50 protein-coding genes are annotated in these 51543 nt (G+C 64.9%); 26 read left to right on the plus strand and 24 right to left on the minus strand.

What is annotated here, in order from left to right; all coding sequences use genetic code 11:
• Window positions 1–321 precede the first annotated feature (321 nt).
• A complete protein-coding gene (locus GGQ98_RS12390) occupies window positions 322–1020 on the minus strand; it encodes a hypothetical protein (protein ID WP_184069960.1) in 699 nt (232 codons plus the stop codon).
• Window positions 1021–1273: 253 nt separating this feature from the next.
• On the opposite strand from GGQ98_RS12390, the gene GGQ98_RS12395 reads away from it, so the two are divergent.
• Window positions 1274–2701: a cytochrome P450 gene (locus GGQ98_RS12395; protein ID WP_184069962.1), complete on the plus strand. Its 1428-nt coding sequence runs from the start codon at window positions 1274–1276 to the stop codon at window positions 2699–2701.
• Here the strand turns inward: GGQ98_RS12395 and GGQ98_RS12400 are convergent.
• Window positions 2682–3155 carry an Lrp/AsnC family transcriptional regulator gene (locus GGQ98_RS12400; RefSeq protein WP_184069964.1) on the minus strand — a complete coding sequence of 158 codons (474 nt, stop codon included), beginning with the start codon at window positions 3153–3155 and terminating at the stop codon, window positions 2682–2684. The two genes, GGQ98_RS12395 and GGQ98_RS12400, sit on opposite strands and share 20 nt — an antisense overlap.
• A gap of 127 nt (window positions 3156–3282) precedes the next feature.
• Between GGQ98_RS12400 and GGQ98_RS12405 the strand changes: the two genes are divergently transcribed.
• Window positions 3283–3588, plus strand: coding sequence for a hypothetical protein (locus GGQ98_RS12405; RefSeq protein ID WP_184069966.1), 306 nt, complete (start codon window positions 3283–3285; stop codon window positions 3586–3588).
• Here the strand turns inward: GGQ98_RS12405 and GGQ98_RS12410 are convergent.
• On the minus strand, window positions 3585–3848 hold the full coding sequence (locus GGQ98_RS12410) for an Lrp/AsnC ligand binding domain-containing protein (protein ID WP_184069968.1): 264 nt from the start codon (window positions 3846–3848) through the stop codon (window positions 3585–3587). The two genes, GGQ98_RS12405 and GGQ98_RS12410, sit on opposite strands and share 4 nt — an antisense overlap.
• Window positions 3848–5278 carry an amino acid permease gene (locus GGQ98_RS12415; RefSeq protein WP_341534207.1) on the minus strand — a complete coding sequence of 477 codons (1431 nt, stop codon included), beginning with the start codon at window positions 5276–5278 and terminating at the stop codon, window positions 3848–3850. Before GGQ98_RS12415 ends, GGQ98_RS12410 begins: the two co-directional genes overlap by 1 nt.
• A gap of 249 nt (window positions 5279–5527) precedes the next feature.
• On the opposite strand from GGQ98_RS12415, the gene GGQ98_RS12420 reads away from it, so the two are divergent.
• Complete coding sequence (locus GGQ98_RS12420; RefSeq protein WP_184069971.1) at window positions 5528–5866, plus strand: UrcA family protein; 339 nt, start codon at window positions 5528–5530, stop codon at window positions 5864–5866.
• A gap of 54 nt (window positions 5867–5920) precedes the next feature.
• Here the strand turns inward: GGQ98_RS12420 and GGQ98_RS12425 are convergent, their stop codons facing one another.
• Both GGQ98_RS12425 and ctrA read right to left on the minus strand, forming a co-directional pair.
• On the minus strand, window positions 5921–8410 hold the full coding sequence (locus GGQ98_RS12425) for a TonB-dependent receptor domain-containing protein (protein WP_184069973.1): 2490 nt from the start codon (window positions 8408–8410) through the stop codon (window positions 5921–5923).
• 136 nt (window positions 8411–8546) lie between these two features.
• The gene (gene ctrA / locus GGQ98_RS12430) at window positions 8547–9260 is read right to left on the minus strand and encodes a response regulator transcription factor CtrA (RefSeq protein WP_184069975.1); all 714 of its coding nucleotides are present in this window, start codon (window positions 9258–9260) and stop codon (window positions 8547–8549) included.
• Window positions 9261–9559: 299 nt separating this feature from the next.
• Between ctrA and GGQ98_RS12435 the strand changes: the two genes are divergently transcribed.
• Window positions 9560–9901 carry a hypothetical protein gene (locus GGQ98_RS12435; protein WP_184069977.1) on the plus strand — a complete coding sequence of 114 codons (342 nt, stop codon included), beginning with the start codon at window positions 9560–9562 and terminating at the stop codon, window positions 9899–9901.
• A 15-nt stretch (window positions 9902–9916) separates the two neighbouring features.
• Here the strand turns inward: GGQ98_RS12435 and GGQ98_RS12440 are convergent, their stop codons facing one another.
• A complete protein-coding gene (locus GGQ98_RS12440; protein WP_184069980.1) occupies window positions 9917–12148 on the minus strand; it encodes a TonB-dependent receptor in 2232 nt (743 codons plus the stop codon).
• Between the two features lie 313 nt (window positions 12149–12461).
• Here GGQ98_RS12440 and GGQ98_RS12445 point away from each other — a divergent pair, with 313 nt between their 5' ends.
• From GGQ98_RS12445 to GGQ98_RS12455, 3 genes are all read left to right on the plus strand, one after another.
• On the plus strand, window positions 12462–12881 hold the full coding sequence (locus GGQ98_RS12445; RefSeq protein ID WP_184069981.1) for a rubrerythrin family protein: 420 nt from the start codon (window positions 12462–12464) through the stop codon (window positions 12879–12881).
• A gap of 100 nt (window positions 12882–12981) precedes the next feature.
• Window positions 12982–14319, plus strand: a complete 1338-nt coding sequence (locus tag GGQ98_RS12450; RefSeq protein ID WP_184069983.1) for a (Fe-S)-binding protein — start codon at window positions 12982–12984, stop codon at window positions 14317–14319.
• Between the two features lie 14 nt (window positions 14320–14333).
• Window positions 14334–14927, plus strand: a complete 594-nt coding sequence (locus tag GGQ98_RS12455; RefSeq protein WP_184069985.1) for a DUF3501 family protein — start codon at window positions 14334–14336, stop codon at window positions 14925–14927.
• 122 nt (window positions 14928–15049) lie between these two features.
• On the opposite strand, the gene GGQ98_RS12460 is transcribed toward GGQ98_RS12455, so the two are convergent.
• The 3 genes from GGQ98_RS12460 to GGQ98_RS12470 form a co-directional block, all read right to left on the minus strand.
• Window positions 15050–15238: a PLD nuclease N-terminal domain-containing protein gene (locus tag GGQ98_RS12460; RefSeq protein WP_184069987.1), complete on the minus strand. Its 189-nt coding sequence runs from the start codon at window positions 15236–15238 to the stop codon at window positions 15050–15052.
• Between the two features lie 12 nt (window positions 15239–15250).
• On the minus strand, window positions 15251–15454 hold the full coding sequence (locus GGQ98_RS12465; RefSeq protein WP_184069989.1) for a hypothetical protein: 204 nt from the start codon (window positions 15452–15454) through the stop codon (window positions 15251–15253).
• Between the two features lie 63 nt (window positions 15455–15517).
• Entirely contained in the window at window positions 15518–16813 is a 1296-nt protein-coding gene (locus GGQ98_RS12470) for a Xaa-Pro dipeptidase (protein ID WP_184069992.1), read from the minus strand.
• Window positions 16814–16877: 64 nt separating this feature from the next.
• On the opposite strand from GGQ98_RS12470, the gene GGQ98_RS12475 reads away from it, so the two are divergent.
• From GGQ98_RS12475 to GGQ98_RS12485, 3 genes are read left to right on the plus strand one after another with little or no spacing between them, the layout of a single operon-like run.
• Window positions 16878–18014: an MFS transporter gene (locus tag GGQ98_RS12475; RefSeq protein WP_184069994.1), complete on the plus strand. Its 1137-nt coding sequence runs from the start codon at window positions 16878–16880 to the stop codon at window positions 18012–18014.
• 60 nt (window positions 18015–18074) lie between these two features.
• Complete coding sequence (locus GGQ98_RS12480) at window positions 18075–19262, plus strand: aromatic ring-hydroxylating oxygenase subunit alpha (protein WP_184069996.1); 1188 nt, start codon at window positions 18075–18077, stop codon at window positions 19260–19262.
• Between the two features lie 28 nt (window positions 19263–19290).
• Window positions 19291–20901: a phytoene desaturase family protein gene (locus GGQ98_RS12485; RefSeq protein ID WP_184069998.1), complete on the plus strand. Its 1611-nt coding sequence runs from the start codon at window positions 19291–19293 to the stop codon at window positions 20899–20901.
• 151 nt (window positions 20902–21052) lie between these two features.
• Here the strand turns inward: GGQ98_RS12485 and mtgA are convergent, their stop codons facing one another.
• The 3 genes from mtgA to GGQ98_RS12500 all read right to left on the minus strand — a co-directional run bounded on the left by mtgA (window position 21053) and on the right by GGQ98_RS12500 (window position 23725).
• Complete coding sequence (mtgA, locus tag GGQ98_RS12490) at window positions 21053–21757, minus strand: monofunctional biosynthetic peptidoglycan transglycosylase (RefSeq protein ID WP_184070000.1); 705 nt, start codon at window positions 21755–21757, stop codon at window positions 21053–21055.
• 61 nt (window positions 21758–21818) lie between these two features.
• On the minus strand, window positions 21819–22727 hold the full coding sequence (gene rpoH / locus GGQ98_RS12495; RefSeq protein WP_184070001.1) for an RNA polymerase sigma factor RpoH: 909 nt from the start codon (window positions 22725–22727) through the stop codon (window positions 21819–21821).
• 47 nt (window positions 22728–22774) lie between these two features.
• Window positions 22775–23725, minus strand: coding sequence for an RluA family pseudouridine synthase (locus GGQ98_RS12500; protein ID WP_184070004.1), 951 nt, complete (start codon window positions 23723–23725; stop codon window positions 22775–22777).
• Window positions 23726–23742: 17 nt separating this feature from the next.
• Between GGQ98_RS12500 and GGQ98_RS12505 the strand changes: the two genes are divergently transcribed.
• The 11 genes from GGQ98_RS12505 to GGQ98_RS12555 all read left to right on the plus strand — a co-directional run bounded on the left by GGQ98_RS12505 (window position 23743) and on the right by GGQ98_RS12555 (window position 32771).
• On the plus strand, window positions 23743–24171 hold the full coding sequence (locus tag GGQ98_RS12505; protein WP_184070006.1) for a M67 family metallopeptidase: 429 nt from the start codon (window positions 23743–23745) through the stop codon (window positions 24169–24171).
• Window positions 24158–24394 carry a cold-shock protein gene (locus GGQ98_RS12510; protein WP_424141359.1) on the plus strand — a complete coding sequence of 79 codons (237 nt, stop codon included), beginning with the start codon at window positions 24158–24160 and terminating at the stop codon, window positions 24392–24394. Before GGQ98_RS12505 ends, GGQ98_RS12510 begins: the two co-directional genes overlap by 14 nt.
• Before the next feature lie 66 nt (window positions 24395–24460).
• The gene (locus tag GGQ98_RS12515) at window positions 24461–25096 is read left to right on the plus strand and encodes a histidine phosphotransferase family protein (RefSeq protein WP_184070010.1); all 636 of its coding nucleotides are present in this window, start codon (window positions 24461–24463) and stop codon (window positions 25094–25096) included.
• A 57-nt stretch (window positions 25097–25153) separates the two neighbouring features.
• Window positions 25154–27592 (plus strand): hybrid sensor histidine kinase/response regulator, encoded by a 2439-nt coding sequence (locus GGQ98_RS12520; protein WP_184070012.1) that lies wholly within the window; start codon window positions 25154–25156, stop codon window positions 27590–27592.
• Window positions 27593–27605: 13 nt separating this feature from the next.
• Window positions 27606–28043, plus strand: a complete 438-nt coding sequence (locus tag GGQ98_RS12525) for a chemotaxis protein CheW (RefSeq protein WP_184070014.1) — start codon at window positions 27606–27608, stop codon at window positions 28041–28043.
• Window positions 28044–28105: 62 nt separating this feature from the next.
• A complete protein-coding gene (locus tag GGQ98_RS12530) occupies window positions 28106–28471 on the plus strand; it encodes a response regulator (protein WP_184070016.1) in 366 nt (121 codons plus the stop codon).
• Between the two features lie 9 nt (window positions 28472–28480).
• Window positions 28481–29572 (plus strand): protein-glutamate methylesterase/protein-glutamine glutaminase, encoded by a 1092-nt coding sequence (locus tag GGQ98_RS12535; protein ID WP_184070018.1) that lies wholly within the window; start codon window positions 28481–28483, stop codon window positions 29570–29572.
• A complete protein-coding gene (locus GGQ98_RS12540) occupies window positions 29569–30423 on the plus strand; it encodes a CheR family methyltransferase (protein WP_184070020.1) in 855 nt (284 codons plus the stop codon). The genes GGQ98_RS12535 and GGQ98_RS12540 overlap by 4 nt, the downstream gene beginning before the upstream one ends.
• 55 nt (window positions 30424–30478) lie before the next feature.
• Complete coding sequence (locus GGQ98_RS12545) at window positions 30479–31186, plus strand: J domain-containing protein (protein ID WP_184070022.1); 708 nt, start codon at window positions 30479–30481, stop codon at window positions 31184–31186.
• Window positions 31183–32085 (plus strand): DMT family transporter, encoded by a 903-nt coding sequence (locus GGQ98_RS12550; protein ID WP_184070024.1) that lies wholly within the window; start codon window positions 31183–31185, stop codon window positions 32083–32085. Before GGQ98_RS12545 ends, GGQ98_RS12550 begins: the two co-directional genes overlap by 4 nt.
• A complete protein-coding gene (locus GGQ98_RS12555; RefSeq protein WP_243451860.1) occupies window positions 32082–32771 on the plus strand; it encodes an N-acetylmuramoyl-L-alanine amidase in 690 nt (229 codons plus the stop codon). The genes GGQ98_RS12550 and GGQ98_RS12555 overlap by 4 nt, the downstream gene beginning before the upstream one ends.
• Here the strand turns inward: GGQ98_RS12555 and GGQ98_RS12560 are convergent.
• Window positions 32747–33304: a hypothetical protein gene (locus GGQ98_RS12560; RefSeq protein WP_184070028.1), complete on the minus strand. Its 558-nt coding sequence runs from the start codon at window positions 33302–33304 to the stop codon at window positions 32747–32749. The two genes, GGQ98_RS12555 and GGQ98_RS12560, sit on opposite strands and share 25 nt — an antisense overlap.
• 136 nt (window positions 33305–33440) lie before the next feature.
• Here GGQ98_RS12560 and GGQ98_RS12565 point away from each other — a divergent pair, with 136 nt between their 5' ends.
• Complete coding sequence (locus GGQ98_RS12565; protein WP_243451861.1) at window positions 33441–34268, plus strand: NTP transferase domain-containing protein; 828 nt, start codon at window positions 33441–33443, stop codon at window positions 34266–34268.
• A gap of 9 nt (window positions 34269–34277) precedes the next feature.
• On the plus strand, window positions 34278–35015 hold the full coding sequence (locus tag GGQ98_RS12570; protein WP_184070030.1) for a phosphocholine cytidylyltransferase family protein: 738 nt from the start codon (window positions 34278–34280) through the stop codon (window positions 35013–35015).
• A 41-nt stretch (window positions 35016–35056) separates the two neighbouring features.
• Here GGQ98_RS12570 and ligD read toward each other — a convergent pair whose 3' ends face one another.
• Window positions 35057–37543 (minus strand): DNA ligase D, encoded by a 2487-nt coding sequence (gene ligD / locus GGQ98_RS12575; RefSeq protein WP_184070032.1) that lies wholly within the window; start codon window positions 37541–37543, stop codon window positions 35057–35059.
• 2 nt (window positions 37544–37545) lie between these two features.
• On the minus strand, window positions 37546–38400 hold the full coding sequence (gene ku / locus GGQ98_RS12580; protein ID WP_184070034.1) for a non-homologous end joining protein Ku: 855 nt from the start codon (window positions 38398–38400) through the stop codon (window positions 37546–37548).
• 142 nt (window positions 38401–38542) lie between these two features.
• Between ku and GGQ98_RS12585 the strand changes: the two genes are divergently transcribed.
• Together GGQ98_RS12585 and GGQ98_RS12590 are read left to right on the plus strand one after the other, a co-directional pair.
• On the plus strand, window positions 38543–38848 hold the full coding sequence (locus GGQ98_RS12585) for a hypothetical protein (protein WP_184070036.1): 306 nt from the start codon (window positions 38543–38545) through the stop codon (window positions 38846–38848).
• Between the two features lie 45 nt (window positions 38849–38893).
• Window positions 38894–39895, plus strand: coding sequence for a threonine ammonia-lyase (locus GGQ98_RS12590; protein WP_184070038.1), 1002 nt, complete (start codon window positions 38894–38896; stop codon window positions 39893–39895).
• Between the two features lie 43 nt (window positions 39896–39938).
• On the opposite strand, the gene dmpG is transcribed toward GGQ98_RS12590, so the two are convergent.
• From dmpG to GGQ98_RS12605, 3 genes are read right to left on the minus strand one after another with little or no spacing between them, the layout of a single operon-like run.
• A complete protein-coding gene (gene dmpG / locus GGQ98_RS12595) occupies window positions 39939–40970 on the minus strand; it encodes a 4-hydroxy-2-oxovalerate aldolase (protein ID WP_184070040.1) in 1032 nt (343 codons plus the stop codon).
• Window positions 40967–41899: an acetaldehyde dehydrogenase (acetylating) gene (locus GGQ98_RS12600; protein WP_184070042.1), complete on the minus strand. Its 933-nt coding sequence runs from the start codon at window positions 41897–41899 to the stop codon at window positions 40967–40969. The genes dmpG and GGQ98_RS12600 overlap by 4 nt, the downstream gene beginning before the upstream one ends.
• The gene (locus tag GGQ98_RS12605; protein ID WP_184070044.1) at window positions 41896–42684 is read right to left on the minus strand and encodes a 2-keto-4-pentenoate hydratase; all 789 of its coding nucleotides are present in this window, start codon (window positions 42682–42684) and stop codon (window positions 41896–41898) included. Before GGQ98_RS12605 ends, GGQ98_RS12600 begins: the two co-directional genes overlap by 4 nt.
• 84 nt (window positions 42685–42768) lie before the next feature.
• On the opposite strand from GGQ98_RS12605, the gene GGQ98_RS12610 reads away from it, so the two are divergent.
• Window positions 42769–43530, plus strand: coding sequence for an IclR family transcriptional regulator (locus GGQ98_RS12610; protein WP_184070046.1), 762 nt, complete (start codon window positions 42769–42771; stop codon window positions 43528–43530).
• A gap of 15 nt (window positions 43531–43545) precedes the next feature.
• On the opposite strand, the gene GGQ98_RS12615 is transcribed toward GGQ98_RS12610, so the two are convergent.
• The 5 genes from GGQ98_RS12615 to GGQ98_RS12635 all read right to left on the minus strand — a co-directional run bounded on the left by GGQ98_RS12615 (window position 43546) and on the right by GGQ98_RS12635 (window position 51190).
• Window positions 43546–44811: a glycoside hydrolase family 130 protein gene (locus tag GGQ98_RS12615; RefSeq protein ID WP_243451862.1), complete on the minus strand. Its 1266-nt coding sequence runs from the start codon at window positions 44809–44811 to the stop codon at window positions 43546–43548.
• Between the two features lie 40 nt (window positions 44812–44851).
• Window positions 44852–47110, minus strand: a complete 2259-nt coding sequence (locus tag GGQ98_RS12620) for a glycosyltransferase (protein ID WP_184070050.1) — start codon at window positions 47108–47110, stop codon at window positions 44852–44854.
• Window positions 47111–47145: 35 nt separating this feature from the next.
• A complete protein-coding gene (locus tag GGQ98_RS12625) occupies window positions 47146–47652 on the minus strand; it encodes a hemerythrin domain-containing protein (RefSeq protein WP_184070052.1) in 507 nt (168 codons plus the stop codon).
• Between the two features lie 206 nt (window positions 47653–47858).
• A complete protein-coding gene (locus GGQ98_RS12630; protein WP_184070054.1) occupies window positions 47859–50000 on the minus strand; it encodes a glycosyltransferase in 2142 nt (713 codons plus the stop codon).
• Between the two features lie 5 nt (window positions 50001–50005).
• Window positions 50006–51190, minus strand: a complete 1185-nt coding sequence (locus GGQ98_RS12635) for an HlyD family secretion protein (RefSeq protein WP_184070056.1) — start codon at window positions 51188–51190, stop codon at window positions 50006–50008.
• Window positions 51191–51543: the final 353 nt, after the last annotated feature.

A 51543-nucleotide genomic window follows, 5' to 3' on the forward strand; every position in this document is an offset into this window, starting at 1 on the left:
CTGCTCTTCCGTAAACCTCAGTCGCTTCATCGTCCGTCCTTCCATCAGGGCCGGACTCTAATCACGCGTGGAGGAAAATCAGGGGGTCACGTCACGGGATGAACGGCGAAGCAGAGGATTTCTTCTTGGTCATTTAAAAAAGGCTCTTTGCTAACAGTGCCAGATTTCGTCACTCAGCTCGGGTCGGATTGCTAGTTGGGGTTTTCTTTTAGAGATTTTTCAATTTGACTATACAATCTATAGGGTTCCGAAAGCGGAATGCTGACTTCGCTTGCTTACTACAACTTGCTACAAGCTTCCCATGTGAGGCGTCCACACCCATTACCACCCCCGCCTCCCATTCCGCCCCCCACTCAATTTCCGCTCCTCCCGCTCGCGCTCCAGCTGCTCCACATAAACCGCCCGCCCATATTCGGTCGCCGACGTGTGCCCGTATTTGTCCGGACGCGTGGCGCGCAGCAGGAACATCAGCAGGCGGTCGTTGTAACGGCGCCGGGTGCCGACCTTGTTGCCTTCGCGGTCGAACACGTCCTCCTCGGTGCCGCAGAGCGCGCGCTCCATCGCCACGCGTTCCAGGTCGAGCGCCGAATATTTCAGCGCCGCGTCCCATGCGGCGCGGAAACTTTCGGATCGTTCGCGCAGCTTGTATGCGCCCGAGGAGGCCTTGCCTGCGGCGCGCGCCGCCGTTTCCACGCACGCGGTTTCGCGCAGCGCGTCGATGAAGGCGATCTGACGCGCCGTTGTCCAGCCGTCGTGGCGCAGCGGGCGGCCCGCCGCGTCGCGTTCGAAAATGCCCTGCGTGGAGGCTGTGCCCGGCAGCATGGCGAGCGCGGGTGGGGGAGGGGCCTGGTTCGTCGGCAGCCCCGCCGCTTCCATCATCGCCAGAAGCTGTTCCTCGCCGCCCGCACTGTCGGCGAGGACATGCCAAAGCGATGCCGTCGCCTTTTCAAGGTCGAAAGGCTCGTTCGGGGCGAACGTTTCGCCATAGATCAGGTTGAAGTCGGTGTCTTCGTCGCTCATTTCAAATGAATAACCAAAAAGGTTATCAATAGGAAAGTGATTTGTTCATTTGGGTTCGCCAAGTGGCGTGCGCCTCCCACTTACCTCAGTGTAAATTAGGTTGCGCGGCGGTCCATTTTGCGTATCATCACTCCGCAGTTTGAACGCGGGAGGGAGAGTCGCGCGTTCGGGTGCCGTTGTGCGGGCAGGGCGTGAAGAGAGCGTCCGGCGCACGATGCATACGCCCTCGAATGGCCTTGGGAGCAGGAACATCATGAACGCGCCGGTTCATCCGCAGGAATTTCGCACCGACGACGGCTCCACCCCGGCGCAGCGTTTCGCGCGGCTGCGCGATACGGGCTATGCCGATCTTGCGCATCTGCCGGGGGAGCTGCCGGGCTCGCGGCTGCGCGGGGTTCTGCGCACGCTGCGGTTCCTCAGGGATCCGCTCACCATGGTGCGCGATCAGGTGGATCGCTACGGGCGCGTTTATCGCACGCCCAACATCGGCGGCGGCTGGCAGGCGACGCTGATCGGGCCGGAGGCGAACGAGCTGGTTTTCATGGATCGCGACAAGACCTTCTCGTCGGAGCAGGGCTGGAACCCGATCCTCGACCGCGTGTTTCCGCGCGGCCTGATGCTCATGGATTTCGAGGAGCACCGCCTTCACCGCAAGACGCTGTCGGTCGCCTTCAAGCCCGCGCCGATGCAGAATTATCTCGGCGCGCTGCAGGAAGGCATCGCCGCGCGCGTCGCCAAGTGGCCGCAGGACGTGAAGTTCTATCCGGCGATCAAGCAGCTCACGCTCGATCTTGCCGCCACCTCGTTCCTCGGCATCCCCTGGGGGCCGGAGGCGGACCGGATCAACCGCAGCTTCGTCGATATGGTCGCCGCGTCGATCGGCATCGTGCGAAAGCCCCTGCCGTTCACCGCGATGGCGCGCGGGGTTAAGGGGCGGGCGTTCATGTGCGCGTTTTTCGGGCGCGAGATCCCCAAGCGGCGCGGCGCGGCGGGGGACGACATCTTCACGCAGATCTGCAATGCGGAGCACGAGGACGAGGCGAGCGGGCAGACGCGCCTGCTCACCGATCAGGAAATCATCGATCACATGAATTTCCTGATGATGGCGGCGCACGACACGCTCACCTCCTCGCTCACCTCCACCGTCTATTATCTGGGCACCTCGCCGGAGTGGCAGGGCGCGCTGCGCGCCGAAGTGCAGGGCGCGCGCGCCGAGTTCGGGGACCGGATTCCTTATGGAGAGCTGGACCGTTTCGAAAAATGCGAGTGGGCCTTCAAGGAGGCGATGCGGCTGAACGCGCCCGTGCCCGGCCTGCCGCGCCGCGCGCTCAAGGATTTCGTGTTTGGAAACTATACGATCCCTGCGGGTACGCATGTCGGGATCAACCCGATGATGACCCACCGTCTCCCCGAACTCTGGCCGGATCCGGATCGGTTCGATCCGTCTCGGTTTTCTCCTGCAAATTCAAAGGGTAGGCACAAATACGCCTGGGTGCCCTTCGGCGGCGGCGGCCACATGTGTCTTGGCCTCCACTTCGCTTACATGCAGGCGAAGGCCTTCCTGTTCGAACTGCTCGATCAGCGCCGCATCGTGCTGCGCGAAGACTACGAGGCCGATTTCGCCATGTTCCCCATGCCCAAACCCCGCGACGGTCTTCCCCTCAGGCTGGAGCGGCTCTGACAGGCAGCGCCGTGGTGCTCTTGATCTCCGAGAGCGCCATCGAGGATGTGATCTCCTGCACGCCGGGAAGCCGCGAGAGCTTCTCAAAGAACAGCTTCTCGTAAGCCTCGATGTCCGTCGTCACGATCCGCAGCAGGAAGTCCGTCGTGCCCATCAGCACGTAGCATTCCTGGATTTCCTCGATGTCCCGCACCGTCGCTTCGAACTCCGCCATGTGCGCCCGTCCGTGCGCCGACAGCTTCACGTTGGCGAAGACCTGCGCGCCGAGCCCCACTTTGCGCCTGTCGAGCAGCGCGACGCGCTTGCGGATGATGCCGGCCTCCTCCATCGCCGCGATGCGCCGCCAGCACGGCGACTGTGACAGCCCCACGCGCTCCGCGACGTCCGCGGTGGAGAGGCTGCAATCTTCCTGCAGCACGCGAAGGATTTTTCGGTCGAAATCGTCAAGGCGCATAAATTTCGCTTTGCAAAATTGGATTTGATGATTTTTATGCACACAATCGGGTTTCGCTCAATCGCTTTGCATCCCTTTTTCTTTATGCCCGTGCGAAAAGTGCGGCGTAAATTTGAAAAGGAATGTCATGTCCACCGCTCTCGCTGCCGCCGCGCCCGCCGTTTCGGGTCCGCACCTCGCCTTTGTCAGCCGGAGCGCGCATTTCGAGATTATTGCGAACGTGGACCCGCATATCAGTTTGAGAATGCTCAACTATTTCGCACAGCGCGACATCGTGCCCTCGGTCTTCCGCGCGCGCCGCATCCGCGAGAAGCTGGAGATCCGCGTCGTCGTTCCAGGCCTGGCCGAGCATGACGCCTCGGTCATCGCCGAAAAGATGCGCGGCCAGTTCGCCGTCGCGGCCGTGACACTGGAAATGGTCGTCGGGGGCTAGCTTACGAAGTCGCCGATGTCCTCGCCGTAGACGCGGTACGACATCATCGTCACGGTCTCCTTCAGGCCGGGCACGGCGTGCAGCTTCTCCTGCACGAAGTCCTCGATCTCCGGCAGGTCGCTGAAACCCACCTTGATAAGCAGGTCGTACTCGCCCGTCACCGAATAGACCTCGGAAACCTCCTCCATCTCCGCGATGCGGTTGCCCACGCTCGCGGCGTGGCCGAGGTCGCATTTGGCGAGGACGAACAGGCGGTACATCAGGCTTCCTTCCGGCTGGCGGCGGCGATCAGGCTCTTGCGCATGCCATAAGCGAGATAGACCGCGACGCCAATCAGGTTCCAGACCAGAAACCTCAGCTGCGTCTTTTCGGGCAGGCTGATGAACAGGTACAGACACCCGCCGATGGCGATGAGCGCGATCGGCAAGTGGAAGGGCACACGGAACTGCCGCTCCGCGTCCGGCGCGCGGCGACGCAGCACGATCAGGCTGACGCCGATGGCGATGAACGCCGCGAGCGTGCCCGTGTTGGCAAGCTCTGCGATCTCGCCGAGCGGCAGCAGGCCGGAAATGATGCTGACGACAACAGCCGTCACCATCGTCATCAGCACCGGCGTGCCCGTGCGCGCGTTCACGTGCGACAGGCGTTCCGGCAAAAGCCCGTCGCGGGCGATCGCGAAGAAGATGCGGCTCTGGCCGTACATGAAGGCGAGGAGCACGGTCGGCATCGCGACGATGGCGCCTGCGCCGATCAGCTGCGCCGCGCCCGGCCAGTTCAGCGAACGAAGAACATGCGCAAGCGGCTCGCCGCTTGCCGCGAACTCGGCGACCGGCATGGCTCCGATCGCCGCAGCGGCGACAGCCATGTACACCGCCGTGCAGATCACCATGGAGCCGATGATGCCGATGGTGAGGTCACGTCCCGGATTCTTCGCCTCTTCGGCGGCCGTTGAAACCGCGTCGAAGCCGTAGAAAGCGAAAAAGATCAGCGCCGCTCCCGCCGCCACGCCGACCGTATTGCCGCCGACCTCAACAGAGCCCCAGCCATAGGGCGCGAAGGGCTCGAGGTTGGCTGTGTCGAACGCGGGCAGCGCAAGCACGATGAAGAGCGCCAGCGCGGACATCTTCAGCACGACGAGCAGCGTGTTGACGAACGCGCTTTCGCGCGTCCCGAGCGCAAGCAGGCCTGCCAAGGCCATGGTGATCACCACAGCCGGCACGTTGATGATGCCGCCTGCGTGTGGTCCCGCTGCGAACGCGTGGGGGATCGTCACGCCCCAGCTGTTGAGGAACCCGACGGCATAACCCGACCAGCCCACCGCGACCGCGGCGCAGACCACGGTATATTCGAGCACGAGGCTCCACCCGACGATCCATGCGACCGGCTCGTTCAGGGCGACGTAGGAATAACTGTAGGCGCTTCCCGCAGCGGGCATCATCGTTGCGAGTTCTGCATAGGCGAGCGCGGCGCAGGCGCAGACGATCCCCGCGATCGCGAACGAAACGATGACGGCCGGGCCTGCCTTGCCGGCACCGATGCCGATCAGCGTGTAGATGCCGGTGCCGACGATGGCGCCGACGCCAAGCGCCACCAGGTGCGGCCAGGTGAGCGTTCGCCGGAGCGCGCGATTCCCGGAATAGTTGCGCCAGTCTCCAAGACCCTTGCGACGTCCGAAAATGCTTCCTGCCACGCGCTTTGACCTCCTTATCGTGCCGATTCGAACACATTGGCACGAGCCGGCCACGGGGGAAAGCACGCGGCCCTTCGCGTGCTTCAGAAAGCATGAACGGGATGCAGCGCGCTTTTGACGCTGCTTTGACCCGCCTCTCACGCGGCGGTCACGCTTGCGGGCGATAAGAGCCCATCGCGAGGCGGGCATCTTCCCCCAGCCCTTCCCCCCGGTGTCCCCTCGCGACCCCGCAGCACAGGAGTGTCTTCAATGGAGTACGTCAGAGGCGCAGCCTTCGCGGCGGCGGTGGCGGCAACGATCGGTCTCGTCAGTGCATCGTCGCATGCCGAGCCGGTATCGGTGGTCGTCAATTTTGCCGATCTCGATCTCGCCACCCTCGCGGGCGAGACCGCGCTGCGCAAGCGCGTGTCGGGTGCGGTTTTCACGGCTTGCGGCAAGCGGCCGAGCGCCGAGGCCGCGATGGAGCTGGTTCGCCGCGCGTGCATCCGCAACACGGCGGTCACGGCGGAGGCGCACGTCGATGCGGTGATTTCCGGCTCGCGCAGCCTTGCCCATGCCGATCCCATGCTTCCCGGCACCGCCCATTAGTGTGCCGGGCAAGGGAGGGGACGGCCCGAAGACCCCTCGGGCCGTCCCTTTTTTCTAGAAGCCGACGCGGGCCGTCACGCCGTAGAAGCGTGGCTGGGCCGGATAGGCTGCGATCGTGCCCGGCTGCTCGGGCACGGCGAACGTGGCGATATGGTAGTATTTGTCGAACAGGTTCTCCACGAACAGTTCAAGCCGCCATTTGGCGTCCGCCGATGCCACGCCGATGCGCGCATTGACGACGGCAAAACCTTCGTTGTCGGCGATGCCGCGGCTCTGCGAACTCGTCACCTGCTCGCTCTGGAACCGGAAGTCCGCGTGAACGAGCGCGTTCAGCGTATCGCTGAGCGGAGGCGTCCAGGTCGCGGCGCCCGTGATCGTGTGGCGCGGGATCTGCGACATCTGCTTGCCGGCCTCGAACTCGAGCGGCGTACCTGCAAGGTTGCTACTGTCCTTGATCTTCGCGTCGACGAGACTGTAGCCGAGCTGGAAGATCAGATCGCGTGCCGGGCGGATGGTGCTTTCCGCTTCCACGCCCTTGGAAACCGTCTCGTCCACGTTCATCGTCACGAAGCTGTTTCCCGAAAACACCAGCTGCTGGTAGTTCGAGAAATCCTGATAGAACGCAGCGATGTTCAATGTGAACGCGCGGCCCCACTGCGATTTGAAGCCGATTTCCCATGAATCGACTTTTTCGCTTTCGAATTCCAGATCCTCGATCTGTCCGCCGTCGCCGCCGAGGATGACGGAGTCGAAGCCGCCGCGATCGAGGTTGTAGCCGCCCGATTTGTAACCGCGATCGTAGCCGCCGTAGAGCATGAAGTCCGGTGTGACCGAATAGGCAAGTTTGGCGGTTCCGGTGAACTCATTTTCACTGCGATTGCCGCTGTAAAGGCCATTGAATTCAGGGTTCGTTGTCGGGTTGCAGGTCAGCAGAATGGCGTCGGGCGCTATTGCGGCGAGTGCGTTTGTCAGGATCGATGTCGATGGATCGAGATAGAAGTCGCATGTCGGCGAGACCGCGTTGAGGTTCGCGCCGATCGTCTTCTTCTCGTGGTTCCAGCGCAGGCCGAGCGTCGCTTTCAGATTGTCGGTGATCTCGAAGACGTTGTGCGTGAACAGGGCGAGGGCTTCCGTTTTTACGCGGTAGCGATCGTTGATCTGCCCGTCGCCCTCGCTGCCGCCCGGCAGCGGAGAGTTCAGCAACGCGAACAGTGCCGGATCGTCTGCGGCAGCAGCCGCAAGCGCCGGGTTCAGGGCCATCAGCACCTGCCCAAATTCCGGTACGGCGGGTCCGAACGTGTCAAAAAGCTCGAAGCCGCTCGGCGCGAACAACGCATCGCTGTAGAAATTGGCCTGCGTGCCGAAACGCACGCGGTCTGTCAGGGTCAGTTTTTCGTTGAGATAGAAACCGCCCACCAGCCAGTCGAGGCGATCATCAAGGGCGGAGCCCTGCAGCCGCACTTCCTGCGTGAAGTCACGCAGGCCCGGCTTGTAGCCTTCGCGGTAGGCACGGTCGAAACCGGAAAAATCGATATCCTGGTTTCTCAGCACATCCCAGTCACGCCATGCCGTTATCGACGTGAACGTCACGGTTTCGAAGGCGTACGTGATCTCGGCCGATACGCCCCATTCCTTGACGGATTCGTCGTAACTGCGCCCCGGTGTCACCGCCATGCGGCGATCCGAGGGTTTGCCCGTGTAAATGCCGGTGACGCCCGCCAAAGCGGCGCCCATCTGGATCGCGGGGGCTGTCGGGCCTTGAACCACGTTCACCGCGCCGCAGCACTGCTCGTTCGTCTTCGAATAGTCGGCAATGAAGCGGATGGTCAGGTCGTCTTTCTCGACCAGGGCCTGCGCGCGCAGGGTGTGGCGGTCCAGATCGTTGAACCTCTGGTCGGAATTCACATCGCGGATATATCCGTCGCGCGTCCTGTAGATGCCGTCGAGGCGCAGCGCCACGGTGTCGGTCACGGCGCCGGTGATGCCGCCCTTCAGCGATATGGCATTGTAGTTGCCGTAGCTCGCTTCGGCATAGCCGCCCAGATCGAACGAAGGGCCCTCCGTGATGATGCTGAGCGCGCCGGCCGATGTGTTGCGTCCGAAGAGCGTTCCCTGCGGGCCGCGCAGAACTTCCACGCGGTCGATCGGCGCAAGCTCGGCGAGCGCCAGACCGGCGCGGGCACGATAAACGCCGTCGATGAAGACGCCGACCGCCGGCTCGAAGCCGGGGTTGTCGCCTGCAGTGCCGATGCCGCGAATGGAAAGCGAGGTGCCGGTCGAAGCGGACTGCCCCGTGAAGACCTCGAGGCTGGAGCTCAATTGCTCGAAGCCGCGGATGTCGGTGACGCCCGCATTGGTGATGAGATCGCCGCTGATCGCGGTCACGGCGATCGGCACGTCCTGCACGGTCTGCGCACGGCGCGTTGCGGTAATCACGATTTCATTGGCGCTGAGGTCGTCCTCAAAGCCGGTCTGTCCGTCCTGAGCGAAAGCAGGAGCGGCTAGGGCGATGCATGCGGCACCCAGAAAGAGCGAACTCTTCACTCGTAATCTCCCGGCGAAGTCCAAACATTGTCTCGTTTGGTTAATCACACCGAAAGGTTAAGGCTTCCTCACTCGCCGTAACGAAAAAGAGCGGCCCGAACGAGGCCGCTCTTTCAAACCGACAAGGGTTGCGCGCTCAGGCGGCGGCAACCTCGGTGATCGATGCTGATTGGGTTTCGGGATCGCGCAATACATAGCCGCGGCCCCAGACCGTCTCGATGTAGTTCTCGCCGCCGCACGCTGCCGAGAGTTTTTTGCGCAGCTTGCAGATGAACACGTCGATGATCTTGAGTTCGGGTTCGTCCATGCCACCGTACAGGTGGTTCAGGAACATTTCCTTGGTGAGCGTGGTGCCCTTGCGAAGGCTGAGCAGTTCCAGCATCGCGTATTCCTTGCCCGTCAGATGGACGCGGGCACCATCGACCTCGACGGTCTTGGTGTCGAGATTGACGCCGAGTTTCCCGGTCTTGATCACGGACTGCGAATGGCCCTTCGAACGGCGGACGACGGCATGGATGCGCGCCACCAGTTCTTCCTTGTGGAAGGGCTTCGTCACATAGTCGTCGGCGCCGAAGCCGAGGCCGCGCACCTTCGATTCCATTTCATTCTGTCCGGACAGGATCAGGATCGGCGTGCCCACCTTGGCGAGCCGCAGTTTCTTCAGCACGTCATAGCCGTGCATGTCGGGCAGGTTGAGATCGAGAAGGATGATATCGTAATCATACAGCTTGCCCAGATCGAGGCCTTCTTCGCCAAGATCGGTCGTGTAGACGTTGAAGCCTTCGCTCGAAAGCATCAGGTCGATGCTCTTCGCCGTGCTCGCGTCGTCTTCGATCAGCAGAACCCGCATTGAATAGCCCTCTTCATGTCCCCGCCGACGTCCGGCCAACCCCGGCCCCGCCGCGTACAAACCGTTAACCATGCCCGTTATGAGTTACAAAGGTTAACGCCGCGTAAAAGTTAACGTGGCCGTTCTTTGAATTGTTGCTGTGGCACTTGAGTCACGGTTTGTTTCATTTTGAATCAGTTGCAGAATTTCGTCGGCAAGCTGAAGTTAACCATCGGCTGGCAAGCTGGGGTCATGTTGTACAACCCCCTCTTCGTTTCCGGTGGCCTGCGGGCCCTCATTCATGTCCGGCGGCACATGCCATGAAGACTCCCTATGATCGAGACAGTCTGCTGAGACGCAACGAACTGGAGGATATCCGCCAGGCGCTTGTCGCGGCCGAGACGCAACTCACGTCCTTCGCCAATGCGATCATGGATGCGGATGCGGCGCTCCGCCGGTCGCGGGAGGCGCGCGACGCCGGACCTGTGTTCGATGTAGGTCCGGACGCCGCGACCCGGCGCTTCGAAATCATTCGGCTGACGCGCGAGCTTGCCCGGTTGGAAGATGAGATCGAGCGGTTGCGGGCGGCGCTGCTTGTGAAGTTCGAAGCCCTGCGTCCTATCGAGTTGGCAAGCGAAGATTATCGCACGCACCGTTCGTAATCGTCACTCACTGCGTCAGAACGCGGCTTTCAGCGTTGCGAACACCTGGCGCGGCGCACCGATCATCAGCGTCTGCGAGTCTCCGCTGTTGCTGAAGCCGTTGGTGCCGACCGTCGATACGTACGTCTTGTCGAGAAGGTTGACTGCGCTGACCTGCAGTTCGTAGCCTTCCGCGATGCGCCAGCCGATGCTGGCGTCGACGATCGCGCGGCCGCCGACCGAAGCGTCGTTCTCGTAGCTGTAGTAACGCTTCGACATGTAGTTCACGCCGATGCGTCCGAAGAACAACTCGCCGTCGTAGCTGAGTTCGCCCTTCGCGAGGTGCTTGGGAGAGTCGATCGTGGTCTTGCCGTCGGTCTCGGCGATCAGCGTGCCTTCCGCGTTCACGACATCGTCCTGATAGGTCGAGTCGTTGTAGCTGTACGAGGCGAAGAGCTTGAAGCCTGCGCCGAGTTTCACCTCGCCTGCCGCCTCAAGTCCGTAGGAGCGGACCGAGCCGACGTTCTGGAGGACGGCCGGGTTGCCGATGATGCCGGCGCCGGTCGAGAAGCCGAGCAGGCGGTTGCGGAAGTTTACGTAGTAGCCGCCGAGGACGCCGTTGAAGCTGCCGCCGCGGAAGCGGATGCCGGCTTCGTAAGTGTCTGATTCTTCAGGCTTAAGATTGCCCTTGATGGCGTCGAAACCGGCCTGCGTGGTGCCGAAGGGGCCGCCCGTGGACGAGGCCGTGAACGCGCGCGCGACCTGTGTGAAGCCGCCGAACATCTCGAGGTTGTCATTGATTTCATAGGCGAAACCGGCGTGCGGCTGGAACCAGTCCTCGGCCTTGATCTTGCCCTGCGCAAAAGTACTCACGACGATCGGCGTGGCTTCGTTCGTGACCTTGAAGCCCTTCCAGCCGAGCGTGATCGTCGCCGCGCCGAGCATGATGCGGTCTTCGACATGATATTGCAGCGTCTCGGTGTCGAAGTCGGATTCCCACTGCGTGAAGAACGGATCGGTCTGGAACTTCAGCGAATTCCGCGACGGGCTGAGGCGATCGGTGAGGCCGTAGAAGCGGCGCGCCTGCTGGAAATCGTTCTTCTCGTACCAGCCGCCGACGGTGATCTCGTTGAACCCGATCGCGCCGGTGATCCTGCCGAACAGCCCCTTGCGGTCGATGTCGTATTCGGTGGTGCGGATTGAAAGCGGCGCGCCGCCGGGCGTCTGTACATAGGGCGTGTACCAGATGCCCTGGCCTTCGTTGTTGTGCCAATAGCCCTTGAGCGCCACGGTCACCGCCTCGCCGACGGGCGCCTCGACGCCGATCGCGGCCACGTAATCCTTCCGCAGACCGGCGGCGTTGAAATAGGCGTCGTCGATCGTCGCGAAGGGGGCGGGAAGATCCGTACCCGCCCAATAGGCGTCGGCGGCCTGCACGGCGAGGCGGTAGTCGCCCGAGATATTGTCCCAATCGGAGCCGAGCCGGTCGATCATCTCCTTCGACATGTCCTGATAGTCGTTCTCGCGGCGGTCGGAGACGCTGAGCGTCGCGGTGACGCGCGCATCGCCGAGCGCCGCGACGCCCTTGGCGTTCAGCATGTGATGGCGCTGCTTGCCCACGCCCTTCCACTTGTCCATGCCGAGATAACCGTAGGAGATGTAGGCGCCCGTGCCCTCCGCGCCGCCGATCTCGCCGCTTTCGAGGCGGACGAAGGCGCGGATCGTGTTCTCGGTGCCGTAGCTTCCCGAAGCGTCGAGCCCGAATTCCTGCGCGGGCGCGCGCGTGAAGAACTCGACCGTGCCGCCGAGGTTGTTGGTCGCCTGCGTGCCGAGCCCACCCGAGCCCTGCGAGACGCGGGTGAGGCCGATGTTCTCGGGGCTGACCGCGCGGTTGACGTGCAGGCCGTTGACGTTGCCGTAGCTGTGATCGCCGAGCGGAATGCCGTCGAGCGTGAAGCCGAGCTGGTTCTGGTTGAAGCCGCGGATCGAAAGACGCTGCGACCATTCGTAGGCGCCGAAGGCGTCCGCCGACTGGAAGTTCACCGAGGGCAGCTTCTCGATCGACTTCAGCGGGCTGGTGCCGGGCGCCAGCAGCGCGATGTCGGCCGAATCGAGTTCCTGCACCTGCCGCGTCTGGCCGGTGCCGAACACGACGATCTCGTCGTCGAGGGCCACGGAACCGGCGTCCTCGCCGGTTTGGGCGAAGGCGGCGGCGGAAAGCGCGAAAAGGCTGCCGGCGGCCAGGAATACAGTGCAGGTTGAGCGCATAAAACCCCCATAAGGTGCGGTTGATCGCAGTTGGCGGCGGGAGGCCTAGGCGCGGCGTGTGACGGTGCCGTGCAACTGATATGAAGCTTTTCCGCCGTAAAAATTGCGGATCGGAGGTGTTGCCGAACTGCTGCAAATGATTTTCATTACCTTGATAAGTGACGACGCTTTTATCGAGTGTGTCGATCAGCCTGACGCAGAAAATGTGTTGGCCCTCGCCGCGCGTGCCGGTTAGCGTCGATGATGAGGCCAGACCCCGCGTTGAGATCGGTCGGCTTCAGTGTTCCGCACACGCTTGGGAAGGAGAGACATCATGGGGCTCATGGGCACGAAGACCGAAGACAATCTGAAGGCCGCTTTCGCGGGTGAAAGCCAGGCGAACCGCCGCTATCTTTATTTCGCGCAGAAGGCCGACGTCGAAGGCTACAACGATGTCGCCGCTGTTTTCCGTTCGACGGCGGAGGGTGAAACGGGCCACGCGCACGGACACCTGGAGTATCTCGAAGAGGTCGGCGACCCGGCGACGGGTCTTGCGATCGGCACGACTTCCGACAATCTGAAGTCGGCGATCGCGGGCGAGACGCACGAATACACCGATATGTACCCCGGCATGGCGCGCACCGCGCGCGACGAGGGTTTCGACGAGATTTCCGACTGGTTCGAAACGCTGGCGAAGGCCGAGAAAAGCCACGCCGGAAAATTCCAGAAGACGCTCGACACGCTGGACGCCTGACTGAAACCTGCCGTGGGAGGCGAGGGGCGGGCCCAAGGAAACGGGGCCGCTCCTTCCGCCGCCTCCGCGCGGCAGCGGCAACAGCCACGGGAGGCCGCAGATGCGTGAGGGCAGTCTGGAGGCGCCGACGCGCCATCCGATCGACTGGGAAAATCCCGACTTTTACGACGAGGCGAAGCTCGAAGCCGAGCTGACGCGCGTGTTCGATATTTGTCACGGTTGCCGCCGCTGCTTCAACCTGTGCGACAGCTTTCCGATCCTGTTCGACCTGATCGATGAATCGCCGACCGGCGAGATCGACGGGCTCGATCCCCACAAGGATTACAAGCCGGTCGTGGACGCCTGCACGCTCTGCGACATGTGCTTCATGACGAAATGCCCCTATGTGCCGCCGCACGAATGGGCGCTCGACGTGCCGCACCTGATGCTGCGCGCCCGCGCCGTGGAGCATCGTAAGGGCGAAACGCGCCTTGCCGATGCGGAACTGGCCAAAACCGATCGCAATGGCAAGCTCGCAACCTTCGTGTCACCGCTCGCCAACTGGGCGACGGACGCTGACAACGCCCTGACGCGTACGCTGATGGAAAAGACCGTCGGCATCGACCGCGAAGCCTGGCTGCCGCCCTTTGCCGACACGCCGCTCGACCGCCGCGATGATCTCGACCGGATCGCCGCCGATGCGGCTGCGCCCGCCGCGGGGCGCAAGGCGGCGCTCTATGCGACCTGCTTTGCGAACTGGAACATGCCGGGGCCGGGTGAGGCGGCGGTGAAGGTGCTGAAAGCGAACGGCGTCGAGACGCGCATCGTCTATCCGGGCTGCTGCGGGATGCCCAAGCTGGAGAACGGCGACCTTGCCGCCGTTGCGGAGCAGGCGCGCAGCGTTGCGGCCGCGTTCGCGCCGCTGATCGACGAGGGCTTCGACATCGTCGCCGTGACGCCGTCGTGCGCTTTGATGCTGAAGTTCGAATGGCCGCTGATCTTGCCGGATGATCCGCTGGTGAAGGCGCTGGCCGGGGCGACGTTCGACATCACCGAATACGTGGTCGACATCGCGAAGAAAGAGGGCCTCGCGCCCGGGATGCAGCCGCTCGGCGGCGACATCGCGATCCATCTGCCGTGCCACAGCCGCGCGCAGAACATGGGGCAGAAGGGCGCCGAGATGCTGCGGCTGATCCCCGAAGCCAAAGTGGGCGTCGTCGAGCGCTGCTCGGGCCACGGCGGCAAGTGGGGGATGTTCAAGGCGAACTTCGCCACCGCGCTCAAGATCGGCAAGCCTGCGGGCCGCGCCATGCTGAAAACGAACGCGGCCTTCATGGTTTCGGAATGCCCGCTCGCCGGGCCGCACCTCAAGCAGGTGATGGAGCGCGAGGGCGGGGAGGGCGTTCCGCAGCAGGTGCCGCATCCGATCGAACTCATCGCCAAAGCCTACGGCCTCTAGGATCGAGAAACCCAATGTCCCGCGAATCCCGTGCCATCGAACCCGCCGACATCATGGACATGCGCGCCTACGGCGAGCAGCGCAAAGCGCTGCGGCTGGGGCAGGTTGCAGCGAAGAAAAAACGCCGTCTCTCGGTCGGGCCGCACGTGACCGTATCGTTCGAGTCGTATGACAGCATGTGGCTGCAAGTGCATGAAATGCTGTATATCGAGCGCGGCGGCGACGCGCAGGTTGCGGACGAGCTGGCCGCCTATAATCCGATGATCCCGAATGGCCACGCGCTGACCGCGACGCTGATGTTCGAAATCGACGACCCCAAGCTGCGTGCCTCGATTCTGGGGCGGCTCGGCGGGGTGGAGGATCGCATCTACCTGCACCTCGGCGAGACGCGCATCGCCGCCGTGCCCGAAGGCGACGTGGAACGCAGCCGCGAGGACGGCAAGGCCTCGTCAGTGCATTTCCTGCACTTCCCGTTCACGCAGGAACAGATCGCCGAATGGCGGAGCGGGCGGGGCACGGTGATCTTCGGGATCGATCATCCGAACTACGGCCACATGGCGATCATCGGCCCGGAGATGCGCGATGAGCTGGGCCGGGATTTCGGTTGAGGTCACCCTTTTCACCCCGCCCCTTCAGGGGAGGGGTCGGGGGTGGGGCCTATCCCCACGCTCGGCGCAGGGCGGAAGCGCCCCACCCCAAACCCCTGAAGGGGCGGGGCTTTCGGCGTTCTCTAAAGCGCCGTCGCCCGGTTCCCGCGTGGCCCCGCGAGGAACCACACGATGAGGCCGATCAGCGGGAACACGATGATGCCGATCGTCCAGGCGATCTTCACGCCGGTCGTCGCGCCGCTGTTCCAGACGCTGAGCAGCGCCCAGATATCGAGCGCGAGAATGACGAGGCCGATGAGTCCATATTCCATGAGTCTCTCCCGTTACGCGCTTTTGCCTTTGGCCGCCGCACGCCGCGCGGCTTCAAGCTCTTCGGCTTCGGCGCCGTCCACGGCCTCCGCAGCCTCGCGGGCCTTGGCGCCGACCTTGCCCGACTTCGCGAATTCGTGCTGCGCGTCCTGAAATTTGCGCGCGCCTTCGTAGCTGCCTTCGCCTTCCAGCTTCAGGTTCGATTTCCGGTCTTCCATGAACGCCTCCTCATGATCCCCGCGTGACTGATGAACGCGGCGGAACCCGGAAGGTTGCGCGGATCAGCGGATCAGCTTGCCGCCCTTCATGACGTGGTCGATGCGTTCCAGCGCGCTGATGTCCGCGAGCGGATCGGCGGCGACGGCGACGAGATCGGCGTAGCGGCCGGGTGCGATCACGCCGACGTCCGCCGATTTGCCCATCAGCGCCGCCGCGCTCGTCGTTGCGGACTGGATCGCCTGCATCGGGGTCATGCCGTGGCGGACCATGTATTTGAACTGCCGGGCGTTGAGGCCGTGCGGAAACACGCCCGCGTCGGTGCCGTAGGCGATCTTCACGCCCGCCGCGACCGCCTTGCGGAAGCCGATGCGCTGCGCGTCCGTCGTCTCGTCGTTCTTGCGCATGATCTCGGCGGGCCAGTTTTCCGCCGTGCCCATCTCCGTGATGAAGTCGCCGTTGTAGACATCCATCACCAGCCACGCGCCCATCTTCTTGGCGAGCTGGATGGCGTCGTCGTCGATCAGCGAGGCGTGCTCGATGGAACGGACGCCGCCGCTGAGCGCGATCTTGATGCCTTCCGCGCCGTGCGCGTGGGCGGTGGCGTAGCTGCCGTAGCGTGCGGCCTCGTCGACGGCGGCGCGCACCTCGGCCTCGGTCATTTCCGGCGCGCCGGGTTCCGTACCGGCCGCGAGGACCGCGCCCGTGGCGATCAGTTTCAGGAAGTCTGCGCCGCGCTGGAACAGCATGCGCGACTTCGCCTTCATCTCGTCGGGGCCCGACGCGACGCCGACGCGCATGATGGCGGGAATCTCGACATCGGGCGCCATGCCCGTCACCTCGCCGCCGCCGCCCGGAACGGTGAGATAAGCGCCCGCCACCGTCATGCGCGGACCTTCGACATAGCCCGCTTCGATCGCATCGCGCAGCGAGACGTCGCCGAACGCGCGGAAGGTGCCGACGTCGCGCACGCTGGTGAAGCCCGCGTTCAGCGTGTCGCGCGCGTTCTTCGCGCCGACCAGCGCAATGTCGGCGGCAGAGTGCAGCAGCGGCTCGGCGGCGTTGTTCGTCTGGCCCCAATCGGAGAGGTGCGTGTGCATGTCGATGAGGCCGGGCAGCACGGTGAAGCCGGACCAATCCAGCACCTTCGCGCCTTCGGGCGGCGGCGCGTAGGGCGTGACCGCCGCGACGCGGCCGTTTTCGATGCGGATCAGGCGGTCGGCCAGCACCTTGCCGCTTTCGGTGTCGATCAGGCGCCCGGCGCGGACGTAAGAGGTTTCGGCAGACACTTCCGCCAGGAGCGGCGGCGCGAGCAGCCCTGCGGCAAACAGCGCGAAAAATAGCCGTTGCAGAATCGTCATCCATACCTCCCTGTCCGCGCGTATCCTGCTGGACTATTGTACACGTGTCAAATAGGAATTGCGTATGATTATCGCGGGCATCATCGGCAGCTTCTCGCTCGCGCTCATCGCGATCGGGGTGATGACGACGCTCGTGCCCATGCACGGCGTCGGGATCGGCTTTTCGCCACTCGACATCGGCTGGATCGCGGGCCTCTATTACCTCGGGTTCCTCGTGGGGCCGTGGATTGCGCCGCCGCTGGTGCAGCGGCTGGGCAGCGGGCGCGCGTTCGCGGTCGCGGCGCTGCTGGCGCTCGGCGGTATCATCGTGCTGCCGCTGTTTCCCGATGCCGCAGCGTGGGCGGGCATCCGCTTCGTGTCGGGCACGGGCTTTGCCGTGCTCTATATCCTCGCCGAAGCCGGGCTGAACGCCGAGGTGAGCAATGCCGGGCGCGGGCGGATGCTTTCGATCTACATGATCGTGAGCAAGGCGGCGTTGATGCTCGGCCAGCTCGTCGTCGGCACGCTCGGCGTGGAGGGCTGGGCGCCGTTCGTGGCGGCATCGGGCGTCGTCGCGCTCGCGGCGGTCCTGCGGATGCAAATCCCGACCGGCAAGGTGCTGATGTCCGCCGGACGGCTCCGCCCGCTGCGCGTGCTGCGCGCCGCGCCGGTCGCGATGACGGGCTGCGCGATCTACGGGCTCGGCGAAGCCTCGCTCTATGCGCTCGGGCCCCTGTACGCACAGTCGAACGGCATGGGCGTGGCCGAGGTTTCGATGTTCATGACCGCCACCCTGCTCGGCGCGGCGGTGGCACAGTGGCCGCTCGGCTGGCTTTCGGACCGGATGGACCGGCGGCGGGCGATTCTGCTCGGTGTTGTCTGCACGATGATCGCGGTCTGCGCGCTCGGCCTTACCGCGCGCCCCGGATTCGCCGTGGCGCTTGCGGGCGGCTTCGTGCTCGGGGGCAGCCTGCTGCCGCTCTACGGCCTGCTCGTGGCGCTTGGCAACGACAGCGCCACCAACGAAGAGCGCGTGGAAATGGGGAGCGGGCTCGTCTTCGCCTATGCGGTCGGCGCCATCGTGGGCCCGCCCGCCGCCGCCGTGCTGATGGAGCTGACGCCGCGCGGCCTGCCGCTCTGGCTCGCGGCGCTTTCGGCGGTGCAGATCGTGATCCTGCTTGTGGCGATGCGCCGCCCGGCGCCGCTCACGCAGCCGCTCTGAAAGGGGCTTGCCAAGACCGATCCGCTGTTTTACACTTGTCTAATAGAATGTGGAGGCGGGATGGCGACGAAGGCTGCACCAACGATCGAGGCGGACCCCGATGCGGGCTGGAGCCTGCCGGCGTGGACCTATTCCGATGCGGAGTTCTTCGAGGTCGAGATGCGGCGCGTCATGCGCCCGTCGTGGCAGGTCGTGTGTCATCTGAGCGACGTGCCTGCCGTGGGCGACTACCATACGCTCGAATATCTCGGCGAAAGCGTCATCGTCGTGCGCGGCCAGGACAGCGCCGTGCGCGCTTTCACCAACGTCTGCCGCCATCGCGGCTCGCGCCTCGTCGACGGGCCTTCGGGCTGCGCGGTCGCGAAGAAGCTGACCTGCCCGTATCACGCCTGGTCGTTCGATCTGGAGGGGCGGCTGGTCGGCGTGCCGATGAAGCACACCTATCCGGGGCTCGACCAGTCGAAGCACGGCCTCGTGCCCGTCGATCTGGAACTGTGGCGCGGGTTCATTTTCGTGCGGCTGGAAAACGACGGCGGCCCTTCGGTCGCGGAGATGATCGCGCCCTACGACCCGGAAATCGAACCTTACCGCTTCGAGGATCTGGAGGCGTTCGGCCGCGTCACGCTGCGCCCGCGCGCCGTCAACTGGAAGAACGTGGGCGACAATTATTCCGACGGGCTGCACATCCCGGTCGCGCACCCCGGCCTCACCCGGCTGATGGGGAACGGCTACGGCGTCGAGGCGCAGGAGAACGTGGACAAGATGTGGGGCCCGATCCGGGAGCGCCTGTCCAACAATCCGTCCGAGCAGGCCTATCAGAAATATCTGCCGCACGTGCCGTACCTGCCCGAAGACCGGCAGAAGCTGTGGACCTATTTCAAGCTGTGGCCGAACGTGGCCTTCGACATCTACCCCGATCAGGTCGATTTCATGCAGTGGCTGCCGGTTTCGCCCACCGAAACGCTGATCCGCGAGATCAGCTATGCGGTGCCCGATGATCGCCGCGAGATGAAGGCGGCGCGCTATCTGAACTGGCGCATCAACCGGCAGGTGAACGCCGAGGACACGGTGCTGATCGGCCGCGTGCAGGACGGCATGGCGTCGGAGAGTTTCACGGTCGGGCCGCTTGCGGACACCGAAGTCGCACTCCGCAATTTCTGCCGCAAGATCCGCGGCCTGATCCCGGAAGCGCGGCAGCACCGTCCGCCGCAGCCGGGCTGGAGCCGGCGGCCGCACACCGCGCACTGACAAAACGAAGATCAAAGGGGTTGCTTCAATGACCAAACGCTATGACGCCGTCATCATCGGCGGCGGCCACAACGGCCTCGTGTGCGCCTTCTATCTCGCGCAGGCGGGCCTGAAGGTGCGCATTCTCGAACGCCGCGACGTGATCGGCGGCGCTGCCGTGACGGAAGACTTCCACCCCGGCTTCCGCAATTCGGTGGCGAGCTACACGGTCAGCCTGCTCAATCCCAAGGTGATCGCCGACATGCGGCTCGCCGACCACGGCTACCGGGTGATCGAGCGGCCCTATTCGAACTTCCTGCCGCAGGACGACGGCCGCTACCTGTTGCTGGGCGGCGGGCTGGAGAAGACGCAGGCCGAGTTCCGCAAGTTTTCGAACCACGATGCCGATGTGCTGCCGCAATATTACGATGCGCTCGAAACCGTGGCGGACGTGCTGCGCGACCTGTCGCTGAAGGCGCCGCCCAACATCGGCGACGGTGTGAAGACGCTGGTCGATGCCGCGCGGCAGGGGCGGCGGCTTGCGGGTCTGCCGCTCGAAAAGCAGCGCGACGTGCTCGACCTGTTCGTGAAGTCCGCGCGGACGTTCCTTGACGGCTGGTTCGAAAGCGAGGCGGTGAAGGCCGCGTTCGGCTTCGATGCGGTCGTCGGCAACTATGCCTCGCCCGACACGCCGGGATCGGCCTACGTGCTGCTCCACCACGTGTTCGGCGAAGTGAACGGCAAGAAGGGCGCGTGGGGTCACTGTGTCGGCGGCATGGGCAAGATCACCGAGATCATGGCGAAGGTGTGCGGCGATCTCGGCGTCGAGATCAGCCTCGAAAGCCCGGTCGAAAAGGTGCTGGTGGACGGCGGCAGGGCGGTGGGCGTGCGCCTCGTCGGCGGCGAGGAGATCGCGGCGGACCGCGTGATCGCCAACGTCGGCCCGAAACTGCTCTACGACCGCATGATCGACGCGTCCGACCTTCCGGCCGATTTCCTGCGCCGCATCCGCGCCTTCAAGGCCGGGTCGGGCACGTTCCGCATGAACGTGGCGCTATCGGAACTGCCGCGCTTTTCGAGCCTGCCCGAGCCGGGCGAGCACCTGCAGAGCGGCATCATCATCGCGCCGACGCTCGATTACATGGACCGCGCCTTCCTCGACGCCAAGCAGTTCGGCATGTCGAAGCGCCCCATCGTGGAAATGCTGATCCCCTCGATCGTCGACGACAGTCTCGCACCCCCGAGTCAGCATGTTGCGAGCCTGTTCTGCCAGCAGTTTGCGCCTGAGCTTCCGGACGGAAGACGTTGGGACGACGAGCGGGAAACTGCGGCGGACGTCATCTTCGACACGGTCGAGCACTACGCGCCGGGCTTCAAGGCATCGGTGATCGCACGGCAAATCCACTCGCCGCTCGATCTCGAACGCAAGTTCGGCCTTGTCGGCGGCGACATCATGCACGGCCACATGTCGCTCGATCAGCTGTGGTCGGCGCGGCCGATGCTGGGGCACGGCGCCTACAGGGGGCCGCTCAAGGGCCTCTACATGTGCGGCGCGGGCACGCATCCGGGCGGCGGCGTCACCGGGGCGCCGGGCCACAATGCGGCGCGCGAAATCCTTGCGGACAACAGCTTCCTCGGCAGGCTGATGCGGCGGGCGTAAAGCCGACTCTCGAAAGCCCCTCCACTTCAGGGGAGGGGTTTGGGGTGGGGCGTTTCCGCCCGCGCTGCGTCTGATGGAGAGGCCCCACCCCCGGCCCCTCCCCTGAAGTGGAGGGGGGAATTCGGGCGATCGATTCGACGTCAGGGCAGGTTCAAAGCCCCAGACAGGCATCGAGTCCTTCGTTGTCCACCACGCGCGTCCACCGCGCGATGCGCGTGGCATAGCGGGCGGTGTAGCCGCGCGGGTTGCGGGCGTCGCGCTTGATGGGGGAGGGCAGCACGGCGACGAGGCGCGCCGCCTCGGTGCGTGTCAGCGATTTCGCGCTCTTGTCGAAATAATGCTGCGCCGCCGCTTCGGCGCCGTAAACGCCGATGCCGAATTCGGCCACGTTCAGATAGACTTCCATGATCCGCTTCTTGTCCCACATGAACTCGATGAGGACGGTGAAGTAAGCCTCCAGCCCCTTCCTCAGCCACGAGCGGCCGGGCCAGAGGAAGGCGTTCTTGGCGACCTGCTGGCTGACGGTGGAGCCGCCGCGCAGTTTGCGCCCGTCGGCGTTCGCTTCCATCGCCTTGCTGATCGCTTCGGTATCGAACCCGAAGTGCGTGCAGAATTTCGCATCCTCGCCCGCGATCACCGCGCGCGGCAGATCGGGATCGATGCCGGCAAGCGATGTCCAGTCGCGCTTCACGGCCTTGCCGGCGATGAAATCCTTGGCCATCGGCACTGTGAAGGGCACAGGCACGAAGCGGTAGAGCAGCACCCAGAGGATGGTGAAGACGAACACGAAAAGCAGCGGCCGGATGATGAACCGGACCACCCACGATGCCTTGCCCCGTTTCCCCCGTGTAGCCACGGATCACGTCTAGCGCGGCGAGCGTTTGTGCTGCAACGGTTCAATATGCGAACCGCCCGGATCAGGCGTCTTCGAGCAGGTGGCGTTCGCTTGCGAGCTGGCGGATCGCCTTCTGCAGCTTTTCGAACGCCCGCACCTCGATCTGGCGCACACGCTCCCGGCTGATGTCGTATTCCTGGCTCAGCTCTTCGAGCGTTTTGGGCTCCTCGGCGAGGCGGCGCTCGGTCAGGATATGCCGCTCCCGCTCGTTCAGCACGGCCATCGCCTCGGCGAGCAGCGCAGCGCGAAGGCTGGTTTCCTCGCGCTCGGCGACGATCTCGTCCTGGATGGGGCCGTCGTCTGTCAGCCAATCCTGCCACTGGCCCTCGCCGTCGGCGTCGGCGCGCAGCGGCGCATTCAGGCTGGCGTCACCGCCCATCGACATGCGGCGGTTCATCGAGATGACCTCGTCCGCCGTGACGTTCAGATCATGCGCGATCTTCTCGACGACTTCGGGCCGCAGGTCGCCTTCCTCCAGCGCGCCGATCTGGCTCTTCATGCGGCGCAGGTTGAAGAACAGCTTCTTCTGCGCCGCCGTGGTGCCGATCTTCACCAGGCTCCACGAGCGCAGGATGAATTCCTGGATGGAGGCGCGAATCCACCACATGGCGTAGGTCGCGAGGCGGAAGCCCTTGTCGGGCTCGAACTTCTTCACGCCCTGCATCAGGCCGATGTTGCCCTCCGCGATCAGCTCGCTGACCGGCAGGCCATAGCCCCGGTAGCCCATCGCGATCTTGGAAACGAGGCGAAGGTGGCTCGTCACCAGCCGGTGCGCCGCATCGGTATCCTGATGTTCGCGCCAGCGCTTCGCCAGCATGAACTCTTCCTCGGGCGCGAGCAGCGGAAACTTTCGGATTTCCGACAGATAGCGGTTCAGCGAGGCTTCGCCGCCCAGGGCGGGAATGGTGGCGGGGAGTTTGGCTTGGGCCATGATAGCGACTTTCGGTGGAAAAGAAGGGTTTTGACGGCGCACGAATTTCAAACGGCAAGCGCCTCTATGAGTTCCTGAATATCAGACGGGACGGGGCTTTCGAAAGCGAGATTTTCTTGGGTGCGCGGATGCACAAATTGCAGCGAGCGGGCGTGGAGCGCCTGCCTGCCGAAACCGAGCGATTTGAGGATATCGCGGTGAGTTGCGCGTGCGCGCCCATAAAGAGGATCCCCCAGTAGCGCATGCCCGCTTGACGCAAGATGAACGCGCACCTGGTGCGTGCGCCCCGTTTCCAGCCTGCATTCGACGAGTGCGGCGTCTTTCAGGGGCGCGAGCGTGCGGTAGTGCGTGACCGCGTGCTTGCCCTTGCCGGGCGAGACGATATCCATTTTTTTACGATGCACCGGATGCCTGCCGATCGCGCCTTCTATTCGACCGGCGAGCGGCGAGGGTCGACCGGCGACGACGGCAAGGTAGCGCCGCCCGATGCTGTGCGCGGCGAACTGTTTGGCGAGGCCCTCGTGCGCAAGATCGGTCTTGGCGATGACGAGCAGCCCGGAGGTGTCCTTGTCGATACGGTGCACGATCCCCGGCCGCGCGACACCGCCGATCCCGGAAAGCCGGCCCGCGCAGTGATGGAGCAGGGCGTTGACGAGCGTGCCGTCCAGGTTGCCCGCGGCCGGATGCACGACGAGCCCGGCAGGCTTGTCGAGCACGATCAGGTCGTCGTCTTCATGCACGATGCTGAGCGGAATCGCCTGCGGCTCCGCGGTAGCGGGCGCGGCCTCGGGCACGGTGACGCACACCTGCTCGCCGCCCGCGACCTTCAGCGACGGGGTGGGGCGCTTCCCCGCAACGGTGACCGCGCCTTCGAGCATCAGCGCCTTCAGCCGCTCGCGCGACAGGCCGGGCAGGGCATCGGCGAGCGCACGGTCGAGCCGCTGCCCTGCCGCTGCGTCCGAAAGGACGATGCTAATGTTCGACTTGCCCCCGTTCATTGGATAGCGATGTCGGCATGACGGTTCGAATTGCAAGGCATGCGCTCGCGGAAATTCGCGCGGACTGCGCGGCGCGGGCGCCGGAGGAGGCCTGCGGGCTGCTGCTCGGGCAGGGCGGGCACATCGAACGCGGCGTAGCGGCGCCGAATGTCGCAGACGAACGGCTGCGGCACTTCGAGATCGATCCGGCCGCGCTCTTCGCGGCGCATCGCGGGGCACGCAGCGGCGGGCCGGCGATACTGGGCTGCTATCATTCCCACCCCGGCGCGCTTGCCCGTCCCTCGCGTCTCGATGCGCAGCGGGCGCTCGACGCGGGCTGGATATGGCTCATCCTCGGTCAGGACGGCGAAAAAGCCTACCGTGTCGTCGCAAACGGCTCCATACATGGGCGGTTCGAGGCGGTGGCGATCGAAGTCGTTGGAAAGGCAAGCGTTGGCACGCGGTGAAGTGAAATGGTTCAATCGCAAGAAAGGCTTCGGTTTCATCAGGCCGGATGTCGGCACGCGTGATGTATTCGTCCACGTTTCGGCCCTGCATCATACGAATATCGCGGCGCTTGCCGACGGCCAGCGCGTCGAATTCGAACTCACGCAACTTGCGGACGGCCGTACATCGGCCATGGGCGTGCGGATTATTGAAGGTTCTTCGGACGAATCCGTCGCAGTTTGAGCGCTTGCGCGGTTGTCCGCGAGCGATTAGGCGGGTTATGTGAGTCCAGAGGGAGCGGGTAAAAGGATGCAATCAGCCGACTTTGCGAGCCTGCTTTGCTCCCGGCTTTGTCATGATCTCGTCGGGCCCGTGGGGGCGCTCTACAACGGCGTCGAACTGCTCGTGGACGAGCACGACCCGGAAATGCGGGCGCGCTGCATGGAGCTGCTTTCCGACAGCGCGCGGCAGACCGCGAACAAGCTGAAATTCTTCCGCCTTGCCTTCGGCGCGGCCGGCGGCTTCGGCGATCAGGTCGATACGCGCGAGGCGCAGGCCGCGCTCGAAGGGCTGTTCGGTTCGGAACGCCGGGTCGCGGTGCAGTGGATGGTCGCCAATCCCGCGCTTCCCAAGGACGCGGTAAAGCTGCTGCTCAACCTCGCGATGATCGCCGGAGACGCGCTGCTGCGCGGCGGCGAGCTTCGCGTCGCGGCCGAGCAGACGGGCGCGGGGGTGGAACTCGCGGTGCGCGCGGAAGGCCCGCGCATGCTGCTCGATCCGGAGCTTCGCGCAGCGCTCGGCGGGGAAACCGATGTCGGCCAGCTGACGCCGCGCGCGGCCGCCGCCTATCTCGTGCATCTGCTCCTCGTGGAAACCGGCAGCAGCCTGCAGATTTCCGAGCCCGACGAAGGCGTTCTCGTTTTCGGAACGCGCCTCACCGTTTAGCGCGGCATTAACCACTCCCGGTCAAGGTAGCGGCGCGCGCACTGACCGGGATGGTATATGGACGAGTTGCTCAGCGATTTTCTGACTGAAACGGCGGAAAATCTGCAGACCGTGGACAACGAGATCGTGCTTTTCGAGCGCGAACCGGGCAACCGCCACGTGCTCAACAACATCTTCCGCCTCGTGCACACCATCAAGGGAACGTGCGGGTTCCTGAACCTGCCGCGCCTCGAACGGCTGGCGCACGCCGCTGAAACCGTGCTCGGCAAGGTGCGCGACGGGCAGGCGGAGGTGTCTCCCGTCGTGGTCAGCGAAACGCTCGCCGCGATCGACGGTATCAAGGCGATCCTCGCGGTGCTGGAAGCGACGGGCAAGGAGCCGGTCGGCGACGACGAGGCGCAGATCGCGCGGCTGAACGCGGCCATCGCGGCGCCGAAGGTCGAGCCTGTGCAACCCGCCGCGGCCTTGCCCGAGCGGGACGGGGCGGGGCGGGGCATTCAGTCGATCCGCGTTTCGGTTGCGCTTCTCGAACAGCTGATGACCACGGTTTCGGAACTCGTGCTGACGCGCAACGAGCTTCAGCAGCATCTGCGCACCCTGAAGGACGACCGGCTCGCGGTCCCGCTGCAACGCCTGTCGGCGCAGGTGGGCGAGCTTCAGGAAACCGTCATGCGGACGCGGATGCAGCCGATCAGCAACGCATGGAGCGCGCTGCCGCGCCTTGTGCGCAGCCTTTCGGTCGAACTCGGCAAATCCATCGATCTCGACATGCAGGGCGGCGATACCGAACTCGACCGCCAACTGCTCGAACTCATCAAGGATCCGCTTGCCCACATGATCCGCAACGCCGCCGACCACGGCATCGAGACGGCGGAGCGGCGCAGGGCGGAAGGCAAGGACGCGCAGGGTCGCGTCACGTTGAACGCCGCGCAGGAAGGCGGGCATATCATCATCACGCTCGCCGACGACGGCCGGGGTTTCGATGTCGATCGGCTGAAGGCGAAGGCCGTGGCGCTCAATCTTCTGACGGACGCCGAAGCCGCGCAGCTTTCCGCGCAGCAGGCCCAGCGTCTGGTATTTCATCCGGGGCTCTCCACGGCGGAGCAGGTGACTTCGGTTTCGGGGCGCGGCGTCGGCATGGACGTGGTGCGCGCCAACATCGAGAAAATCGGCGGCACGATCGACATCGAATCGACCCCCGGCAAAGGGTCGCGTTTCACGATCCGCATTCCGCTGACACTCGCCATCCTGCCCGCGCTGATCGTGTCAGCGGGAGGGCAGCGTTTCGCGGTGCCCCAGATGTCGGTCGTTGAACTCGTGCGGGTGGGGGGGAGCAGCGAGCACGTGGTCGAGCATGTGAACAACGCCGCTGTGATGCGCCTGCGCGGCCGGTTGCTGCCGCTCATCCGTCTCGGGGCGCTGCTCGGCATCGACCGTGGCGGCACGCAGGACGGCTATGTGCTCATCGCGCGCACGGGGGACATCAGTTACGGGCTTATCGTCGACACCATCTTCGATACCGAAGAGGTCGTCGTGAAGCCGGTCGCGCCGATCCTCAGGACGCTCAGCGTCTATTCGGGCAACGCGATCCTGGGCGACGGCGGCGTGATCATGATCCTTGATGCGAACGGAATCGCGGCAAGCGTTGGAATTGCCGGAGAAAGCGATTCGATCGCGATCGAGGCGCCGGTTCGGGAGGCGGCGCGGGAAACCGACGCCATGCTTCTGTTCCGTGCGGGAAGCCCGCATCCCAAAGCGGTGCCGCTCGCACTCGTGACACGGATCGAGGAGTTCGACGCCGCCGCCGTCGAGTGGAGCGAAGGCAGCCCCGTCGTGCAGTATCGCGGCGCGCTGGTGCCGCTGCTGGCGGTCGACGACGGTGTGCCGCGCACCGAAGGCGGCCAGGCCGCGCTGATCTTCGACGACGGCACCACGACCGTGGCGCTGATGGTCGATGAGGTGCTCGACATCGTCGATACGCATGTCGATATCTGCATGACGAGCGACCTTCCCGCGCGGCTCGGCACAGCTGTCGTCGCCGGGCGCGCGACGGAAATTCTCGACGTGACGCACTATCTTTCGCGTGGGGGTTCGCGCGCACCGGCTGCCGACGACGCGGCGGGACGCCGTGTGCTGATCGTCGACGACAGCGCGTTTTTCCGAAACATGCTGAAACCGCTGCTGGCCTCCGCCGGCTACCGCGCGATGACGGCGTCGAGCGCCGACGAAGCGCTGGCGCTGCGCGAATCCGGCGAGTGTTTCGACCTCATTCTTTCCGATATCGAAATGCCGGGGCTCTCAGGCGTCGATTTCGCGCGCGCCGTGCGCGGCGACGATCGCTGGCGCGAAACGCCGCTGGTCGCGCTGTCCTCGCTCGCGGGCGAGGATCACGTGCGCCGGGGCGAAGCGGCGGGCTTCAACCAGTATGTCGCCAAGTTCGATCGGTCCCGCCTGCTCGATGCCGTCGCGCGGCAGATCAAGGGAGAGGCCGCATGATGGGAGCAACCGCATGATTCCGGCGAAGCTCGTTACGGTCGTGCTCGGCGGCCAGGTGCTCGGCATCGATGTCGCCCGCGTGCAGGATGTCATCCGCCTGGGCACGGTGAGCCCGGTGCCGCTTGCGCCGCACTGGATCGCCGGGGTTATGAACCTGCGCGGCCGTATCGTCACGGCCATCGATCTTCGGGCACGCTTCGACCTTCCGCCGAGGCAGGACCGCGCGGGATCGATGTGCGTCGTGGTGGAGCATCAGGGAGAGCCCTACGGGTTCATCGTGGACGACGTCGGCGATGTGATCGATCTCGCGCCCGACCAGATCGAAGCCAATCCGCCGACGCTCGATCGCCGCTGGCAGCAGGTCTCCGACGGGATCGTGAAACTCGACGTGCTGATGGTGCTCGCCAGCGTGCGCGCGATCATGGACACCGAACTGGCTGCGGCAGCTTAACGCGAATGCAAGCATTTCCGTGCAAGACAGAATTTGCGGAACACTCTGTGCGAGAGCCTGTGATGAAATCGTGTCTCATCGTCGACGACTCAAAGGTCATCCGCAAGGTTGCCCGCCGCATTCTCGAGGATTTGAGCTTTGCGACCGACGAGGCTGCGGACGGCCGCGATGCGCTCGAACATTGCCGGCAGACAATGCCCGACGTGATCCTGCTCGACTGGAACATGCCCGTGATGAGCGGCATGGAATTCCTGTCGGTGCTGCGTGCCGAACAGAACGGCAAGCGCCCGGTCGTGGTGTTCTGCACCACTGAAAACGACATGGCGCACATCCGCGCCGCGATCGACGCCGGCGCCGACGAATATATCATGAAGCCCTTCGACCGGGATGTCATCGAAGCCAAGCTGGCGCAGGTCGGCGCGCTCTAGGCGGTTGTGATGAACAGGGCCGCTGCCCCGGCAAAGCACGCGAAGGCGGTCCGTGTGCTTCTTGTCGATGATTCGGGCGTAAGCCGCGCGTTGATGACGCGGTGGCTGCATGATGATCCGCAAATTCGCGTCGTCACCACCGCCTCCAACGGTGCAGATGCCATCGAAGCGGCGAAGGCGCACCCCGTCGACGTGATCGTGCTCGACGTCGAAATGCCCCGCATGGACGGCATCGCGGCGCTTCCCCGGCTTGTCGAGGCCGCACCCGGCGCGCGCATCCTCATGGCCTCGACGATCACCACTCGCGGCGCGCGGGTGACGTTTCAGGCGCTGAACCTCGGCGCGACGGACGCGATCGCCAAGCCGCGCAGCGGCTGGGCGACCGCCGCCGGCCCGGATTTTCGCGATGAGTTCGTGCGCAAGGTTCGCGCGCTCGGGGAAATCGAACGGCCCCGGCACGCGCCGCGCCGGGTTCCGCCGGAGGCTGCCGCATCCTACACGCGCGCCGAACCCTCGCGCGCAGTGCCGCAGGCCATCGCCATCGGCGCCTCGACAGGCGGCCCCAACGCGCTGTTCGAGCTGATCGAACAGCTGCCCAAGCCCGTGCGCGTGCCTATCATCGTCACGCAGCACATGCCGCCGACCTTCACGGCGATCCTCGCCGAACACATCGCGCGCCGCAGCGGACTGCAAGCCTTCGAAGCGAGCCACCGTATGCCCGTTCAGCCGGGCGTGGTCTATGTGGCGCCGGGCGGGCGGCACATGGAGGTCGCGCGCACCGGCGCGGCGGTGCGGCTGCTCCTTACCGACGCGGAGCCTGAAAACTTCTGCCGGCCTTCGGTCAATCCGATGCTGCGTTCGGCCGCCGCCGTCTGGGGCGCCGCCACGCTCGGGGTGATGCTGACAGGCATGGGATCGGACGGGCTTGAAGGCGCGCGCGCGATCGTTGCGGCGGGCGGGACGATGCTCGCGCAGGATCAGGCGAGTTCCGTCGTCTGGGGAATGCCGGGCGCGGTGGTGAAGGCGGGGCTTGCCGCTGAGATGCTGCCCATCAGCGGGCTTGCCTCGGCGATCGGGTGTCTGCTCGAGGCGGGCCGATGACGCCGCCCGACGCCGGTTTCGACGCTCTGGCATCGCTGCTTCGCGTCCGTGCGGGGATCGAACTGACCCGCGCCAAGCTCTATCTCGTCGAGTCCCGGCTGGGGCCGATGGCGCGCGCGCGCGGCTTCGTGAGCGCGTCGGCGTTTCTGGAGCAGCTTGCCCGGGACGGCATCGGCGACGTGCTTGCGACCGATCTCGTCGAAGCGATGCTGAACAACGAGACGTTCTTCTTCAGGGATATCCAGCCCTTCGATATGCTCCAGCAGCGCATACTGCCGCAGCTGCGCGAGGCCCGCGCGGCATCGCGCCGCATTCGCATCTGGTGCGCGGCGTCCTCGACCGGTCAGGAGCCCTACTCCGTAGCGATGCTGTTCGCGGAGGATCGCAGCCGCTGGGACGGCTGGACGATCGACATCGTCGGCACCGATATCTCCCGCCGCGCGATCGCGCGGGCGCGTAGCGGGCTGTACTCGCAGTTCGAAGTGCAGCGGGGCCTCAGCGTTCACCGGCTGATGGCGCACTTCGAGAAGGCGGGGGAGCACTGGGCGCTGAGCCCCGCCATCCGCGCGATGGTGCGCTTTCAGCCGATCAACCTGCTCGGTCCGTGGGCGCTCGGCGCGCCGTTCGACGTCATTCTGTGCCGCAATGTGCTCATGTATCTCGCGCAGGACAGCAAGCAGGATATCCTCGCGCGCATCCACCGGAACCTCAGCCCCGACGGACGCCTGGTTCTGGGCGCTGCCGAAACCGTGCTGGGCGTCAGCGATGCCTTCGTGCCGGACCGTCAGAACCGGGGACTCTACCTGCCCGTCTCAGGGTTTCAGCCGCCCGCGTTTGCGCGCGCGGGCTGATTTCCTGCCTCGCCCCCGGTTCCATCCGGGCGCAACAGCGTCTAGAGAGCGGCGCATGTCGATCTGGGGCAAGATTCTGGGAACCGCCGTCGGCCTCGCCATCGGCGGGCCGCTGGGCGCGCTTGCGGGTCTTGCGGCCGGGCACGCGATCGACATGGGCGCGGCGCGGCTTGGCCGCGGCGAGCGCGCGCAGGTCGCCTTCACGATCGCCGCCATCGCGCTTTCGGCCAAGATGGCGCGCGCCGACGGCTATGCCTCCGCCGACGAGTTCGCCGTTTTCGAGCGCCTGTTCCATGTGGAAGCGGCCGAGCGCACCAATGCCGAGCGCTTCTACGACCTCGCCAAGCGTTCGACGGACGGCTTCGAAACCTATGCCCGGCAGGTGCGTGGCATCATCGGCGCGGGGTCGCCCGTGCTCGAGGATCTTGTCGAAGCCCTGCTGATGATCGCCGTGGCCGACGGGGTCACGCGCGAGGAGCTGGACTATGTCGACAGCGTGCGGCGCGAGTTCGCGATCAGCGACGCCGATTTCGCGCGGATCACGGCGCGCTACATCGCGCCCGAGCCGGATGATCCCTATGTCGTGCTGGGTGTGGAGCCGGGCGCGGACAGGGAAACCGTTCGCCGCGCCTACCTTGCGCTGGTAAAGCGGCATCACCCCGACCGCCACTATGCGGAAGGAACACCTGCCGAGTTCATCCGCGTGGCCGATCTGCGCATGGCGGAGATCAACGCGGCGTACCGGACGATCATGACGTCATGAAACCTGCGCACCTCGCCTTCATCCTGTTCATCGACATGCTCTGGGCGATGAACATGGTCGCCGTGAAGGAGATCATCGACGCGACCGGCCCGCTCACCGGCAGCTTCCTGCGCTACGTGATCGTGCTGCTGTTCATGCTTCCCTGGCTGCGGCTGGTGAAGGGGCGCATGCTCGATATCGTGATCGCCGGTATCGTCTCGGGCGCGATCTTCATGGCGCTCGGCGGGCTCAGCTTCGCGCTTACCGAGAATGTCGCGGCGCTTGCCATTGCCGGGCAGCTCGGCGTCCCGTTCAGCCTGCTGCTCGCGGTGATCTTCCTGGGCGAGAAAATCCGCTGGATTCGAATCGTCGGCACGGGCGCTTCGTTCGTCGGCATCGCCATCATGGGCTTCGATCCGGCGATCTGGGATGAACGGCTGGGCGTGAGCCTTACCATTATCGCGTCGTTCACGTGGGCGGTCGGCTCGCTGCTGTTCCGCCGCCTCAAGGGCGTCAACCCGCTCACCATCCACGCCTGGCTCGCGTTCGTGAGCGCGCCGGTGCTGCTCGCCGGCGCGCTGTGGTTCGAACCTTCCGGGTTTGCCCGCGTCGCGGATGCCGACACGGCGCTCTGGGGCTGGCTGCTCTATGCGGCGGTCGGCTCGTCGATCATCGGCCATGCGGGGATGAGCTGGCTGCTCCAGCGCTATCCGGTAACGACGATCATGCCGCTCACCTTGCCGACACCGCTTGTTGCGGCGATTATCGCGGTCGTGGTTTACGATACGCCGATCAGCATGGAATTCGTCATCGGCGCGCTCGTCACCTTTGTCGGGGTCGCCGTGGTGACGTGGCGGAGCGTGACGCAGAAGACCGACGAGGAACTGGTGAAGGAATGGGCGCGCGAGGTGAAGCGATGATCGACTGCCCCTCACCCAATCACGACGTGCGCGCGCTGCCCGTTTCGATTGTGGTGCTTCATTACACGGGCATGGAGTCCGCCACGGCGGCGCTGCAGCGCCTCACCGATGCGGAAGCGAAGGTCTCTTCGCACTATCTGATCGCGGAAGACGGCAATGTGCTGCGCCTTGTGGCCGAAGACCGGCGCGCATGGCACGCGGGCAAATCCTTCTGGCGCGGCATCACCGACGTCAACTCCGCAAGCGTGGGCATAGAGATCGTCAATCCCGGACATGAATTCGGCTATCGAGCGTTTCCCGAGGCGCAAATGGATGCGCTGGTGCCGCTGCTCGCGGACATCGTGAAGCGGCACGGCGTCCGCCCCGGCAATGTCATCGGCCACAGCGATATCGCGCCTGCGCGCAAGGCCGATCCGGGCGAACTGTTCGATTGGCCGCGCCTTGCCGGCCTGGGGCTTGCCGCCGGGGCGCCCGCCGCGACGGACGATCCGCACTGGACCGACGCGGGTACGTTTCTCGCGCTCGAACGCTACGGGTATGACGTGAGCAACGGCCGGGCCGCCGTCGTCGCGTTCCAGCGGCGGTTCCGCCCTTCGAACATCGACGGCGTGATTGACGGCGAGACGCGCGCGATCCTGCTCGGGCTGCTGCTGACGACGCCTCAGGACGAGCTGCGGCTCGCCTGAGCCTCGGCCTTCTCGGCGCTGATCGGCAGCGGCGCGGCGGGCGGCTTGCAGCCCTTTGAAGCGCCGTAGCCTTTCAGGAAGCTGCGCCGCGCGACACCCGTGATGATCGCGGCCTGGTAACGGCGCTTATTCTCCGCGCTGCCTGAAATTTCGCGCACGATGCCGCGAAAGGGCAGGATCAGGTTGGAAAGGAAATTGCCTGAAAGCCGCAGGACCGTGTCCGCGCGCTTCTTGCCCTTGTTTTCGGTGATCTCCACATCCAGATCGGGTCCGAGCACGGCATCGAGCGTTTCAACCGCCGTGCGCACCTGCGAACATTTGCGGATGCCTTTGAGCGAATAGGGATCATCCAGGATGTCGATCAGTTCCTGCGGAATCTCGTCTTTCTTCAGGTTGATGTCCTCGACCGGCTGCGCGGCGGCATCGAGCGCGCGGTCGAGCGTCGGCTTGTCCTTTTCGCCCGGTGCGGACTGGGCGAGCGCGGTGTGCGACGATAAGGCGAGTAACAGCGCGGAGACGGCAACACGGCGCATGAACAATTCCCTCGATACGCCCCCAGGCACTCTTGCCGCTTAAATCGGGCGCCGCACAAGCATAGACTTCGCCCGGATTTGGCCATAGGCGGCTTCAAGGATCACGTGTTGCGATTTTGCGACAAGGACGGGCGCGTTGGAAACGGACCATAAACCGCGGCTTACGGCGCTGCTCGTCGCCGGTAGACGCACGGGCGCTGATCCGCTCGCGGCGCATTTCGGCGTGGAGGACAAGGCGCTGATTGCGGTCGCGGGGGAGCCGATGCTGTCGCGCGTGGCGCGGGTGCTGGCGGATCATCCCCAGGTCGCGCGCACGATCGTGCTGGCGCAAACCCCCGAACGCCTGCTGGCGCATCCCGGCACCGCGTGGATGGCGTCCGACACGCGGATCGGCGTGCTTGCGGGCGGGGATTCGGTGAGCGCCGCAGTCGCCGCCGCGCTCGAAACCCACGGCGACGCCTGGCCGTTCCTCGTCACCACCGCCGACAACGTGCTGCTCGATGCGGCGACACTCAGCACCTTCATCGCCGGGGCCCGAACGCGCGGCACCGACGTTGCGGTGGGTCTCGTGCCGCGCGCTGTCTTTGCGCGCGCCTACCCGGACGCGCGCCGGACATGGCTGAAATTTCGCGGCGGGGCCTATTCGGGCGCGAACCTGTTCTTCCTCGCCCGCCCCGCAGCGCTCTCCGCCGTGCGTTTCTGGCAGCGCGTGGAAAGCGAACGGAAGAAGGTGCGCGCCATCGCCCGCGCGTTCGGTCCGGTCCTCCTCCTCGGCTATCTGGTGCGCGCGATGCGCATAGAGGGCGCGCTGGCACGCGCGGGGGTCAGGATCGGCGTCACCGCCGCGCCCGTGCTGCTGGACCGGCCGGAAGCCTGCATCGATGTGGACACGGTGGAGGATCACGCGATCGCCGGCGCTATCCTTGCCGGGCGTATTCCACATCCTGCCACATTTTCGGGCTAGGCGCGCCGGATGACGAAACGCGCCATCATCCTCAGCGCAGGGCAGGGCTCACGCCTGCTTCCGCTGACCGCCGACCGCCCGAAATGCCTGATCGAATTTTCGGGCCGCACACTTCTCGACTGGCAGCTCGACATGCTGATCGCAGGCGGCATCGACGACATCACGGTCGTGGTCGGCTTCAATTCGGACATGGTGGACGCCGCGCTCGCCCGCCGGAGCGATCAGGCCGTCGTGCGGACGCTGTTCAACCCCTTCTACCAGGTGGCCGACAATCTCGGCTCGGTATGGCTGGCGCGCGCGCTGATGGACCGGCCCTTCCTGATCCTGAACGGCGACACGCTCTTCTCGCGCGAAATCGTGGCGCGCGTGCTTGCCGCCCCCGATGCGCCGATCCGCGTCACGGTCGATGTGAAACCGGATTATGACCTCGACGACATGAAGGTCCGCCGCGAAGGCGAACGCCTTCTCGATATCGGCAAGCGCCTGACCGCCGAGGAGAGCAACGCCGAATCGATCGGTTTCCTGCGCTTCAACGCCGAAGGCGCGGCGCGCTTCCGCGCGCAGGTGGAGCAGATGATGCACTCCCCCGAAGGCACGCGAAGCTGGTATCTGCGCGCCATCCATCACATCGCGGCCGATCCAGCCTCCACCGTGCTCACCACCTCGATCGAGGGGCTGGAGTGGGGCGAAGTGGATTTCCCCGAGGATGTCGCGGTCGGACAGAAACTCACCGCCGGCTGGCGCTGAGAGGCCCGGGTGTCGATCGGCCCAATGACATACTTTCTGGGCTAAACGCCCGGCAAGTGCTGCGCAGCGGCGCCCCAACCGGCGAGATCGCGGCTGCCCGCGCGTTTCAGGAGCGTCTTGGCATCCTTCACGGTGAAGGTGTCAGCCTTGGTGATCCCGTCCAGCTCTTTCCACGACACTGGCGCCGCGACCGGCGCGCCGGGCCGGGCCCGCGCGCTGTAGGGGAGGATGGCGGTCGAGCCGCGCTGGTTGCGAAGCCAGTCGATGAAGATGCGGCCCTTGCGCTTGGCTTTCGACATCGTCGCGGTGAAGCGATCGGGCTCAAGCGCGGCGATGGCACGCGCGAAGCGGTCGGCGAAGTCCTTCACAGCGTTCCAGTCCGCGCCGGTGAGCGGCACGACCACATGGATGCCCTTGCCGCCGGTGAGCATGGGGAAGCTGGCGAGGCCGATATCGGCAAGGTGCCCGCGCAGATCCTTCGCAGCGGTTTTCACGGCCTCGAAACCGACCGCTTCGTCCGGGTCCAGATCGAACACCATCCGGTCGGGCCGCTCGACATCCTCGACGCGCGCACCCCAGCCGTGGAATTCGATCGTGCCCATCTGAACGCAGGCGAGAAGGCCCTGCACGTCCTCGATGTAGAGATAGTCGCCCGGCTTGCCGCTTTTCTCGACGATGGCGATGTGGCGCACCGCCGGCCCGAAACTGCCGCTGTCGTGTTTCTGGAAGAAACATTGCCGCGCCCGGCCCTGCGGGCAGCGCACGAGGCTCGCCGGGCGGTGCGACGCCCACGGCAGCATGATGCCGCCGACCTGCCGGTAATAGTCCGCAAGCGCGCCCTTGGTGATCTTCGCTTCGGGGAAAATGATGCGATCGGCATTCGTGATCGACACGGTTTCGCTGTTTTCGATCTGGGCCGGGGTCTCGGGGACGACGTCCTTGGGCATCTTGTCCTCCCGCAGGCCGATGAAGCTGGCGTGGCGCAGACGGTTATCGGAGGTGAATTCGGCATAGGCGATTTCGGCGACGAGTTTCGGCGTGACCCAGTGTGCGCCGCGCGATTCCGAGGCGGCAACTTCGACCGGCGCGGTCTTGCGGGCAAGCGGCCGGAGCCTGTTTTCGAGCATCGCGAACGTATCGGCATCGAAGCCCGTGCCGACCTTGCCCGCATAAACGAGCGCGCCGTCGCGATTTTGCGCCAGCAGCAGCGAAGCGAACGGTCGCGCCCTGGCGCTGCTCGTGGTCCAGCCGACGATTACGAACTCCTGCCGCCGGGTGCATTTCACTTTCACCCAGTTTCGGGTTCGCCGCCCGGAATAGGGGGCATCGACGCGCTTGCTGATGATGCCTTCCTGCCCCGCACGGCACATCGCCTCATACAGCGTCTCACCTGCACCCACGATATGATCGGCATAGCGGATGGAACCGTCAGCGCCCAGAAGGCCGGCGAGACTTTGCTTGCGCGCCACATTGGGAAGCGGTGTCAGGTCTTCGCCGCCGAGTTCCAGAAGATCGAAGGCGAACAGTACGAAGTCGCCGCCGCCGTCCCTGAGGGCTTTCTGCAGAGCGCTAAAGCTGGGGTTGCCGTCGCTGTCCATCACCACGATCTCGCCGTCGATCAGACAGGGCGGCAGACCGAGCGTCTTGGCGGCTTCCACGAGCGGCGCAAAGCGGTCCGACCAGTCCAGCCCCGCGCGCGTATAGATGCGCGCCTTCTCGCCGCTGACGGCGAGCAGGCAGCGGTAACCGTCGAACTTGATTTCGTGCATCCACTCGGCGCCAGTGGGCACATGATCGACGAGCGTTGCGAGTTGCGGGGAGCGAAAGGCGGGGAGGCGCCCGCGCTCGCGGGGTTTGCCGCGCTTCGCTTGCACGGTGGAACGCCGCGCTTCGGTCATGGCGCGCGTGAACGCCTTGTCACGCTTTCCCTTCAGAGAGGTCGCAGGCGCGTCCGCCTTGATTTCCGCCATCGAGCGGCCGGTCTCGATACTGGTCAGCGCCTTTTCGACGAGGTCGTCGGAGCCTGCCGCGTGGTCATCGTCGATCTTCCTGAGCAGCCAGTTCTCCCGCTTTTCTCCGGCGCGGGGTTTCATGCGCACGAGCAGCCATTCGCCCTTCATGCGCTTGCCGCGCAGCGTGAAATGCAGATGGCCTTCCTTCAGCGTCCGCGCCGGGTCTTTGCCGGGGACAGGTTCCCACGTGCCTTCGTCCCACAGCATCACCGTGCCGCCGCCGTATTCCCCCGCTGGAATATTCCCTTCAAAACTGCCGTAGCTGAGCGGGTGATCCTCGGTCCGCACTGCGAGGCGTTTGTCTTCAGGGTTCAGGCTCGGGCCGCGCGTAACTGCCCAGCTCTTGAGAACGCCGTCCAGTTCCAGGCGGAAATCGTAGTGGAGCCGTGTCGCCGCGTGTTTCTGGACCACGAAACTGTTGCCCGCCCTGCGCCCCGGCGTACCGGCGGGCTCCGGTGTCTTTCCGAAATCGCGCCGGGCGTTATAGGCCTTGAGCGGATCTGCGCGGCGCGCCATCATCAAGCCCGCTTGCGCGCAGGCGGTTTGGTCGCGGGGCGTTTCTTCTTTGCGGCGGCGGGCTTGCGGGCGGGCGTATCGACAGATTTGCGCAATGCAGCCATCAGGTCGATCACGTTGCCGCTGCGCGGGCTTTCCTCGTCGGCATCCTCGATGATCTTGCGCCCGCGCGAGCGGCGCTTTTTCGCGATCAGGCCTTCAAGCGCCTCGACGTAGCGATCCTCGAAAACCTTCGCATCGAACGGCGCGGTTTTCTTGTTGATGAGCGTTTCAGCGAGTTCGAGGAGTTCGCTGTCGGGCTTGATGTCGTCGATGTCGCGGAAATAGGACGCCGCGCGGTTCACTTCGTCCGCATAGCGCAGCGTTTCGAGCATCAGTCCGCGTCCGCAGGGGCGCAGACACACGGCATATTCGCGCCCGCGCATCGCGATCTGGCCGAGCCCGACCTTGCGCGTGCGGCGTAGCGCCTCGCGAAGAACCACGAAGGCCTCCTCGGCCAGATCGTCTGAGGGCACGACGAAATAGGGCTTCTCATAATACAGAAGATCGATTTCCGTGACGTCGACGAACTGCGTGAGTTCCAGCGTCTTGCGACTTTCCAGCTTCACGGCATCGATCTCGTCCTGCCCAAGCAGAACATATTCACCCTTGCCGACTTCGTAGCCCTTTAGGATATCTTCCGCCTTCACCGGGCCAATGCCGGGCACCACCTTTTCATAGCGGATCGGTTTTCCCGAAGGCTCGTGAATCTGCCGAAAACTGATTTGCGCCCCGCTTTTGACAGCGGTGTAAATCTCTACGGGAATCGAAACGAGCGCGAGGCGGATCTGGCCCCGCCAATAGGGACGTGCGGCCATTCCATGCCTCCTGCGTTCAACAGCATGAATAACCTGCGGGCGATTGCGGAGTTCCCGTGTTGCTGTCGTTTCATCGCATTTCGGGGAAACCAGCATCGGGTGCGTCCGTTGGACGTGCATGAAACTCTGGAAGGATCAGGCAATGGCATCACGTGAACGAGTTGCGGAAGGACACGAGGACGAACGCCGCAACCCCGGTAAATCCGGAGATTCGATGCCCGAGAATTACGAACGTGAGGAGCGGGATACGGGTCCGCGCCAGAGCGAGAAGGACAATTCGGGCGATGAGCATCGAGACACCGAAAAGCCTGGGCGCCCCGGCTGGGGCGGGCACGACCCGCGTGCGAGTTATCAGGGCGCCGATCGCGGCGAAGATTACGGGCGCGCCGGTTATCGCGAGGAAAGCAGCCCATCGGTGAAGGCGGGAAAACCGACGACTCGCAAATGATTTTTGCACATTCATTCGCGCTGTAGAAAATGCAAAACTCGCGGGATGACTGATCCCGCTCTTACAATTGAGGCGATTCGCGCCGCGCGCGAGGCGCTCGGTTCCCGTATTGTCACCACCCCGACGCTTGATTGGGAGGCCGATGAACTCCGCGACCGTCTCGGCGCCGATACGCGCGTCAATCTGAAGCTCGAATTGTTTCAGCGAACCGGGACGTTCAAGCCGCGCGGTGCGCTTACAGTCATGCTTGCGCTTTCGGCGGCGCAGCGCGAACGCGGTGTCACAGCCGTCAGCGCGGGAAATCATGCGATCGCCACCGCTTATGCGGCGCGCGCACTCGGAATTTCCGCGCGCGTGGTGATGATGCCCACGGCGAACCCGGCGCGCATAGAGCGCTGTCGACGCCTGGGCGCCGAGGTGGAGATCGCTCCCGATGGCGCGGCCGCATTCGAACGCGCGAAGCAGATCGAGGCGGAGGAGGGCCGCGTGTTCGTGCATCCCTTCGAAGGCCCGCTGACAGCGCTGGGCACGGCGACCATCGGGCTGGAATGGGCAGCCCAGACCGAGCCGCTCGACGTGCTGATCTGCCCAATCGGCGGCGGGGGCCTGTGCGCCGGTCTGGCGACCGCTATTCGGATGCTGATGCCGAAGTGCCGCATTTTCGGCGTCGAGCCCGAAGGCGCGGACAATATGTACCGCAGCTTTGCGGCAGGATCGCCTGTGGCGAACGCCAAAATCGCAACCATCGCAGACAGTCTCGGGCCGCCATACTCGCTCCCCTACAGCTTCGGGCTCTGCCGCGAGGCAGTCGAAGAGATCGTTCTGGTGTCCGATGATGCGCTCCGCGCCGGGATGGACCTGTTGTTCCGCGAAGCGCGCCTCGCGGTCGAGCCCGCGGCGGCAGCTGCGACTGCGGCGCTCATGGGGCCCCTTTCGCAGCGGGTGCGCGGCAAGCGCGTGGGGGTGATCGTCTGCGGCGCGAATATCGATATCGCCGGGTTCACGGCAAACGTCGAAGCGGGGCAGCGGATCACGGGCCTGCAATAGGGCAGCCTCGTATCGGTGAAGATCGAAACCGTGTTCGCAAACTTCAAGCCGCGCTTTCCTTGAGCATATCGAGCGCGACATCGACGATCATGTCCTCCTGGCCGCCGACCATCTTGCGGCGGCCGAGTTCGACGAGGATCGCGCGCGTATCGAGGCCGTATTCCCCCGCCGCCTTTTCCGCATGGCGAAGGAAGCTGGAATAGACGCCCGTGTAGCCGAGCGTGAGGGTTTCGCGATCGACGCGGACAGGGCGGTCCTGCAAGGGGCGGACGAGATCTTCGGCGGCGTCCATCAGGGCATAGAGATCGCAGCCGTGGTTCCAGCCGTGAACGTCGGCCGCGGCGATGAACACTTCGAGCGGGGCGTTGCCCGCGCCCGCGCCCATGCCCGCAAGGCTCGCATCGACACGCACCGCGCCGTTCTGCACCGCCACGATGGAGTTCGCGACGCCGAGCGAGAGGTTGTGATGCGCATGGACACCGCGCTGCGTTTCCGGCTTCAGCAAGCGGTCGTAGGCCTGCAGGCGCGCGGCGTACTGATCCATCGTTAGCGCGCCGCCGCTGTCGGTTACGTACACGCAGTGCGCGCCGTAATCCTCCATCAGCTTCGCCTGTTTGGCGAGCGGTTCCGGTTCGGACATGTGGCTCATCATCAGGAAGCCGGACACATCCATGCCGAGGCCGCGCGCGTATTCGATATGCTGTTTCGAAACGTCCGCCTCCGTGCAGTGCGTTGCGACCCGCACCGAACGGACGCCGAGATCATAGGCGTGTTTCAGATCGTGGATCGTGCCGATGCCGGGTAGCAGCAGCGTCGTGAGGATGCTGTGTTCCAGCACCTCGGCGACGGCACCGATCCAGTCCCAATCGGTATGCGCGCCGAAGCCGTAATTGAACGAGCTTCCTGAAAGCCCGTCGCCATGCGCGACCTCGATGGCATCGACCTTGGCGCGGTCGAGCACCTTCGCGATCGCCTTCACATGATCGAGGCCATATTGGTGACGGATGGCGTGCATCCCGTCGCGCAGCGTGACGTCCTGAATGTAGAGCTTAGTCTTGGTGGGGTCGAAGCTCATGCGGCCATCCTTTGCGCGATCTTTTCCGCAGTCTTCAGCGCCGCAGAGGTCATGATATCGAGATTGCCCGCATAGGCGGGGAGGTAGTGCGCGGCGCCTTCCACTTCGAGGAACACGGTGACCTTGAGGCCGGTGAATTCGCCGTCCATTTCCGGGATCCGCAATGGCCGGTTGGAGCCGATGTGTTCGAACTGAACCTTCTGCTTCATGCGGTAGCCGGGGACGTATTTCTGCACCTCGGCGACCATCGCCTCGACGGAGGCCTCGATCGCGGCGGTGTCGGCATCTTCGGCGAGGCAATAGACGGTATCGCGCATGATGAGCGGCGGTTCGGCGGGATTGAGCACGATAATCGCCTTGCCGCGCGTCGCGCCGCCGACCTCGACGATGGCGCGGCTCGTGGTTTCGGTGAACTCGTCGATGTTCGCGCGCGTGCCGGGGCCTGCGGATTTCGACGCGATCGACGCGACGATCTCGCCGTAATGCACCTTCGCGACGCGGCTCACGGCGCTCACGATCGGGATCGTCGCCTGACCGCCGCATGTCACCATGTTGACGTTGCGCTCATCGAGGTTGGCGTCGCCGTTCACCGGCGGGATCGTGAACGGGCCGATCGCGGCGGGGGTGAGATCGATCACGCGCTTGCCGTGGGCCTGAAGGATTTCGTTGTGCTTCGCGTGCGCGCCGGCGGACGTGGCATCGAACACGATCGCGATGTCGGCGAATTCCGGCATGGCGACAAGGCCGTCTATGCCGCCCGCCGTGATCGGCACACCCATGCGCTGCGCGCGCTTCAGCCCGTCGGATTCCGGGTCGATGCCGACGAAGGCGCCCATTTCCAGCGTATCGGACAGGCGCATCACCTTTATCATCAGATCGGTGCCGATATTGCCCGAACCGATGATCGCGACCTTCACCTTCGCGCTCATGCGCCTGCCTTTCCGTAAGCGAACGAGACGCTGCCGAGCCCGCCGATGGTGGCGCGCACGCTGTCGCCGGGCTGGATGGGGGCCATCGGGCCGAGCGCGCCGGTGAGGATGATGTCGCCCGCGCGCAGCGGCTCGCCGCGCGCCGCGAGGGTCTGCGCGAGCCACGCGGCGGCGTTCAGGGGATGGCCGAGGCAGGCGCAGCCCGCACCGAGCGAGACGAGCGCACCGTTCACCTCCAGCGCCATGCCGCAGGTCCAGAGATCGAGCTCGGCGAGGGGTTTGCGGGTCTTGGACAGCGCGAACATGGCCGAGGAGCCGTTGTCGGCGACGGTGTCGGCGAAGCTGATCTTCCAGTCGGCGATGCGGCTGTCGACGATTTCGATGGCGGCGGCGACTTCGGCGACGGCGGCCTCGATGTCTGCGCGCGTGATGTCCGGCCCGGCAAGGTCGCTGCCGAGGATGAGCGCGACCTCTGCCTCCGCCTTCGGCTGAATGAGGCGGCGGGACGGGATGACGCCGCCGTCGGCGACCTGCATATCTTCGAACAGCACACCGAAATCGGGCTGATCGACACCGAGCTGCTGCTGCACGGCCTTTGCCGTCAGCCCGACCTTGCGTCCCACGATGCGGCGGCCTGCGGCCTGCCAGTAGCGCGTGTTGATCGCCTGAACGGCGTAGGCGCCGTCTGTATCGTTCGGCTCCAGCACATCACGAAGCGGCGCGATCACCGCCCCCGAATAGGCGTCGCGCAGGCGCGCGGCGGTGGCTTCAAAGTCCTTGCCCAAGGTCTACTCTCCTGTTTCTCGCGACCGATCATAGGCGCAAGCAACCATTGCGGACAGCGAGGCGATGGCGCTATTTCTCACCAGATGAAAAAGGGAACCCCTTCGATCGCGGCGCTGGAGCGGGGCCTTGTGCTGCTCGGGGCTGTCGCGCGCGACCAGGCCCGGCGGCCCGCGCTCGAAATCGGGCAGGCGCTGGGCCTGCCGATCGCCACCACGCACCGCCTCGCCACGACGCTTGCGAAGGCGGGCTATCTGCACAGGGTGCGGCGGGGGCGCTATGTCGCGGGGCCGGCGCTGCTGGCTGTGAGCGAGACCGTTTCGGCGCGCGTCGCCGCCGCCGAAGCCACGCGCTCCGTGCTGGCCCGGCTTACGCGGAACACGGGGCTTTCGGCGCATCTGGGCTGCCTTGAAAGCAACATGGTGACGTATCTTATCAAGGAAGGCAGCGAGCCGGGGCTTTTCACGCGCGAAGGCATCCAGCTCGAAGCCTATTGCTCGGGCATCGGCAAGGTGCTGCTCGCGCACCTGCCCGAGAAGGCGCAAGCCGAATACCTCGCAAACGGGCCGTTCATAGCGCTGACGCCGCGCACGATCACGGACCCCGCAGCATTGAGGGAGGCTTTCCGCCTGGCGCGCGAGAAGGGCTATGCGGTGGACGACGAGGAGGTCGTCTCGGGACTTACCTGTCTCGCCGTGCCCGTGCCTGCGGCAGATGGCGCCGTGACATTCGCGATATCTCTGTCGGGCGCCGGGGCGTGGCTTACAGGGCCCACGCGGCTCGCGCGGCTCCGCGCGGCCGCACTGGAGGCGGCCGAAGCCGTGCGGCCGTTCGCGGGGCTGGTTTAGCCGCCGCGCGCGGCGTCAGGAGAGGGTGGCCAGCAGGTCGGGGATGCGTGTGAACGCGAACGCCACCGCACTGTCGGCGACGCCGTAGGGGATGAAGAGGCAATCCCTGTGACGCATCGCGCCGCATGTATAGACCACGTTGGGCACATACCCCTCGCGATCTTCTTCCGATGCAGCGAGCAGCGGCGCGACCGTACGGCCGAGCACGCGCGACGGGTCTTTCTTGTCGAGCAGCACGGCGCCGATCGAATATTTGCGCATGGCGCCGACGCCGTGGGTGAGCACGAGCCAGCCTTCATCGAGTTCTATCGGCGCACCGCAATTGCCGATCTGCAGCAGTTCCCATGAATATCGCGGCGAAAGCAGCAATTCCCCGTCATCCCAATGGGTGAGCGTATCGGAACTGATGAGAAAGAGGTTCTCCCCATCCTGCCGGCCGATCATCATGTAGCGACCGTCGATCTTGCGGGGAAAGAGCCCCATGCCCTTGTTGCGCGCTGCCCGGCCCGTAAGCGGGGTCAGGTGGAAGCTGCGGAAATCGCGGGTCGAGAGCAGTTCCGACCGGATTTCGCGTCCGTTGTAGGCGGTGTAGGTGCCGAGCCATTCGTAGCTGCCGTCTTCGTGTTCGAAGCGCAGAAGGCGCAGGTCTTCAAGGCCGTTGGTCTGCGCCGCTGTAATCGGAAACAGCACCGTGCCGGACAGGGTGCTGTCCGCATGGCGATAGACGCAGACCGGACCTTCCTGCAGCCTTTCCTCGGGGTCGTGCGCATCGGCGGCCGTGGCGAACGGCGGCTCCGGCGCCAGCTTGAGCTCGCCTTTGGCCCCCAGAATGCCTTCGCGGAAGGCGATCGAGGAAATATGCCCCTCGCCGACGGCGCGCAGCGAAAGCACGATACGCACGCTGTCCTCTTCAAGGCCGGACTGATCGACATGCGGTACGACGCTGGGGTTCATGAGCGCCGCTGCGGCATAGCTGTATTCATGGCAGAAGTAGGCGCCGATGAGCTGCCGCCGCGCTGAGCTCAGCTGCGCCGTGTCGAGCTTCAGCGTGGATGCCACTTCCTCGCAGCGGGTGAGGAACACCTTCTGCGTCTGCCAGTGCCGCGCTTCGAAATCGCGCATGACGAGCGCAAGCTCCGCAGCGACCGTCGCTTCGTCGAGCGCGAGGACGACATCGACGATGCGCCGGCTGCGGCTGGGCGCCGCAGTGGACGCCTGCCAGCCGAGGTGAAAGGGGCGCACGACCACACGCGACGGGTCGGCAGTCAGGCGGAGAGGCAACGTACGAATCGCTTGCAAGGTTTGGCCCTGTCTCTCCGGCTCAGGCGGAGAGCTTCTCCGCCGGATGCTGCTGTGCCGCCGATTCGGCACGTTTTGAAAGCCTGATCATGGCACAAGACGACAATTGCAAGGCAAGGAGCGACTCCGCACCCTGATTGCGATTGACGCCGACCGGAGTCAAACCGTCGAAACACCCGCCGTCTGCCCGTGTCGCCAGCGGGGTGCCGAGGTCGTTGTGTCCCAGGAACCACTGGTAGCAACTGCGCCCGGCATCGAGCCAGAATCTGTCGCCCGTGACGTCGAATGCCGCGATGCAGGCTTCGAGCGTCGCGTGCGCTTCGAGCGGCTGTTGATCGAACGGCAGCGGCCGCTTGTAGCTGCGGCCGAAACTCTCGCTTCCGACAGCGCGGAAATGCCCTGCGGGTGCAGTTTGCTGTTCGACGATCCAGCGCAGCATCGCGAGGCCGGTTTCGATGAACGCGGTATTCTTTAAAAAGCGCCCCGCCACCAGAAGCGCCTCGGGCAGGCGCGCATTGTCGTAGGCCAGCACGTTTTCGATCCAGGTCCAGTCCGGCCTCCGCGCGGCGTCGAGTATCCTGAGCAGCCGCGCGCCGGAGCCTTCGGCAATCGTGCGAGCGGCTGTATGATCCGGCACCGCTTCAAGCACGGCGACGGCGCCGAGCATGGCGAAGGCACTTGCCCGGGGCGACTCGAGCGTCATCGCACGGCTCGTCGTATCGAAAAGCTGCAAGCCCCATTCGCGATATTTTGAAAACGGCGATTCCCGTGCCGTTACGCCGAGCGCCCAGAGCGCGCGGCCGCAGGAATCCTCTGACCCTTCCTCTTCGCACCAACTGCGGTCGTACGCCATGAAGTTCCGGAATCGTCCACGCGCGGGATTCCACGCATGCTGAACGAACGCGGCGTATACCGCAGTCCACTGATCGCGCAGCGTTTCATCCAGACCCGGCAGGCGGTGCATCAGAATAAGGGCGCGGGCATTGTCGTCGACACAATAACCGTGATCGCGGTCGGGCACGGCGAATATGCCGTGCTGCAGCATGCCGGTCGCATCGCTCATGCGCAGCACGGCGCTCGGGTCGGGCGTCAGGATCGTCTCGACAAGCCGCGGCGACAACCGCGCGGGCTTTTCCTCATGTGACGCGGCGAGCAGAGCATGGGCCTTTCGCGCCAGCTCCGACCACAGCATCGAACGACCGCGATCGTAAGCCCGCGTGCTGTAGCCGAGGCGTGTGCGTGTATTGGACAGCAGATCCGAGACGGCCTCCGCCATTGCCTCGCTGTCGCGGAACGGAACGAGGATGCCGTGATCGTCATCCAGAATTTCCGTCGCATGCAGATAGGGCGTCGAAACCACCGGCTTGCCCAGACCCACCGCATAGCTGAGCGTGCCCGATGTGATTTGCGCAGGGTTCAGATACGGCGTGACGTAAATATCCGCCGCCTGCAGATGATCGAGCAGTTCGTCCTGTGCGACGAAGCGATCGATGAAGGTGACGTGCTGTTCGACATCGAGTTCGCGCGTAAGTGCCCTCAGGCGCTCGCGATACGTTTCGCCCTCGGTCCGCAGCAAGTTCGGGTGCGTGGCGCCGAGCACGATATAGAGCGCGTCGGTGTGCCGGGCCGCCACCCCGGACATCGCGCGGATCATCGTATCGATCCCTTTATCGGGCGCGAGAAGACCGAAGGTGAGGATCACCTTGCGGTCTGTCCAGCCGAAAGCGGGTTTCAGCAGGCCGGGATCGACATGCTCGCGATCGGGAACGCCGTGCGGAATGACGCTGATGCGCGAAGCCGCAGTGCCGTAGGTCTCTTCAAGAATGGCCCGCCCGCGTTCCGCCATCACGATGATGCGGCTGCTTCGGGCGAGCAGCGCATTCATCACGCGGCGCTGATCCTCGTCAGGCTGTTCGAGAACGGTATGAAACGTGGTGATGACCGGCAGGCTCGTGCGCGCGAGCAAGTGGAGAATGAAATCGCCGGCGACGCCTCCGAATATGCCGAATTCGTGCTGCAGCCAGATCGCCTGCGCGCCGCTTTCCTCTATCATTTCAGCCGCTTCGGCGTAGGCGTCACGGTCTTGATCGTCCAGAACGCGGACATCCTGAGGATAACGATCGCGCGCTTCCTCTCCCTTCATCGCATAGAAATCGATGCCCAAGTCCGGGAAGGCCGCCGCCAGGGCATTGCGGCAATCGGTCGTGAACGTCGCGATGCCGCAGCGGCGGGGTTCGCTGTTGCCGATGAGCGCTATGCGGCCGAGGGGCGCAGCAGGCACGCGTTCGCTCGTGCAAATGTTCCGGGGCTGCGTGGTCACGCCGTGACGAGCTTCACGGCACTCGGCCGTGCGACGGGAAGCGCCTTCGACGCGGCCTTCGCCATCAGCTCTTCCTTGCGGGCGAGCATCTGATCGCGGAGGGCAACGAGATCGACATCGGCCTTGCGCGCCTGCGCGAACATACCCTCCGACGGGCGTTCTTCCTCGGCGACGTGGTGCTTGATCTCCTCGGAGAGCACGGTCACTTTCGCATCGTAATATTGCTCGTCGGGGAACGCGGACTGAAGGTCGTTGATGAGCACCTTGGCGCCGTCGTGTTCGACATAGCCTTCATCAAGCATGTCATCCTCGATCTTGCCGCGCAGGGCGGGATAGAAGATTTCTTCCTCGATCATCGTATGAATTTTCAGCTCGGTGCAGATTTCCTGGACCAGTTCACGCTTGCGCTTGCTGTCGCGCGCCTTTTCGAAGGCTTCGAATAGGTCTTCAACCTTGCGGTGATCCGCCTTCAGAAGTGCAATCGCATCCGTATACTCCGCCATGACCGAGTCTCCTTGACGCATGAATAAGGGGCTCACGAACGCGAAAGCGAACGTGGCAGTGCTGTCGATTGTCTAAGTTGTCCGCTCAACGCACGGCGAGCGTGACACGTTCCGCGATTCGTCGCACTGTCTGTAGACGGATTGAGCCGGAGAGCAAGGGGCACGCAAACCTTGCCCTGCCCCGCTGATACTGAACGCCGGGGCGTTCAGGCCGCGCGCTTCGGCTCCTGCTCGGCGCCGGTATATGCCGCGAGCGCGACTTCCGCCTCCAGGCCCGCCGTTGAAAGCGTTCGGACGGCGGCGGGCTGAACAAGGCGCGTGGCGGCGGAGAGCTTGATTTCCGGTGCTTCCGGCTCGGGGACGGGAAGGGGACCGGCCTGCAGCGTGAGATCGGCTGCCCAAAGCCTTCGAATGACGGCGCCCGCCACCGCGAGTGCCGACGGGCGCTGCGCATTGACCCTGATACGGTTCGTGAACAGCCAGACGATGAGGCGATCCCGAACGTCTTCGGAATGAAAATCGAACGCGATGCCGATGCGGCGGCCGGTGCGGCGGACGAAGCCCCGAACGATGCCGACTTCGGGAAGGACCACCTGTACGCGCTCGCCGATCGCCAGGTCGGCCGGTTCGGCGACCTCCATGCCGAGGCCCGAGAGCGAAATGTCGCCCTTGCCCGACGTAATCATGTGGCCGGCATCGCTGAGCAGCGACAGCGGCTGCTGGATTTCGAACCGTTCCTCGCCCCGGATACGCGGCTTTTCGAGGCACATCATGGCCACGAGGATCATCACCAGCATACTGAGCAGCAGCCAGAAACTCACCATCGGCAGAAGTTCATCCTGCGCGACGATGCGATAATCGGCGCCGATGTTGGCGACCATGCCCGCCACGCTTGCCGCGATCAGGAACAGGCATGAGAAAAGCACGCGGCTTTCCCAGTTGCCGCCGCCCGCCGATGACCCTTTGGGCGTGACCTTGAAGGCGTGGCCGTGCGGCTTGATGAGCGTCTGCAGGACGACGGGGAGGATGCGGAACATCTGGAACACCGCAAGAACCTGCGCCGCCAGCGGAAAATACCGGCCGGGCGCGAGCAGCGTGATGCCGACGAGCAGCGCTAATACGAGCGGCAGCAGATAGCTGGCCAGGGCCGGCAGATCGACATCGATCATCGGCGACAGGTTGAAGAGCATGAACAGGATCGGCATCAGGATCGCGAAGGCCGACTGCAACCCCTGCGTGATCCACGCCGTGGGCAGGAACATCAGGCGGTGTCGGAGTTTCAGACCCGGGCCGAGCGGCCCTTCCTTCAGATAGAGGATCTGGATCGCGCCCTGCGCCCAGCGCTGCCGCTGCACGAAGAAGGCGGCCGTGCTCTCCGCCGCGAGGCCGTATGCCAGCGGTTCGTTGAGATAGCGCGTGACGTAGCCCTGGCGCAGGCTGGCGAGCGTCAGCAGCATGTCTTCGGTGATCGAGCCTTCGGGCAGGCCGCCGCCGATATCCTCGAACAGCTTGCGCCGCGTGACCGAATTGGAACCGCAGCAGAACGAGGCGTCCCAGCCGTCGCGGCCTGGCATGATCGCTTCGAAGAAGAAGCGCTGGTCGTCCGGCATGCTCTGCTGGAGACCGAGGTTGGTCTGCATGGGATCGTGATTGTAGAAGCTGTGCGGAATCTGGACGATCCCGATCTTGGCGTCCTCGAAGAAGCCCATCGTGCGGAGCAGAAAATCGCGCCGGGGCACGAAATCGGCATCGAATACCGCGACATAGGGGGCGGTCGTGAGCGTCAGGGCGTGGTTGATGTTGCCGGCCTTGGCACCCTTGTTGTCGGGGCGGTTGATGTAGCCGGCGCCCTTGGCGACGCAAAGGTCGTGCACCCACTGGCGGCGGCCGTCATCGAGCACCCAGATACGCGCATCGGGCCAGTTCAGCGCCAGGCATCCGAGGATGGTTTTTTCCAGAACGTCGCGGGGTTCGTTATAGGTCGCGATGAAGACGTCGACGGCGGGCAGGTTTTCGGCATTCTCGTTCCACCGGGTGCGAAGCAGCGCCTCGCCAGTGTCCGCTTCCGCCGAACGGTCCGTGGGGCGCGAGAGGATCGCGAGCAGGACGGCGGCATCGAACAGCGCGGCGAGTTCCACGGTGAGGCACAGCAGCGGCCACCACAAATCGCCGGGACCACCGGACCACGGTATCGTCCGGGTGATCCGCCAGTGGAGATAGTAGAGGATCGTTGCGCCGACCGTGGCGATGATACCGGCGCGGCTGTAGCGGACGCCGCCGAACAGCAGCAGCGCCCCCATCACCAGGGCGAGGGGAGCCAGCGTTTCGACGAGCGGGATCGTGTTCAAGGCGGTCAGAGTGTTCGGCTGAAGCGCACTTCGGCGAGGCGTCCGACATCGCATCTGCGACTGCTGTCGAGCGTATCGGTGCTGGACACGGAAAGCGCGACATCCACGATGATTTCGCGGGCCCCCGGCCTCGAATATGTGGAAGCGGCGAGGAGCCGCTCTTCCCGCCGACTCGCGGCGCCCGAAATGCTGGAGATGCGGCCTTTCATCCAGCGATCCGAGCCGATCAGACGCACATCGGCAGCGCCGCCCGGTACGACGGCCTCGGCCTTGCGTTCGGGGAGTGCGACCTGCACGAAACGGCGGCGGCAATCGACGAGATCGAGAATGGGTTCGCCTGCACGTACGGACGCGCCGGAGCTTGCCGTCGCTGCCCAGACGAGCGTTCCGGCAGGCGCGCGGTAGCTTGCGCGGCCGAGCGCGTCCTTCAATCGCAATTTGGCGCGTGTGTGCTGCGCGGTCGCGTCGCTCAGCGTCTTTTCGATGGACTGGCGCTGCAGCATCAGCCGGTCCGCCTGCTGTGTGGCGTAGGGCGCATCGTTGTAGCTGTCGCCGATGAACACGCCCGAACGCGCGGCCTCCTCCGTCACCTCGATGGAGCGGAGTTTCGCGGCTGCGCTGCTGCACTCGCTGCTTGTGCGCGTGGCTGCGGCTTCGGCCTTTTCCACGGCGGCGGGGGACATGAAGCCGTCGCTTGCAAGCCTGCGCACGCGCGTGAGCGCGGAGGCCTGTTGCAGACGCTCGGCATGGCATCCGCGCAGGTCGGCGATGGCCGCGCCGCGATCCTCCCCGAGCCGTTCGCGCGTCGCGGAACTGAATGCCGATGCCCGCTTGTCGAGCCGGTGTTCCTCGGCGCGAAGCTCGGCAAGCTGGCGGCTTGCAAGATCCATCTGCGCCTGCGCCAGGTCGGCCTGCGCGGCGAGATCGGCGACCTCTCCGGTATCCTGCGAAAGATCGAGCAGCCGGATCGAGGCGGGCCGGGCGAAATAGCGCCCGTCGGCGGGAAGCTCCGCCACCGTACCGTCGACAGGCGCCGCCAGACGGATCAGCGGCGCATTGATTGCGGCCTGCGTCGAGACGTTGTTGAAGACATACGGCGCGAAACCGATCGCGCTGATGGCGATAAGCGACGCGGCAAGCACAAGGCGCGTGCTGCGCGCGCGGAGGAAACTCTGAGCGTTGATCTTCATGTTCGGCGGCCCCTACGCCAATCGGGCTGTTGGCGCTGTACGGCATTCCTAAACGAACCCGGCTAATACCGGGTTAACCGAACCCGCCGCGAAAAAATCATTATGGACGCCGTGAGCCTCTCCCGCCGGAGGGCACGGCTGCGGGGCACATCGGGCGCCTGGTAAAGCGCCATCTACCCGCATTCACTACGAACTACTCGCTGGCCGCAATTACAACCCCAATATCACGGTCTTGTCCGGCTTCGGCCCCATTGGTTCGGCTAGGTGTTTAGTCCCTCGTTTTGATGGTGCGGTTCTCTGATAAACCGTTTTGGCTGCTCGGACCATATTTTGCAGACATATTCATATGGGGT

Source organism: Sphingosinicella soli (assembly GCF_014199685.1).
In the GTDB taxonomy this organism is placed as follows: domain Bacteria; phylum Pseudomonadota; class Alphaproteobacteria; order Sphingomonadales; family Sphingomonadaceae; genus Sphingosinicella; species Sphingosinicella soli.

Coding starts and splice junctions, on each gene's coding strand:
- GGQ98_RS12390 (WP_184069960.1), bottom strand. CDS start 1,020: ATGAGCGACGAAGACACCGACTTCAACCTGATCTATGGCGAAACGTTC.
- GGQ98_RS12395 (WP_184069962.1), top strand. CDS start 1,274: ATGAACGCGCCGGTTCATCCGCAGGAATTTCGCACCGACGACGGCTCC.
- GGQ98_RS12400 (WP_184069964.1), bottom strand. CDS start 3,155: ATGCGCCTTGACGATTTCGACCGAAAAATCCTTCGCGTGCTGCAGGAA.
- GGQ98_RS12405 (WP_184069966.1), top strand. CDS start 3,283: ATGTCCACCGCTCTCGCTGCCGCCGCGCCCGCCGTTTCGGGTCCGCAC.
- GGQ98_RS12410 (WP_184069968.1), bottom strand. CDS start 3,848: ATGTACCGCCTGTTCGTCCTCGCCAAATGCGACCTCGGCCACGCCGCG.
- GGQ98_RS12420 (WP_184069971.1), top strand. CDS start 5,528: ATGGAGTACGTCAGAGGCGCAGCCTTCGCGGCGGCGGTGGCGGCAACG.
- ctrA (WP_184069975.1), bottom strand. CDS start 9,260: ATGCGGGTTCTGCTGATCGAAGACGACGCGAGCACGGCGAAGAGCATC.
- GGQ98_RS12435 (WP_184069977.1), top strand. CDS start 9,560: ATGAAGACTCCCTATGATCGAGACAGTCTGCTGAGACGCAACGAACTG.
- GGQ98_RS12440 (WP_184069980.1), bottom strand. CDS start 12,148: ATGCGCTCAACCTGCACTGTATTCCTGGCCGCCGGCAGCCTTTTCGCG.
- GGQ98_RS12445 (WP_184069981.1), top strand. CDS start 12,462: ATGGGGCTCATGGGCACGAAGACCGAAGACAATCTGAAGGCCGCTTTC.
- GGQ98_RS12450 (WP_184069983.1), top strand. CDS start 12,982: ATGCGTGAGGGCAGTCTGGAGGCGCCGACGCGCCATCCGATCGACTGG.
- GGQ98_RS12455 (WP_184069985.1), top strand. CDS start 14,334: ATGTCCCGCGAATCCCGTGCCATCGAACCCGCCGACATCATGGACATG.
- GGQ98_RS12460 (WP_184069987.1), bottom strand. CDS start 15,238: ATGGAATATGGACTCATCGGCCTCGTCATTCTCGCGCTCGATATCTGG.
- GGQ98_RS12465 (WP_184069989.1), bottom strand. CDS start 15,454: ATGGAAGACCGGAAATCGAACCTGAAGCTGGAAGGCGAAGGCAGCTAC.
- GGQ98_RS12470 (WP_184069992.1), bottom strand. CDS start 16,813: ATGACGATTCTGCAACGGCTATTTTTCGCGCTGTTTGCCGCAGGGCTG.
- GGQ98_RS12475 (WP_184069994.1), top strand. CDS start 16,878: ATGATTATCGCGGGCATCATCGGCAGCTTCTCGCTCGCGCTCATCGCG.
- GGQ98_RS12480 (WP_184069996.1), top strand. CDS start 18,075: ATGGCGACGAAGGCTGCACCAACGATCGAGGCGGACCCCGATGCGGGC.
- GGQ98_RS12485 (WP_184069998.1), top strand. CDS start 19,291: ATGACCAAACGCTATGACGCCGTCATCATCGGCGGCGGCCACAACGGC.
- rpoH (WP_184070001.1), bottom strand. CDS start 22,727: ATGGCCCAAGCCAAACTCCCCGCCACCATTCCCGCCCTGGGCGGCGAA.
- GGQ98_RS12500 (WP_184070004.1), bottom strand. CDS start 23,725: ATGAACGGGGGCAAGTCGAACATTAGCATCGTCCTTTCGGACGCAGCG.
- GGQ98_RS12505 (WP_184070006.1), top strand. CDS start 23,743: ATGACGGTTCGAATTGCAAGGCATGCGCTCGCGGAAATTCGCGCGGAC.
- GGQ98_RS12515 (WP_184070010.1), top strand. CDS start 24,461: ATGCAATCAGCCGACTTTGCGAGCCTGCTTTGCTCCCGGCTTTGTCAT.
- GGQ98_RS12520 (WP_184070012.1), top strand. CDS start 25,154: ATGGACGAGTTGCTCAGCGATTTTCTGACTGAAACGGCGGAAAATCTG.
- GGQ98_RS12525 (WP_184070014.1), top strand. CDS start 27,606: ATGATTCCGGCGAAGCTCGTTACGGTCGTGCTCGGCGGCCAGGTGCTC.
- GGQ98_RS12530 (WP_184070016.1), top strand. CDS start 28,106: ATGAAATCGTGTCTCATCGTCGACGACTCAAAGGTCATCCGCAAGGTT.
- GGQ98_RS12535 (WP_184070018.1), top strand. CDS start 28,481: ATGAACAGGGCCGCTGCCCCGGCAAAGCACGCGAAGGCGGTCCGTGTG.
- GGQ98_RS12540 (WP_184070020.1), top strand. CDS start 29,569: ATGACGCCGCCCGACGCCGGTTTCGACGCTCTGGCATCGCTGCTTCGC.
- GGQ98_RS12545 (WP_184070022.1), top strand. CDS start 30,479: ATGTCGATCTGGGGCAAGATTCTGGGAACCGCCGTCGGCCTCGCCATC.
- GGQ98_RS12550 (WP_184070024.1), top strand. CDS start 31,183: ATGAAACCTGCGCACCTCGCCTTCATCCTGTTCATCGACATGCTCTGG.
- GGQ98_RS12555 (WP_243451860.1), top strand. CDS start 32,082: ATGATCGACTGCCCCTCACCCAATCACGACGTGCGCGCGCTGCCCGTT.
- GGQ98_RS12560 (WP_184070028.1), bottom strand. CDS start 33,304: ATGCGCCGTGTTGCCGTCTCCGCGCTGTTACTCGCCTTATCGTCGCAC.
- GGQ98_RS12570 (WP_184070030.1), top strand. CDS start 34,278: ATGACGAAACGCGCCATCATCCTCAGCGCAGGGCAGGGCTCACGCCTG.
- ligD (WP_184070032.1), bottom strand. CDS start 37,543: ATGGCGCGCCGCGCAGATCCGCTCAAGGCCTATAACGCCCGGCGCGAT.
- ku (WP_184070034.1), bottom strand. CDS start 38,400: ATGGCCGCACGTCCCTATTGGCGGGGCCAGATCCGCCTCGCGCTCGTT.
- GGQ98_RS12585 (WP_184070036.1), top strand. CDS start 38,543: ATGGCATCACGTGAACGAGTTGCGGAAGGACACGAGGACGAACGCCGC.
- GGQ98_RS12590 (WP_184070038.1), top strand. CDS start 38,894: ATGACTGATCCCGCTCTTACAATTGAGGCGATTCGCGCCGCGCGCGAG.
- dmpG (WP_184070040.1), bottom strand. CDS start 40,970: ATGAGCTTCGACCCCACCAAGACTAAGCTCTACATTCAGGACGTCACG.
- GGQ98_RS12600 (WP_184070042.1), bottom strand. CDS start 41,899: ATGAGCGCGAAGGTGAAGGTCGCGATCATCGGTTCGGGCAATATCGGC.
- GGQ98_RS12610 (WP_184070046.1), top strand. CDS start 42,769: ATGAAAAAGGGAACCCCTTCGATCGCGGCGCTGGAGCGGGGCCTTGTG.
- GGQ98_RS12625 (WP_184070052.1), bottom strand. CDS start 47,652: ATGGCGGAGTATACGGATGCGATTGCACTTCTGAAGGCGGATCACCGC.
- GGQ98_RS12635 (WP_184070056.1), bottom strand. CDS start 51,190: ATGAAGATCAACGCTCAGAGTTTCCTCCGCGCGCGCAGCACGCGCCTT.